The organism is Chromohalobacter sp. 11-W, assembly GCF_029889905.1.
GTDB lineage: Bacteria > Pseudomonadota > Gammaproteobacteria > Pseudomonadales > Halomonadaceae > Chromohalobacter.
In genome coordinates, this window is record NZ_JARANZ010000003.1 from 171,597 (window position 1) to 229,267 (window position 57,671).

Here is a 57,671-nt window from a genome sequence, read left to right on the forward strand (position 1 = left end):
GCGGCTCGATGAGATGAAGACGAAAGCCGGTGTTGGCGCACAAACGGATGAGATTGCCCGTGTTGGGCGGAATTTCGGGCTCAAAGAGTACGATATCGAGCATGAGGATCACTCTGCCAATGGCGGCGATGTGCCTGCATGATACGCAATCGGCGCCCCGAATGGGACGCCGAAGTTACTTTCTACAGCGCCCCGTAACCGGCGCCAGCGCTCGTAGCTCGTAGCTCGTAGCTCGTAGCTCGTAGCTCGTAGCTCGTAGCTACAGATTGTACTTTGACCTTTCTTCTCGCTTAAGGCGTATGGTCTACCGCTACCGGCGCGAGTCGTTCTTAAAAGCCGACGCTGACGCCCAATACCGGGCCACTGTCGAGGGTGTGCTCACCGCTCTCGTCGAAGTCGGTGCGATAATAACGATAGCCGCCATAGAGATAAGTCTGCGAGACGACATTGACCCGTGCCTGGGCGCCGTACTCGTAGCTCTTCTCGATGTCGCCGTGGCTCAGACCGTCCGGCGTATAAAAACCGTAGCCGCCCACCGAGGTCAGCGGAATCGGCGTGTCGACGTAGGCCGAACCGCCGAGTCCGACGCCGCCACCGTCGCCGAAGTGCGTGTCCTGGTATTGATAGCGCGCGCCCACCGAAAGATCGACCAGCGGCAGATACGGCGAGAACATCAACGACCCCGAATAGGCGTCGGCGTCATGACCGCTATCGTCCGAGGTGAAGTAGCCGACACTGGCGCGCAGGGTCGGGAAGATGCTCTGGCTCGCCTCGATCCCCTGCGAGTCAGCGCCGGCGTTGGCGGAAACGCTGAGCGCCATGGCCTGCTGGCTGGCCAGCAGGAGGCCGGCGGAGGTGAGCGCGAAACCGAGTGACTTGATCATGGGATACTCCCGCAAAAGATGGTGAACACTGCCACCACTATGGCATAATCACATAAGTTTAGAAACGCCGTTTTCAAACCTTATCCGTCGAGCCGCACGCCGTAACGATCACGATACGCACGAATGGCCTCGGCATGAGGTTTGAGGTCGTTACCAGCATGGGTTTCGAGATAGGTCAGCACCTGGTCGAGCGTGACGATACTCACGACCGGCATGGCGTAGCGTGCTTCGACCTCCTGGATGGCGCTGCGGCGCTGAGCGCCCTCTTCGGCCTGGCCGCACTCCTGACGATCGAGGGCGATGACCACGCCCGCCGCCTGGGCATCGGCGGCATCGATCAGCTCCATGACCTCGCGGATCGCGGTACCCGCGGTGATGACGTCGTCGATGATCAGCACCCGTCCGGCAAGCGCGGCGCCGACGATGTTGCCGCCTTCGCCGTGGTCCTTGGCTTCCTTGCGGTTGAACGCGAACGGCAAGTCGCGGTCATGATGATCGGCCAGTGCCACGGCCGTGGTGGTGGCAAGCGGGATGCCCTTGTAAGCCGGGCCGAAGAGCACATCCGCTTCAAGGCCGCTATGCGCGATGGCCTGCGCATAGAAGCGGCCCAGACGCGCCAGGGCTCGGCCGCTCTTGAAGAGACCGGCGTTAAAGAAATAGGGGCTGACCCGCCCGGACTTGAGGGTGAATTCACCGAATTTGAGCACACCTTCGTCGATGGCGAATTCGATGAACTCCTGCTGATATGATTGCAGTTGCGCGGTCACGCCGGACTCCCTATCACCCTGATCGCTATTACACATTTACCTAAACGTCGAAAGCTCAGGTATCATACACGCGCGACGAAAAAGGGACCATGTATGAAAATCGCCAGCATCAATGTCAACGGAATCCGCGAAGCGGTCGGGAGGGGGTTTCTCGACTGGCTGGCCAACCAGGACGCCGACGTCATCTGCGTCCAGAACCTCAAGGCCAAAAGCTTCGAACTCGACGACAGCATTCTTTTCCCCGAGGGATACGAAGGCTATTTCCTGGATGCCGAGGAAGACGGCTTCTCGGGTGTAGGGCTCTATTGCCGCAAGATTCCCAAGGCCATCATGTACGGGCTGGGCTTTCCCCAGTGCGATAACGAAGCGCGCTTCCTGCAGGCCGATTACGATCGCTTCAGCATCGCCAGCTTCCTGATGCCCGACGGTAGCGACATGGAGGCCAAGCAGTCCTTCATGAATCAGTACCAGGAATATCTCAGCAAGATGGTCAAAAAGCGCCGCGAGTACATCATCTGCGGCACCTGGCACATCGCGCACAAGACCATCGATCTTGCCAACTGGGCCGATAACCAGACCACCCCCGGGTTTCGCCCCGAAGAGCGCGCGTGGATGGACCAGGTCTTCGGGCCGATGGGCTATATCGATACCTTCCGCGAGATCAATCGCGATGCCAGCCAGTACACCTGGTGGCCCAAGCTCGATCAGGACGTGCCTCGCATGCGTCAGGAAGGCTGGCGCCTCGACTATCAGATCGTGGGCCCCGAATTCCGCCGCCACGTGGTGGATGCCTGGATCGACCGCGACGCGACCTTCTCCGAATTCGCGCCGCTCATCGTCGAGTACGATCTCGACCTGTAACGTCGCCGGTCCCGCGCAAACGACGACGCCGGCCCCAGGCCGGCGTCGTGCGTTCTTGGCGTATGCTATCGTCCGCAATCAGTCGCGAAAGCCCAGCGCCTCGCGCTGATGGGCGAACAGCTGACTTCCGGCGCCTTCGGCCAGATCGAGCATCGCGTTGAGCTCCTGGCGGGTGAACGTCGCCGTCTCGGCGGTGCCCTGCACCTCGATCAAGCCGCCATCCTCGGCCATGACCACGTTCATGTCGGTGCCTGCCGTGCTGTCCTCGGGATAGTCGAGATCCACCACCGGCTGGCCCTTGAAGATGCCCACCGAGACCGAGCTCACCAACTGCTTGAAGGGATCCTTCTTGATCAGCTTCTCGCGCTGCAGGTGATGGATCGCGTCCACCAGCGCCACGCAGCCGCCGGTAATTGATGCCGTGCGTGTGCCGCCATCGGCTTGGATCACGTCGCAATCCACAGTGATCGTGAATTCGCCGAGTTTCTTGAGATCCACCACGGTGCGCAACGAACGGCCGATCAAACGCTGAATTTCCAGCGTGCGACCGCCTTGCTTGCCCCGCGTGGCCTCGCGTCCGCCACGGGTGTGGGTTGCGCGCGGCAGCATACCGTATTCCGCCGTGACCCACCCCTGATGCTTACCGCGCAGCCAACGCGGTACGCCAGCTTCGACGCTGGCATTGCACAGCACCTTGGTATCACCGAAGCTCACCAATACGGAACCTTCCGCATGGCGCGTATAGCCCCGCTCGAGCGTAATTTCACGGGGTTGATCGGGCTGTCGTCCACTCGGGCGCATACCACCTCTCTGCATCGTCGATCGAAAAAACCAAGTTCAAAACAATCACGTCGCGGCCACGCCGCAGCAATCCGCGCATTCTACACTCAAGCGAGCCTCAAGCGAGCCTCAAGCGGACCGTGAATCGGTTAGACTGCAAGATTAAAGAATGGCTTCGCAGCGCAGGAGAATCGCATGGCTTACAGCATGACCGCCTTCACCCGGCAGACACAGGACGCCGACTGGGGCAGCTTGCAGCTCGAGTTGCGCTCGGTGAATCAGCGCTACCTGGAACCGCATTTCCGCCTGCCGGACAACCTGCGCGATCTCGAGCCGCATTATCGCGATGCGTTGCGCAAGCGCCTCTCACGCGGCAAGGTCGAATGCACGCTGCGCTTCGAACCAGCTCACGGCAACACCACGCTCCGCGTCAACGAGACACGCCTGGCCACCCTGGCCCAGGCACTGGGCACAGTGCGCGCACAGGTCCCAGAAGCCGCCATGCCCAATGCGCTGGCGCTGCTCGATCACCCCGGCGTGCTCGAAAGCGACGGACTCGACCTCGAACGTGTCCAGCACGCCGCGCACGCACTTTTCGATGCCGCCCTGGACGACTTGATCGCCGGCCGCGCTCGCGAAGGGGAACGCCTCGCGCAGTTGATCCGCGACCGCCTCGAAGGCATTCGCTCTGTGGTCGCCGAGGTCCGCGCCCACCTGCCCGAGATTCTGGAACGCCAGCGTCAGCAACTGATCGAGCGCCTGACCGCCTTCAAGGCCGAGCTCGACCCCCAACGCATCGAGACCGAAATCGCCCTGCTCGCCCAGAAGGCCGATGTCGCCGAAGAACTCGACCGCCTCGAGACCCACGTGACCGAGGTCGAACGTCAGCTCACGCAAAAAGGTCCCGTCGGCCGCCGCCTCGACTTCCTGATGCAAGAACTCAACCGCGAAGCCAACACCCTCTCCTCGAAATCCGTCGTCGCCGACACCACCCGCTGCGCGGTGGAACTGAAGGTGTTGATCGAACAAATGAGAGAACAGATCCAGAATTTGGAGTGAAGTCCACGCGATCGAACGCGGGCCGGGGACACCCTTCCAACGGTTGGGCCTGCCGCCCCGCTCTTGATACGACGCACAACAATTACATGATGGAGACGCTTCATGTCCTTTGGTCTATTTTCCCTGTTCCCTCCGTTGCTCGCGATCATACTGGCGCTGGTGACCCGCAACGTGATTCCCGCGTTATTCTGTGGGGTCTGGCTGGGGGCGACGATGCTCAGTGGTGGCAATCCGGCAACCGGGCTCTACGATAGCTTCGCGGATTTCATCATCCCAAGCGTGGGCGATGAGTGGAGCGCCACTGTCCTTATCTACTGCGGCCTGTTCGGGGTGCTGATCACCGTGCTGCAGCGAACCGGCGGCGCCCATGCCATCGCCCGCGCCATTTCCTCGAAGGTGGCCTCGCCGCGCGGAGCCCAAGGCGCCACCCTGGGTTTCGGGGTACTGATCTTCTTCGAGGACTATTTCAACGCATTGACGGTGGGGAGTGTCATGCGGCCGATCACCGACCGCATGCGTGTCTCGCGAGAAAAACTCGCCTACATCGTCGATTCGACCTCGGCGCCAATGTGCCTGCTGGGGCCCGTATCCACCTGGGTGGTGTTCGTCATGGGGCTGATCGGCACCCAGCTTGGCGAGATGGGCATGACGGGCTCTGAGTATCTGATATACCTGTCGTCGATCCCGCTCAATTTCTATGCTTGGCTGGCGCTGCTGTTGATTCTGGTGATCGTCGTTACCCAATCGGATTTCGGCCCCATGGCCAAGGCCGAGCAGCGCGCACGGGTGAGTGGCAAGCTGTTGGCGGATGGCGCCCAACCGCCTTCCGATCGCGAAGCGACCGAGATGCTGGGCGTTGCCGAAGAGAGCTCACGCAAGCGCAACATGCTCGTGCCGATCCTGGTGCTGGTGGGGATGATTCCGCCCCTGTTCCTGTGGACCGGCAACTTCCCCGAGAACGACCTGATCACGGCGATGGGAGAAGCCGAGGGCGGCCTGTCAATCCTGATCGCGACCTTCCTGGCGGTCAGCGTAGCGCTGGGCATGGGACTGCAACAGCGGCTGTTCGATTTTCGCGAAGCGATGGATCTGGTGGTCACCGGCATCAAGAGCATGACGCTGGTTTACATCATTCTCACCCTGGCCTGGTCGATCGGTAGCGTGACCTCACAGCTGGGCACTGCAGATTACCTGGTCACGCTGGCACAGGCCGGCATCGCGCCGAGCCTGATTCCCGTATTGCTGTTCTTGATCGCTTCGCTCGTCGCGTTCACCACCGGCACCTCTTATGGCACCTTCGCGATCATGATTCCCATCGCCATGCCGGTGGCTGCTGCAATGGACATGTCGTTATCGTTGGCCATTGCCGCTGTGCTCAGCGGCGGTATCTTCGGCGATCATTGCTCGCCGATTTCGGATACCACCATCCTCTCCTCGGCCGGCTCTTCGTGTGACCACATCGACCACGTACGGACCCAATTACCCTATGCAATGAGCGCAGGAACATCCGGCATCATCGCCTTCTTCGTCGCCGGGCTGACGGACTCAGCCTGGATAGGGGGACTCAGCGGGGTGGCCGCACTGTTTACGGTGGTGCTTGTATTGCGTTGGGCATGGGGCCCGAAAGCATCTGCACAGTACGACTCAGCTAGCTGACAATGACCCGGCAGGCGGGGGCCTTCTCCCCCGCCTCGCATATCATTGAACTCTGAAACGCCGGTACGGATCCGTATCAGCGTTTCCTGCCTCTTATGGTCGGCAACCTCCACATGGGGCGCAGCACAGCCCGCTGCCGGAGCAGCGCTTGCCGGCATTCGCAATCTGATCGCCGAGGAGCTCGACCATCTCGATCTCCACATGGCCGAGGTCGAGCGTCAGCTCAAGCAAAAAGGTCCCATCGGCCGTCGCCCCCGACTTCCTGATGCAAGAACTCAATCGCGAAGCCAACCCCCTCACCTCAAATCCCATCGTCGCCGACGTCACCCACTGGGTGGTCGAGCTGAAGGTGTTAATTGAGCAGATGCGGCATACCGAGTGATTGACCGAATATAAGTTGACTTTGAAAGCCAGCTTAACCACAATTTGTGGCAAATGGACTGGGAGTGCCCGGTCGGCGTCTAAACCTCGGTGAGCTTCATCGGGGTTTTTCGCTATCTGGATGGCGCAAAACATTACGGCAAATGCTTTAACCCCCACTGATCGTAGCCATCCCCTACCGCCTGTCGCCCGCCCTCACAATAAAACTTGCGCTTGAGCACATCGAACGCCTGATTGGGCTGCGCCGGGTTGAGCACATGCCGCCCGATAGGTCGTGCTACCAGATCTGCCAGCTGTAGCCCTGCCGAATTGCTAGCTTTCGCGGCCATTCGAATGCTGAACGGCAGGTCACGCTGATACTTGTTGTCGCCATCGCAAATACGGCGAAACTCCAGCTCAAGTTCATCATCTTCCTTCGCACCCCGCTTCTCGACGATGACATGCGTGACGAGTTCCTCCTGAGCTTTCTCTTTGACGAAATCAAATAGTGTCTCTAAACAATGTCGAAGTGCCAGGTGATATGGGTTATCTAGTTCATCACGACTGCTCAGTCGATGCTTCTCTATCACGCAGGAGGCAAGGATAAAGTTGCTGTCGTCGATCAGCGTACTCAGCCGTCCCATGAACGCCTGCTTGTCGGCTCTATCCTTGAACAGCCTAAAGTCGCCCTTTTCCTTACGAATTTCATGTTCATGCAGGATCACGAGGTCATGGCCGAAGTAATCGAATTTTAACTTTTGTAGCGACGGTACGACTCTCGTCAAGTAATGCCCCTTATAGAAAATACAGAAGGCGAGTACGAAAACAGGGTAATTGGGGTCGATATTAACAAGACCATGATCGCCGCTTTCGTCGACATATACCACGAAGTCACTGAACCCACGCTCATTGCCGATAGCAGGGGTTACTACCCCATCGGATATTTTCATCATCATATCCCCTCGACATCCATACCGTGTTCGGCCAGCCACTGTTTACGGTTCTCGTAATCCGGCATGGCGCGCTCAAGACGCAACCAGAACGTCTCCGAGTGATTGGGTTCATGCAGATGCACCAGCTCATGCACCACTACGTATTCGGCGATACGGGCAGGGAGCAGCATGGTTTTCCAGTGAAAGTAGAGCATGTCCCCCTTGCCGCAGGAGCCCCAGCGATAGCCAAGATCCTGCACTTTGATACCGGCGGGCTCGACCTCCAGCCGCGCGGCAAACATCCGTACACGCTGCCAGAGCCACTGTTTACCACGCTCGCTGTACCAGCGGATGAAATGATGCCGGGCATCCGGCCGCGCGTCCCGGCGTAAATGAAAGCGCCCATGATGCCACTGGAGCGCGGCCTCCTGCTCATCGACCAGATTCAACCGATGATGACGTCCGAGATACAGAAAACCTTCGCCCTGAACGTAGCGCTTCTGACGAATCTGCTTCTGCATCAGCGCCTTTTCGGCTAGTTTCTGGTAAACCCACGCCTGCTTGCGACGCACGAAGGCTTCCAGCGTCGGCATCCCGACTCCCGGTGGCGTGCTCAACACCAGCGACTGGTCGCGTTCGACGGTCAGTCGTAGCGTCCTGCGCCGCGTGCTTTCGCGCACGATGATGCTCAAGTCGTCCACCTTGAGCGTCATGGCTGTTGCTCCAGCTTGTAACTGTTCGCCCTGGCGAGATCGCGCAGCTTATCCACCAGTGGCTCAATCTGATCGGTTTCCAGCAGGTCACTATCGACGATGCGCTCAAACAACGCCTGTTCCAGTTCTTCCTGCATCGGCCGGCGATGGGGCTCCCAGAAACTCGGCGTTTTCACTTCATGGCTGATGTGCTCGACAAGATGCTCGGTAAGCGCAATCAGGTCCGACTGTGTTGTCAGATCCGGCTGAGACTTGCCACATTTTGCCTCGCGCAGCATGCGGTAAAAGGGCAGGTAGCTCTCGGGCACATCGGGCAGCCCCTCCTCGTGATGGGTGCTGCCGCTTTTGACCTCATCGATGATCGACTGCAGCGCTTCGATCATCGCATCCCACTGCCCTGCGAGACCGTCCAGAATCTCCTTCAGCCGCTCGCTAAGCCCGGCGTAATAGACCGGGTCTTCATCCAGCTTTTCGCTGACGTGGCTGCGAATGGCATGCTCCATTTCCGAGGCTACGGCTTTCTTCGCTTTCTCGGCATCCTCAGCGTCGTCGACGCCGTAATGGGCCACCTGCTCGCGCACCTGATCAAGTTGCTGATTGAACTGAGTGTCCGTCAACGTGACCGGGGCAATTTTGGGATCAATGCCCAGCGAGATCACGTGATCGTCGATCAAACGACGCACCTTGGCGCCGACATCTTTGCCCAGCACGGTGCTGTCGCGGTAGCGACGGCGGGCCTGGGCGTAGATCATCGCCAGTGCCTTGGCATCGGCGGTAAAAGGCAGCGCCTCTGGGCGTGGCAGCACCGTATCAAGGCTTTGCATGAAGGCCTTCACCTTGACGCCGAACTCCTGGCGCATCCGCTCGCTGTCCAGCGCCTGGACGCAAGCCTCTATATCGTTCAGGTCCTCGATACCACGCGAACGCAGCACGTCCACCGCTCGCAGATGGCGATCGCGTAGCGCCGGAATCTCGTCCTTCAAGCTGCGCAGGGCGCCGTCGACATCCTCGTCGCTGTAGGCCGCCAGCGCCGCCTTGAGGTGATTGGCAACGCCGAAATAATCCACCACGATGCCCACCGACTTGCCAAAGCCGGTACGGTTGACGCGAGCGATGGTCTGCAGAAGCTCAGCCTCGCGGATCGAGCGGTCGAGATACATCGCCCCCTCGATGGGCGCATCGAAGCCGGTCAGCAGCATCGATTTGACGATCAAAAACGCCAGCGGGTCAGTATTTGCCGTCTGGCCGTCCTTCGGCAGCAAGGGTTTCTTGAAGCGCGCGATGGCCTCGTCCTGACGGGCGCGATCGGTGTGCTCCTGCCACTCGCTGCCGTCGTTATTGCTACCAGAGACGATCGTCGCGAACTCCAGCCGCGCCAGAAGCTCACGATAGCGCCACGTCTGTACTCGCGCCTGTACCCTGGGCGACTTTCTCGAGAGCGCCTCATCGTCCAGCGCCTTCATCTCTGGGCTGAGCTGGTGGGCATCGTCAAGCAGTTCATTACGGGAATGCTCGAATGCTGCCTTGTAGCGCACCGCCGCCAAGCGGCTGTAGCCCACCACCTGCGCTTTGAAACCATTGGGCAGAATGTGGGTAACGTAATGGCGCAGCATGTCCCGCGCCTTCTCTTCGATGAGCTGTGTCGCTTCCAGCACATTGCCTTTGGTGGCGTACTTGCGTTTGATCGCCTCCAGCTCGTCGTCGCTGCGCTCGGCAAAGAAATCCTCGAACAGCTCGTCGAGGCTGCTGCCATCCTTCACCGCGCCCTGAGCCGTCCGCCCTTCGTAAAGCACCGGCACGGTGGCGCCATCCGCTTCGGATTCACGGATGGTGTACTTGTCGATGAATTCGCCGAAGATCTCGTGGGTGCGCTTCTTCTCGCCCATGATGATCGGCGTGCCGGTAAAGCCGATGCGCGCGCAGTTGGGCAAGCCCGCCTGCAGGTTGGCGTGCAGGTCGCCCGCTTGGGTGCGGTGAGCTTCATCCACCATCACCAGAATGTCTTGGCTGGTGTTGAGCTGCTCGAAGTCGCTGGCATTGGCCTTGCCCTCGGCGTCGCGGTATTTCTGAATCATCGCGAACACCAGCCCCGGCCCTTCCTGCCGCAGGATCTTCTTGAGCGAGGTAGCGTTATTGGCCACATGCACCAGATCGCCGCTCAGAGTGGCCGTAGCGGCGAGCTGCTTTTGCAGATCGGTACGGTCGGTGACGATGACGATCTTGAAGCGGCGCAGCGTCGGGTCGGTGCGCATGCGGCGCACCAGAAACATCATGGTCAGCGACTTGCCCGAGCCCTGGGTGTGCCAGATGATACCGCCGCGACGGTCGTGCTCACCGTCCTCGATTCGCGTCTTACCATGCTTGAGCCGGTCAATGGCCTTCACCACCCCGCGATACTGCTGGTAGCGGCACACCCGCTTGAGGGTCTGCCCGCCACTGGTCATGAACAGCGTAAAATGGCGCACGATATCCAACAGATTGGCAGGCGCAAGTATGCCCGTTACGGTGCGCTGCTGGGCCGAAAGCGTGGAGACACCAAGCGACTCGGCCATGTCCGTCTCGCGCTGGTGCGGGTTCTCCGCACTCGCCACCGTTTTCCAAGGCAGATAATGGCTGGCGCCGGCGCCGATGGTGCCCACCCGGCAGTCGTCGAAGCAGGTGGCGATCAAGAGCTGATTGGTATTGAACAGCGCCGGCGCGCCTTCGTGGTCGCCTGCCTCACCGCTGGCGAAGCGCTGGTCGCTGTAGCGGCGCAGTTGATCAATGGCCTCCGCCATCGGCTCGGCCAGATTCGGACTCTTGCACTCGATCACCACCAGCGGAATGCCATTCACCAGCAGCACCAAGTCGGGGACGATATGCTGCTTGGCGGTGTCATGCCCCGGAGGGCACTTCACCTTGTACTGGTTGATGACCGTAAACTGATTGTTGGCCGGCACGTCCCAATCGATATAGCGGATCGAGCGCGAACGGCCGCCGTCCCAGTCCGGCAGCCCATCGACCACGATGCCTTCGGTGAGCAACTCGGTGGCAATACGGTTGGCCTCGATCAGCCCCGGCGCGGCAATGCGCGTCAGCGCCGACACCGCCGTGCTGATTCGCTCATCGTCCAGCCACTCGGCGCGGCTGCCGTCCGACAGCGCGCGGGTGTTGATCGCCCGAAGCCGCTCACGCAGCACCTCGCGCTGCACCACCTCGGCAAAACTCTCGCGCCCGGTGGCGGCCGGGTTATCCAGGCTACCCTTGATATAGGTCCAGCCCATCGCTTCGAGCTGCACAATCAACGGCTGTTCGCTCAGTTGCCACTCCGGCCCCATCCGGCCACTCCTTATTCTGGTTAGCTGGCTTGTTTCTCTTGCTCGATCAGCTCGGTGACGCGGACCCTGCCGGTAAGCAGATCGTCCATCAGGCCGGCTTTTTGTTTTTTAAGCTTTAATACTTCACCTTCAAAATAAGCAAGCTTGTTTTCTATACTTCTATAGCGACACTCAATAACTAATTGCTCTTCTTTTAATGGAAGAGGAATAACAACCTTTCGCAAGTTACTCGTATTGATACGCTTCAAGGTCACACCCTGCTCATAACCTCTAACCTGCTTCCTAGAAGTCTCTCCGTTTAGAGCAAGCATCAAAAAAGCGTTATGACATTTCTCTTTGGCTCTAACCCGGAAGCAGTCTGCTTTGTTTATGGCGTTAGGAAGCCGCTTCGGATAAAGGCACGCACGTCCTACAGGATGATTTTGATCGCCTAAGGAGGCAACTAACAAATCACCTGGAATTACTTTATTTCTAAAAAAAGAGTCAGCGTGCTTAAATGAGATAAAAGCGCGATCAGTATCATCGTACTTACCAACACTTATATTCTGCAAACGAACAACGCGCACACCTTCAAGCTCTACATAATGTTCAGTTTTTAAATTCGAGCCAAAAGGGCCATCTGATAGAGACTCAACAACATCATTGATGGTGGGAGTGCCCCAATCTTTCGGAATCCATCCCAACGGCGAGTCCTTATACAACTCCGGCGCCTGCTCGCGGGGCGGGCGTAGCTGGCCGCTGGCGTCGATGCCGCGGGTAAGCAGGTCGTGCAGCAGGCCCTGCTTGACCTGCTGTAGCTTGGCGATGATGGCCTCGGTCTGGCGGATTTGGGTGTCGAGGATGTCGAGTATCTTGGCGATGGTTTTTTGTTCTGAAAAATGAGGGACAAAAATGTTTAACTTTTTCAATTGCGCCCAAGACGTTCTGGGCATCTTTGTCCCTACAGCAGTTTTTTCCGCGTATCGAAACACATGCTCAGACTGAAAAACTCTTGCAGCATATTCTGGCAATACACCTTCGACAGCACGCAGCACTAGAAGATCGGTAGAACAATACCCATCAAAAGGGGCAAGAACGCTTTTTCTCAAATTTGGCCGAAGCTTTCCAAAAATAACATCACCCGCTCTGAAAATAGAGTTGGTGCTGATTGACGTACTGGAAGCAGCACACCCCTTTAAATAACCACTCCCAGAACACAGGTGCTCAAGCCCCACATAGTTAAGAGAGGGATCTTTTACTCCCTCGACTTTATCCGCCACGGGATAAACGATTTCTCCTAGAGTGCATTCGTTAGACATACCCCAGCCCCTCCAGATACCCGGCCAGCCTCTTCGCCGCACTGTCCCGCGTCCGTTCGATCTCGGTCAGCGTTACCTTGTACTTGTCCCACCAGCTTTCCACATTGGCGATCACCTGCTGGCGCTGGTTGCCAATATAACGCTCGACGATGGTGGTCATATCGTGATGCAGGATGGTCAGAAGTAGCTCGGCGGCTTGGGCATCATCCAGCCCATCGACCTTGCCGTTGAGTTCATCCGGCAGCGCAGCACGCTTGGCCTTGAGCTTTTTGGTGAGCGCGGTGCGCTGCTTTTTCCAATCCTTGATCTGTTTTTCCAACTTAGCGCGCTCGATCTCGGAGAGCACGTCCTCGCCGTCGCTGGCCTCATCATCATCGCCGTCGCTGTCGCCGGGCTTCGGCAACTGCTCCTCGGCGGCCTTGATCTGGCTGTCGAGTTCCGCCTGCTGCTGCTCCAGGGTTTGCAGCGCTTCGAGGAAGCCGCCGAGCAGGAACTTCACCAGCTTGTGTTCCAGCGGGTCTTCCTTGTCGAGCTTGTCTTCAAGCGCCGTGACGATGCTGGTGCGCCAGGCATCCACCACGCCACGAGCATCCCGTGCCATCAGTGTGAGGAAGTCATACTTTTGCTGGTGCCAGAAGCCCGCGATCATGCCGCTGACCTGAAAGTCGTCCAGCAGACCTATCGGGTGCAGGCTTTTGGTGAAGCTATTGAGTAGCTCCTGGCGCAGCGCAGCGTATTCGCGATGCTGAGCCAGGGCAGTGATGCTCTGGCGGTGGCGCTGCCACCACGCCTCAAACGCCTCGCGTAGCGCCTGCTCCTGGGCCACTACCCCGGGGTTGTGCTCGATGGCGGGCTTGATATCGGCCTTGGTCGCGATGTGCTCGCGGAACAGCCAATAGCCGGCATCATTGGGTTTGGGCTCGAACACATCGGCCGGGTCGAGCCCCTGGGCATCGAGCAGTGGCCGCTTGGCCTCGACCTCGGCCTCCGGGATGCCACCGACCAGATGCGCATGCACGTCATGGGGCTCCGGCGGTGGGGCGTTGTCGGCGTAGCGGCGGATGTTGAGGTTGTAACCGTTGTCTCGCAGCGTCTCAACGCTGACGGTGGTCGCAAAACCGGGCACGTCCTGCCCTTTGCCTGCGGCGAACGCCTCGTAAATGGCGGCGATCTTTTCGATATGCTCAGGCATCAGATGGTTCTGAGCCCGGCCCTCGGCGTATTCGCGGTCGGCATTGATGAACAGCACCTTACCCTGATTCTTGGGGTGCTTGCTGGCCACCTGCTGCGCGCCGATGCTATGCCGCTGACGCAGGATCAGAATACAGGCGGGGATGCCGGTGCCGTAGAACAGGTTGGGCGGCAGGCCAATGACCGCTTCGAGCAGGTCATCCTCGATGATACCTTTCCGAATATGTTTCTCTTCACCGCCACGAAACAGCACGCCATGGGGCATCACGGTAGCCACCATGCCCCCATCGGCACACACCGCTAGCATATGCTGCAGGAACATCAGGTCGGCTTTTTTCGAGCCCAGCGGCACCTCGCCGTACTTGAAGCGTTCACTGCGACGTTCAGGCTGAAATACCGGCTGGCCGCTGTCGTCGGTGTCCTTGCTACCGAAGTTATAGGAGAACGGCGGATTAGTCAGAATGCGATCAAATCGGATCAGATCACCGTCTTTGACGTGGCGCGGGTGTTCCAGCGTGTCCTCGTTTTCCAAGCTAGACGAAGTGATGCCGTGCAACAGCATGTTCATCCTGGCGATCGACCACACGGTACCGGCGTTTTCCTGGCCGTAGCAATCCAGCCGAAAGCCCTCACCGCCGTGCTCGTCGACCCACTCCTTCGAGGCGATCAGCATCCCACCGGAACCGCAGCAAGGGTCGTAAACGCGGTGATTCTGCTGCGGGTCGAGTAGCCGCACCATCATGCGCACCACCGAGCGCGGCGTGTAGAACTCGCCGCCTTTCTTGCCGGCGGAATCAGCGAATTCGCCGATCAGGTATTCATAGGCCGCACCGAGCAGATCGGGGAACTCGAAATCCCGGTCGCGCAGGCGGTGCTTGTTGAAATGCTGGATCAGTCCGCGCAGCTTGGCGTCGGAGATCTTGCTCTGGCCGACCTTGCGGTTGAAATCGATGTGCAGCAGCACGTCCTGCAGGCTGGTGTTGTCCTGCTCTAAGCCACCTAGGGCCTCATTAAGACGGGTACCGACATCCTTATGGGCCTCGTTGAGCAGATAGCGCCAGCGGGAGGTTTTCGGCAGGTAGAAGCTTGTCTTGTACCAGTTGCGGTTCTCGGCAATCTGGGCCGCTTCCGCTTTGGTCTTGCCCTTGTCGGTCTGCTCCTTGATAACCTGCTCACGGCGCTGGTCAAATACGTCCGAGCAGCGCTTCAGGAACAGCATCCCGAAGATGTACTCCTTGAACTCGGAAGCATCCATCTTACCGCGCAGAATATCGGCGGCACTGAAGAGGTGGCGTTCGAGCTGGGGAAGGGTCAGTGGCATTAAATCAATCCTGAGAAATTACTTGTCATTCGACAGACACAATGAACAGTACAAAAAGATGACGATACGTTATTCGTCCCGGTTCAAGAGCTCGATATAGGCCTTGTAGGCGTAGACACGATTACGCTTCTGCCCGGTCAACTCCTGCACGATACCCAACTGGTTCTCCAGTGCTTCCAATACTTTACCGATCGTGGCGTGGGTCAGCCCGGTCTCTCGGTGCAGCGTGGCAATATTCACCACCGGATGGCTAAACAGCGCCTCCAGTACTTGGGTCGCTGAGCCGGATAGACGGCCCAGTGCCGAGAGCCGTGCCTTGTCCTGGGTCAGCAACGCACTCAGCGCCTGCGCCGTCGCGACAGCATGGTTGGCGGTATCGGTGATCGCATCGACGAAAAAGAGCAACCAACTTTCCCACTCTCCGGTCAGGCGCACGTTTTGGAGGTGCTCGTAGTAAACCTGTCGGTGGCGTTTGAAAAATACCGAAAGATAGAGCAGCGGCTCGGTGAGAATGCCCGCTTGGACAAGAATCAACGGGATCAACAGGCGCCCAAGCCGGCCGTTGCCATCCATGAACGGATGAATGGTTTCGAACTGGACATGCGCCAGCGCGGCCTTGATCACCGGCGCGGTCGTACTCGGCTCGTCGTTGAGAAAGCGCTCGAAGGCGCTCCAGCAGTCGGCAAGCTGATTAGCCGGCGGCGGTACGAAGGCGGCTTCATCCGCACGATGCCCGCCTATCCAGACCTGGTTCTGCCGGAACTCTCCTGGCCGGCGATGCGTGCCGCGGCCGTTGGTCATCAAGGCATCGTGGAGCTCCAACACCAATCGAATGGTGATTGGGTGGCCCTCGCGAATTCGCTGAATCCCCAGATTGAGCGCCCGCACGTAGCAGGAAACTTCCTGCACATCATCCATGGGCACGCCAGGAATGCCTTCCATCTCGTAGATCATAAGGTCGCTGAGCGAAGACTGCGTCCCCTCGATCTGTGATGACATCACCGCTTCTTTTCGAACATAGCTGTAGAGAAACAGCTGCGCGTCGGGTAACAACACCGAGATACCATCCAGACGCCCCAAGGCGACATGCGCCTGTGACAGGCGCGCCTGAAGCTTGTCATCAAGTGACAGAGGCGGATCAGGCGGCAGCGTCGCAGGCACAAAGGCCTGGCAATTCACACCGCCTGCGATGCTGGGAACATGATGGCCGGTCAGCCCGCGACGCATGAGCGTCCCTCTCGGAAGTTAAAATAGGCGACGCCACTATTTCATTTTTGGACATAATTTGAAATAGAGGCACCTTTAATTTTAACGTCCTTCGTTGGCGCGATTGGCTGGGTGGCGCTCCTCGTGCTTCCAATCAGAGCCCATCGACGCTGGCCTGACGGCTGGCTCACAACAAGTAGAGCACCACGACGGTCAGTGGCCATCCATGTCGTCGACACCACCACCAGCCCTCGACGATTGGCGTAGAACCATCCCGATTTTGACCGTAATCGGCTACCCTTGCGTCTTCGGCTTTGCCGCCGTGCTGCATTACCTTTCGATTTCCAAGGATGGTTCTCTTGTCGACTTCCGCGATCCCCCGCCGGGGTGTTCTAACTCTCGTCGCGCTGCTGCTGGTGGCGCTCAACCTCCGCCCGGCGCTGACCAGCGTGTCGCCGGTGCTCGGCAACATCGCTGAGGCGCTGACCTTATCGCCCAGCCTGCAGGGCATTCTGACCACGCTGCCGGTGCTGTTTCTGGGTCTCGCGGCGCCACTGGCACCACGCCTGGTCCGCCGGATCGGCCCGGAGCGCAGTGTGTTTGCCGCGCTTGTGGTATTGGCGGTAGCGCTGCTCGCGCGGCCCTATATCGGCACACTGGGGCTCTTCCTGGGCACGGCGATCGCCGGCGGCTGCATCGGGATCATCGGGGTGTTGCTGCCGGGCATCGTCAAGCGCGACTTCCCCCGACGCGTCAGTATCATGACCGGCCTCTACACCGTGGCGCTCAACCTCGGCGCTTCCGCCGCTGCCGGCACCACGGAGCCACTGCGTCAATTATTGGACGGCGCGTGGCAAGGCGCTTCACAGGGGGCTTCATACAGCCCCTGGCAAGGCGCGCTGGCGTTCTGGTTGCTGCCGGCGGTGATCGCCGCGCTGTGTTGGCTGCCGCAGCTCAAGGACACCAAACCCACTCGCGTTCCCGCCCGTCGCGGTGCGCGGCTACGTCACGACCCACTGGCGTGGCAAGTCTCGCTGTTCATGGGACTACAGTCGTCGCTGGCCTATATCGTGTTCGGCTGGTTACCGACAATCCTGCAAGATCGCGGATTGGCAGCAGTCACCGCGGGGCTGGCCCTGTCGGTATCGATCCTGCTACAGGTGTCCACCGCGATTCTAGCGCCGTGGATCGGCAGCCGTATGCGCGATCAGCGAACGGTACTGATTGGCGTGATGACACTCACCCTGACCGGACTGCTGGGCTGTCTCTACGCCCCGATCGACAGCATATGGCTGTGGATCGTGGTGCTGGGCCTGGGTCAAGGCGGTACTTTCAGTATGGCGTTGACGCTGCTGGCGCTGCGCGCACCCGATGCCACCACCGCGGCTAGTCTCTCGGCGATGGCACAGGGTATCGGTTATACCCTCGCGGCGCTTGGGCCGCTGCTGGTCGGTGTGCTGCACGACTGGAGCGGTGGCTGGAACGTGGTCGGTTTTCTGGTGAGTGTGCTGGGGCTGGGCGCGCTGGTCATGGCGCTGGGCGCCGGGCGCGCTCGTCAGGTGGCATCGACACAGGGTACGGAGTGATAGGGCGCCGAGAAGGCGCCGGTTTCTTTCTTTCGTCAATACAGACTTGCCGTCGATAAAGACCTGCTGTCGATCAAAAAACGATCAGCCAGATCGATCAGGGAATGATCTTCTCGGCACGTAGACGCGCGAACAGGTCGAGGAAAGCCGCTCGCGTCTCGCGGAAGTGGTCGAAGCCGAAGTCGCGAGACTTGGTGGTGTCGTTGACGCACTCCTGATCGCGGCCCAAATCGGCATCAGTGTGCCACCAGGAAGCGAGCTTGCTGACATCCGGCTCTACCAGATCATGCTTTTCGGCGATCTCGCGCCAGGTCGATTCGGCACCGGCCATCTGTTCTTCCAGCGGCTGCATCATCTCCGGGTCGTCCGACGCTTCGGGACCCTGAACCTCTAAACCAAAGTACTCGCCAATCTCTTGCCACATCCGGCGCCAGCGAAACACGTCGCCGTTGACGGTGTTGAAGGCCTGGTTGGCAGCGCCCGGCGTGGTCGCCGCCCACTCCATCTGCCGCGCCAGCACCAGCGCATCGGTCATGTCAGTGAGCGCATTCCACTGGGTCTGCGAACCGGGGAAAACGAACGGCTGGCCGGTTTCCTTGCAGATCGAGGCGTAGACGGCAATCGTCGTGCCCATGTTCATGGCATTGCCGCGGGCATAGCCGATCACGGTGTGCGGGCGATGCACGTTCCAGTTGAAGCCATGGCGCTCGGCGGCCTCGAACAGCACGTCTTCCAGCGCATAGTAGAAGTTGTCGCCCGGCACGCGCGGCTCGGATTCGCGGAACGGCGTCTCGATACGCCCGCTGCCGTAGGCCTCGAACGAGCCCAGGTACTGCTTGGTGCCGGTCACCAGCGAGGCGTGCTCGACCGGCGCCGACCCGAGTCCGGCGAACAGGTTGCGCATCATCTGGCTGTTGGCTTCGACGTTGGCCTTCTCGTTGTCGCGGCGAATCCAGGTGCAGTAGAAGACGTGGGTAATCGGCAGCCCCGCCAGCGCCTGCTCGGTGGCGGGCTTGTCCAGCAGGTCGGCGGCGACGGGGATCACCCCGCTCTGCTCGCTGGCGCGACGAGAAAGGCCGTAGACGGTCCAGCCGCTGGCCACCAGATAAGACGCCAGGTTGCCGCCGGTAATCCCGGTGGCGCCAACCACGAGTGCAGTGCCTTTACGCATGATCGATATCCTCCTCGAAATAGACAGGGACTCGGCACCGATGCCGAGTCGATGCCGAGAGTCTGGTAGGCTTCGATCATTGCTACAATCGAAAGCGTCGCAAATCTTTATTGCACAAGACGCAACTCGATAAATTTCAATTCAATGGATCGCCATACGATGGATCTCAATGCCTTGCGCGTGTTCGAACGGGTTGCCGCCACCGGTAGCTTCACCGCCACTGCGCGCCATTTTCATCGCGCGGTCTCCTCGGTCTCCCGCCAGATCCGCGGGCTGGAAGAGTCGCTAGGACAGCCGCTGCTGTATCGGCATACACGTGCGGTCACGCTGACCGAGGCGGGTTGGCGCTACTACGAGGAAGTCCGCGAGATTCTGGAACGGCTCGATCTCGCCACCGAAGCCTTGGCATACCCCGACACCGAGCCCAGTGGCGTGCTGCGGATCAACGCGCCGGTCGCCTTCGGCCAGCGCCAGATCGTGCCGTTGCTGCATCGGTTCCAGCACCGCCATGCCGGTATCACTGTCGAGCTGCAACTGAGCGACCACGTCGTCGATCCGGTGCGCGAGGGCCACGACATCACCTTTCGGGTTGGCGATCTGGCCGACTCCTCGCTGGTGGCGCGACGGCTGGCGCCGATGAACTACGTGGTCGCCGCAGCGCCGAGCTATCTCGACGCGCACGGCGCGCCGGAGACCCCCGAGGCGCTGGCTGATCACAACTGCCTGCTCTATCAGGGCGAAATGGGCCGCCAGCGCTGGTATTTCCAGGCGCCGGAGCAGAGCGGTTCGACGCCGTTCGAGGTCACCGGCAACCTCTACAGCAACGACGCCGAGAGCCTGCTGCGCGCCGCGCTGATGGGTCAGGGTCTAGTGCTGTTTCCGACCTGGCTCATCAGTGATGCGCTCGCGCGTGGCGAGCTGATACCACTGCTCGAGGCCTGGCGCGGCGAGGTCATGCCCGGCCGCCGCGATATTCACGTGCTGACCACCGAACGCCGCCTGCGAACGCGCAAGGTGCGCGCGTTTCTAGATTATTTGCAGGAATCGCTGGAGCCTCAGCCCGACTGGGACCGGTGGCGTGAACGAATAGGCGGCACCTCAGACGGCTATAGCAAAACCTAATTAGCGATTGAATCGTGCGCGATATAGATTGACCGCATGACGACACGCAACAGCAATTACACCGACGACGCCCTGGCGCTCGAATCGCAGCTATGCTTCGCGCTCTATTCAACCCAACTGGCGATGAACAAGCTCTACCGCGGCCTGCTGCGCGAGCTCGAGCTGACCTACCCCCAGTATCTGACCATGCTGGTGCTATGGCAGCGGGATCGCCAGACGGTGTCGGGGATCGGCGAACACCTCTACCTGGATTCGGCGACGCTGACGCCGCTGCTGAAACGACTGGAAGCGGCCGGTCTGATAACGCGCCAGCGCTCGCGCGAGGACGAACGCCAGGTGGAGATCGCGTTGACCGAAAAGGGCCGTTCGCTGCGTGAAAGGGCCAAGGCCGTGCCCCATGCCGCCGGCTGCGCGGGCCAGTGCACGCCCGAGGAGGCTGCGGAACTGCGCGATGCGCTGCATGGGCTGCGTCAGCGACTCGACGGCCAGTGAAGCGTTGGCGCGTTTTTAAACAGGATCATTTTTACCCAACTAGATCGTACACGATTCAATAGCCCGCGATCTTTAACCCGAAGGAGAAGTCTCATGTCACTCGATAAAGTCTTCTATCGTGCCGAAGCTACCGCTACCGGCGGCCGTGACGGTCGTGCTACCTCTTCCAACGACGCGCTCGACGTCAAACTCTCCACACCCAAGGAGCTGGGCGGTGCTGGCGGCGACGGCACCAACCCGGAGCAGCTGTTCGCCGCTGGCTACTCTGCTTGCTTCATCGGTGCGCTGAACCTGGTCGCATCAAAAGAGAAGGCCAAACTACCCGACGATACCCGAATTCAGGGTGAGGTCGGTATCGGCCCTGAAGGCGATGGTTTCGGCATCGCAGCAACGCTGACGGTGAAGCTTCCGGGCATGGATCGGGAGCAGGCCGAAGCGCTGGTGGAGAAAGCCCATCAGGTCTGCCCCTACTCCAACGCTACCCGCGGCAATATCGACGTGACGCTGAATGTCGAAGTGTGAACCTCAACACTTAGACATCGACACCACGCCACGCTTATTTGTCGGGCGCGACCTCAACGGCCCGAGGCATCGAAAGATGGCTCGGGCCGTTACATCTGGGGTCGCAATTACAATTGAAACGACACTGGGCCGCAGGCAGAAGCGCTTGAACCGCGAGTCTCATGCCACCCCGTAGGCATCCACCCAATCGCCCACCGCCACATCCGTGCACAGCGGTTGTTGATCGAGCCACTCGGCCAGCGCGAGACGGTCACTGTCCTTTGCGCTGGCGTTTTTATGCGGCAACACGAAGACGTCCAGCCTATCCGAGTCGAGCCCGCCGCCCATGATCAGACCGTGCGATTCGAGTTGTGCCTCCAGAGCGCCGAGAAACCGCGCCGCATCCCCTTGTTTCACTTCCTGCAGACGGCATGACAACGCAAACCCGAGTACCGCGAATTGCCCCTTTTCCCGAACTACACCCCCATCTTCCATCCCCGACATAGCGTTTTCTCCACGACGTCCATTCTGGTGGTTGCAATGATCCCACCCCGCGCAGTATCGCGAGCACGTTTACCTTGCGATGCGGCTGGGCGACACAGCCCCTAAAGACCCATCGGCAAGCATAAGGAAAAACTTAAATTTTGCCTAAAGATGAGGGAGGTCGAGAGAGTTGCGATGCGAGGAGAGCGCCGGCCGCGAGCAACGTCAACACGCCACTCGCGGCTTGCCTTATGACGAGACAGCGGACTGCTGCAACGCCTCGCGCTTTTCCATCCAGCGGCCGGTGGCGAAGATCGCGATGCCCAACAAGGCGAGTGAGGTACCCACCAGGCCGGTGGATGACCACGCCAGACCCGCCTTGATGGTCACGCCGGCCAGCCAGGCGCCGAGCGCATTGGCCATGTTGAAGGCGGCGTGATTGAGCGAAGCGGCCATGGTCTGGGCGTCTTCGGCGACGTCCATCAACCGTGTCTGCATGGCGGGGGCGACGGCCATACTGGTCCCGACCAGCGCCACGAACAAGAATCCTGTCCACACCGAGTTGGCGGCGAAGTAAAAGCCACCTTGTACGCACGCCACCCACAGCAGAATGATCGGAATGCCGCGCAAGAGGTTCCAGTCGGCGATACGCGCACCGGCGAAATTACCGAGGATGGTGCCCACCCCGAAAATCGCCAGCACCAGTGGCCCCAGCGACTCAGCCATGCCGGCCTGCTCGGTAAGCGTGGGCATGACATAACTGAACACCGCGAACATACCGCCGCATCCGAAGCAGGCCACGCCCAGCGTGAACAGCACGCGCGGCTTGATCATCGCGCTCAACTCGCGCTTGGGGCTGGCCTGACGGTCGGCAGGCTGATGCGGCACCCATAGGCGCACCATCAATGCCGTCAGCAACGCGATGCCGCCCACGCCGGCAAAGGCCGCCTGCCAGCCGATCATATTGCCCACCCAGGTAGCCAACGGTGCGCCCACTAGAATCGCCACGGTGAGCCCGGTCATGACGCGCGCCACCGCCCGGGCGCGTTGATCGACGGGCACTGCCGCTGCGGCCACTAGCGCCGCGACGCCGAAGTAGGCACCGTGCGGCAGGCCGGCGATGAAGCGTAGCCCGACGAAGGTGCCGAAATGCGGCGCCATGATGCTGGCGAAGTTGCCGAGGGCGAACAGCAGCATCAATCCAATCAAAAGCGCCCGTTTGGGCAACCGCGCCGCCAGGGCCGAAATGATTGGCGCCCCGACGACGACGCCGAGCGCGTAGCTGCTGATGGCGTAGCCGACATCGGGCACCGCCACCTGAAGATCGTCGGCGACGCGGCTCATCAATCCCATGATGACGAATTCACCGGTACCGATACCGAAGCCGCCCAGCGCCAGGGCCAATTCCGCCAAGCGTGGGTGCGCGGCGCCGCCGGAAGGCGTCGACGCGTCTGTGGATGCGCTCATGGGCATTTTCCTGTCTTGAGGTCCTGATCTTGAGAAACGTCTCGAAAAGAACGTGTCCCGAAGACAACGTGTCGCGACCGATTCGCAACCTGTAGGCCGAAACGATCGATTCTCTCAGATTTAGACTTAAGTCTAAAACACAAGCGCTCTAACATGACGTCAATTGCCATCCATGACACAGAATACGCGCTCCGCCACGCTTGGCCTGATAGGATCGAGTCAGGATTTCCGTGGAGTCATCGCCATGCCCGAGCTGATTCGTCGTCCCTTCGTCTTTCTGCGCCATGGCCAGAGCACCAGCAACCTGAACCGTCGGATCGCCGGCCAGCGCGATGTTCCTCTCACCGCACAAGGCGAACGAGAAGCGCGCCAGGCAGCGGTACTGCTCGGCGACGTCGCCTGGCCGCTGATCGTCGCCAGCCCCCTGGAGCGGGCCCGACGCACGGCCGAACTCGCCACCGGGCGGGCGCCACATTGTCTGCTCGGTGGTCTCAAGGAACGCCATTGGGGCGAGCACGAAGAACATCCCATCCCCGAGACGATGCCTTATTTACTCTCGCCCGAGGGCGGGGAAAGCTGGGCGGATTTCGTCACCCGTATCGTCGCCACGCTCAATACCCTGCTCGTCGAGCACGAGACGCCACTGATCGTCGGCCATTCCGGGCTGATCCGGGTGATCCGTTATCTCGACAGCGGTTCACCGGAAGGGCCGCGCATCGATAACGCCGTGCCGCAATGGGTGGCGCCATATGGAACACGCGGCTGGGAGATCCGCCCCCTGCGTGAGCCAGACATGGCGCACTTGCCGCGTCTGTCGACGACGACCTGATGCGCGTCACTCGCGTCCGGCATTGACCGACCACGCCAGCGTCTCGCCGGCCTTGAAAGGCATCAGCGTCTCGCCCTGGCCGGTGGTGCGCTCGGGCATCGTCCAGGGGCGACGTTCGAGCACGATCTCCTCGTCGTTGAGCGGCAAGCCATAGAAGCGCGGGCCGTTCTCCGAGCAGAATGCCGCGAAATGCTCGAGCGCGCCTTCCTCTTCAAACACTTCGGCATAGACCGCCAACGACGCCTGGGCGTTGAACACCCCGGCGCAGCCGCAGGCCGTTTCCTTGGCGGCGACCACGTGCGGCGCCGAGTCGGTGCCCAGGAAGAACCGCGGATGACCGCTGGCCACCGCCGCGCGCAACGCCCGCTGGTGTTCGGCCCGTTTGAGGATCGGCAAACAATACAGATGCGGACGGATACCCCCCACCAGCATATCGTTGCGGTTGTGCGCCAGATGCTGCGGCGTCAGCGTTGCGGCCAGGTTGGCATCACCCTCGAGGACATACTGCGCAGCGTCGCCAGTAGTGATGTGCTCGAACACCACCTTGAGTGCCGGGAAGCGCTGGCGCAGCGGGATCATCACCTCGTCGATGAAGAACTTTTCTCGATCGAAGATATCGATCTCGCCGCGCGTGACCTCGCCATGCACCAGTAGCGGCATGCCGATCCGCTGCATCACCTCAAGTAGCGGGTAGATGTCCTGGATACGCTTGACGCCGTGCTGCGAGTTGGTGGTGGCATTGGCCGGATAGAGCTTGGCCGCCGTCAGCAAGCCGCTGGCGTGCCCTGCCTCGAGTGTCTCGGCGGAGACGCTCTCGTTGAGATAGCAGGTCATCAGCGGCGTGAAATCATGGCCCGCCGGCACTGCCTCGAGAATCCGCGCGCGATAGGCCTCGGCCGCCGCCAGCGTTGTGATCGGCGGCATCAGATTGGGCATCACGATGGCCCGCCCATAGACCCGACTGGTGGCGGGTAGCACGAGGCGCATCACGTCATCGTCGCGCAGATGCAGATGCCAGTCGTCGGGGCGGCGGAGGCGAAGACGGGTGGGGGACTCGGACATTCTCAGGCTCCTGGGCACGGGCGGAAAAGCTGACGAAAAATGCTTAACGCACCGCCGTGGCGGCACGCTGACGCTGCAATGATACCAAAGCGACGCCCGCCAGCGCGGCGACGCCGATGGCGAATCCTACCCCGGTGGCTTGCAGGCCGACGAGCCGCGCCACCAAGCCGATGCCCACCACGGGAATCGAAATCGCCACATAGGCGATCACGAAGAAGGTCGACGTCACCGCACCACGCTGATTCAGCGGGCAGGCCGCCGCCACGGCGCCCAGCCCGGCGCGAAAGGCAATGCCCTGACCCAAACCAACGATCAGCGCGCCCAGCAGGAAGACCCACAGCGTCGCCAACGCCAATCCGGCCCCGACGGTCAATGCGCCGACAATCACCACGCCACATCCCAGCGGCAAGCGGTGGGCCTCGGGCAGGCGCCCCTGTACGAGCTGTCCCAGCGTCGAGGCGAAGAACACGCAGCCGGCCACCAAGCCGATCGCCAGCAGGTTCGAATGCCCCAGCACCTGGCTCATGAAGGCCGGTGCGGTGGCGGTGAAGAACCCCAACACCGCGAAGCCGGCGAACCCGGCGATCACCGCCGGCACGAATACACCGCGCACCTCGGCGGGCACCTTCAGGCGCTGTATGCGCAGGCGAACCCGGGGCGGCCGCGTCACGGTTTCCGACGCCACGGCGACACCCAGCACAGCGATCGCCAACAGCCCCAGGTGTACGGCATACGCCAGGTGCAACGGCCACACGGCATATTCACCCAAGGCACCCGCGACCACCGGCCCCAACCCCAGGCCGCCCATGTTGGCGGCGGTAGCGACGAAGGTCGACGCGCGCTTCCAGGCCTCGGGCGCCGACTCGACCACGGCCACCGTCGCCGTGCCGGTGAAAATGCCGGCCGAGATCCCCGACAGCACGCGCCCCGCCAATAGCGTGGCAAGACCATCGGCCGCCAGGAAGATGACATCGCTAAGCGCCGCTGCCGCCAAGCCCGCAAATAGTAGCGGACGGCGCCCCAACTGATCCGACCAGCGTCCAGCGATCAACAGCGCGGCGATGACGCCCACGGCATAGGCGGCGAAGATCACCGTGATGACGAGCTGCGAGAAGCCGAAGGCCGACTGATAGCCTGGATAGAGCGGTGTCGGTAGCGTCGTGCCCAGCATGGTCACGAGAAACGCGAAGGCGACCCCGGCAAAGGCCAGCCGCGCCGTCGATTCATTGGAGGACAACACAGTGGGGGACATGCTAAAGGTTCCTTGTCAGGTGGCGCGCACCCTGCGCGATGTCGGCAGGACACAAAGTGTATGCGATAATGCTCGTTTCCCCAGAAGCGGCTCAATCGGACACGCCCTATGCCCACTCAGCTTCCGTCAAAAGGGACACTCTACATCGTCTCGGCGCCTTCCGGCGCGGGCAAGACCAGCCTGGTACGCGCCCTGCTCGAACGCATCGCGGGCATCCAGGTCAGCGTCTCGCACACCACGCGCGACATGCGCCCCGGTGAGCACAACGGCGTCAACTACCACTTCGTCGACGTCACGACCTTCGAGCGTCTGATCGAAAGCGGCGATTTCATCGAGTATGCGCGGGTTTTCGACAACTACTACGGCACCTCGCGTGCCGCCGTGCAGGCTCTGCTCGACGCCGGCCAGGACGTGATTCTGGAAATCGACTGGCAAGGTGCCCGCCAAGTGCGCGCGGCCTTCGACGAGGCGGTCTCGGTGTTTATCCTGCCGCCGTCGCGAGAGGCCCTTCACGCGCGGCTTTCAGGACGCGGTACCGATGACGAAGCAACCATCGCCCGGCGCATGCGCGATGCAGTCGACGAGATGTCACACTACGCCGAATACGAACACGTCATCGTCAACGATACCTTCGACCATGCGCTCGACGAACTGAGCTGTCTGGTGCATGCCGAACGCACCCGCGTGACACGGGTCCGGAAAGCTCACGCGCCACTGCTGGCGGCGCTCTTGTCACGCGTGGAAGACGTCGAGTAGACTCGGAGGTCCTTCCGCAGGTCCGGCTTACGCCGTTTTTATTTCTCGATCAGGGTTCACACTCATGGCACGCGTTACCGTAGAAGATTGCCTCGACAACGTCGATAACCGTTTTCAGTTGGTGATGATCGCCACGCAGCGTTCACGTCAGCTCGCTCGCGGCTCGCGCGATGCCCAACTGGCCTGGGAAAACGACAAGCCCACGGTCATGGCACTGCGCGAAATCGCGGCCGGCCTGGTCGATGTCAACGTCCTCGACGAAGTCGTCGATCCGCCCGCTCCCAAGCCGCGTCCCGAGCGAGAGTACAACGACTAAGTTCTCTCCATTCTCGAAGGCGCGCACTATGTTCACCATCGACGATCTCGCGGACCGACTCGGCGGCTACCTACCCCCCGAGGAGATTCTGCACGTCAAGCGCGCCTTCTACTACGCCGAGCAGGCCCATGACGGCCAGCGGCGGCGTTCCGGCGAGCCCTACGTCACGCATCCGCTGGCGGTCGCCAATATCCTCGCCAACATGCACATGGACCATCAAAGCCTGATGGCCGCCATGCTGCATGACGTCATCGAAGATACCGGCGTGACCAAGGAGGCGCTGACCCAGCAATTCGGCGGCCCCGTGGCCGAACTGGTCGATGGCGTCTCCAAGCTGACCCAGATCACCTTCGAGGACAAGGCGGTCGCCCAGGCGGAGAACTTCCAGAAAATGGTCCTGGCGATGTCCCAGGACATCCGCGTGATCATCGTCAAGCTCGCCGACCGCCTGCACAACATGCGCACGCTGGGTGCGCTGCGTCCCGACAAGAAGCGCCGCATTGCCCGCGAGACGCTCGAGATCTACGCACGTATCGCCGGACGCTTGGGTATCAATACCATTCGCGTCGAGCTCGAGGATCTTTCCTTCCAGGCGATCCACCCGATGCGCGCCGAGCGCATCAAGCGTGCGGTCACCAAGGCGCGCGGCAATCGCCGCTCGATGATGCGTCAGATTCAGGACAGTCTGCAGAAGTGCCTCGATGACGACGCGCTGGGCGGCAGCGTGGTGGGCCGCCAGAAGCATCTACTGTCGATCTATCGCAAGATGCGCGACCAGCGCAAACCTTTCGCCGAGATGATGGACGTGTTCGGGTTTCGCATCATCACCGATGACGTCGACACCTGTTACCGCATTCTCGGCGCGGTGCACAATCTCTACAAGCCGGTGCCGGGGCGTTTCAAGGACTACATCGCCATCCCCAAGGCCAACGGCTACCAGAGCCTGCACACGACGCTGTTCGGCCCCAGCGGGATGCCCGTTGAGGTGCAGATTCGCACCCGCGAAATGGAAGCGATGGCCAATAACGGTATCGCCGCGCACTGGTTGTACAAGGCCGGTCAGACCGAGCGCCCCATCGGCGCCGGCAGCCATGCCCGCGCCCGCGAATGGGTCCGCGGGCTGCTCGAGATGCAGCGCCACGCCGGTAACTCCCTGGAGTTCATCGAGCACGTCAAGAACGACCTGTTCCCCGATGATATCTACGTGTTCACGCCCAAGGGCGACATCATGGAGCTCCCTGGCGGCGCCACGGCCGTGGACTTTGCCTACAGCGTGCACACCGACATCGGCAACAGTTGCATCGCCTGCCGCATCGACCGCCATCTGGCGCCGCTGTCCTCGACCCTGGAAAGCGGCCAGACGCTGGAGATCATCACCGCACCCGGCGCCCGCCCCAATCTGGCCTGGCTCAACTTCGTGGTCACCGCCAAGGCCCGCTCGGCGATCCGTCACGCTCTCAAGCATCAGCAGCGCACCGAATCCGTGCAATTGGGGCGGCGTCTTCTCAACCGCGCACTGAGCGCCTTCGAGACCAGCCTCGAGGAGTTGCCCGAGCATCGCTTGGCGGCGGTACTCGAAGAGCTCGATCTCAAGCACGAGGACGATCTGCTCGAATCGATCGGGCTTGGCACGCGCATGGCCTACGCCATCGCGCGCCGCCTACTGGAATGCAATACCCCGGAAACCGCCGAGGAAGTCGCCACGGCGTCGCGTTCGGGGATGCCGATCGTGATCAACGGCGCCGAAGGCATGATCATCAGCTTTGCACGCTGCTGCTATCCGCTGCCCGGCGACCCTATCGTCGGCCACCTTTCGGTCGGCAAGGGAATCGTGGTGCACCGCCATGATTGTGGTAACCTGCGGGAACTGCGTGACGACCCCGACAAGCTGTTCGCTCTGGAGTGGTCACAGCAGATCGATCAAGATTTTCCGGTGGCGCTGCGTCTGCATGTCGAGACACGGCGCGGCCTGGTCGCCGAACTGGCGGGCCTGGTAACCGACGCCGATGCCAATATCGAACGCATCGGCATCGAAGAACGCGATGCACGTCTGTCGATCGTCAACCTGACGTTGGCCGTCCACGACCGCGTGCATCTAGCAAGTATCATGAAACGACTGCGCAACCTGCCCCACGTCGGCAAGATCACTCGCGTTCGCAGTTGACACCATGGCGACCGACCCGCCGCCAACAGGAGCGGCGGGTCGGTCGTTTCGTTTTTACGATACCCGGCGCGCCCGCTAACGCGGACGCGGCGGTGTCGTTATTTTTGTCCATCGCAATGCGCACACGCATAACGACAAGGAGCCATGCCATGAGTAACAAAGCCGTCATCAATACCGAGCAGGCGCCGGCCGCTATCGGTCCCTACTCGCAGGCCATCAAGGCCGGCAACACGGTGTACATGTCCGGGCAGATCCCGCTGGACCCCGGCACAATGGAACTCGTCGCCGGGGATATCGAAGCCCAAGCGCGCCAGGTCTTTACCAATCTGCAGGCCGTCTGCCATGAAGCCGCCGGCTCGCTGCAGGACATTGTCAAGCTCAACCTCTACCTGACCGACCTGAGTAACTTTGCCGTGGTCAATCAGATCATGGAAGAGTACTTCCAGGCCCCGTATCCGGCCCGCGCAGCGGTTGGCGTCAAGGAACTGCCCAAGGGCAGCCAGGTGGAAGCCGAAGCCGTCATGGTCATCGGTGATTGAGACCTGTCCGTTCAATACCCCGGTCGTTCAATACCCGGGGTGTTCAACACCAGGCTCGTGCCGCGCGGGCGCTCAGGCCCGCGCGACTTCCGGCAGCTCCCCACGCAGCTTGCTCACGTCCGCTCGCGGCGGCACCCCGAACAGGCGGCTGTATTCGCGGCTGAAATGGGAGGGGCTTCCGTAACCCACGTGGAAACTGGCCGTCGCCGCCTCCATTCCCTCGGATAGCATCAATCTTCGCGCCTCATGCAGCCGCAGCTTCTTCTGAAACTGTACCGGCGACATGCGCGTGACCTGCTTGAAGCTATGGAACAGCGACGACTCGCTCATGTTGACCATGTCCGCCAGTTCGCGAACGCGCAGCGGCTCGGTGAAGCGATCCTTGAGCACCGCGATCACCTTGGAGATGCGGTGCGTCTGGGTGTCCGCCATTGCAAACTTGCGCATGTGCAGACCGATTTCGCCGATCAAGGCGCGGTAGAAGATCTCGCGTCTTACCAGCGGTGCCAGAATGCGAATGTCCTGTGGCGGCGAATCGAGCAGACTCACTAACCGCAGTACCGCCACCACCAGGTCCTTCTCCGCCTGTACCCGGCTTAAACCACACGCGTTTTCGGGGCACTCCTGCGGCTCCACTCCCGCCATTCCCTCTCCCAGTTCCAACACCAGATCGGTGATTTCCTGCGGTTCGACGGCAATTTTCAAACCCAGATAGGGCTTTTCCGATGACGCGTCGGTTACCTTGCCCAGCACCGGCAGATGTACCGCCGAGACCATGCAGCTCAGCGGCCCGTAATCGATTTTTCGATCTCCCAACCACACTGTCTTGCTGCCCTGCGCGATCAGACAAAGAGAGGGATCGTAGACCGTCGAGCCGATGCAGTTGTTGAGAGAGGAATCGGCCCGAATCAGCTCCAACCCCGGCACCGACGTGGTGGTCAGCCCCTCCTGGCGCGCCCACTTCTTAATCTGGAATGCCAGAGTATCCGCCAAGCGACCGAGTTCCTCGTCGAGTTCTTCGAAGACAGGTTGAACGACACTCACGGTTTCGTCCTCTCATTGTTGGGTCAACTGTCATTGCTCGATAAAGCGCGAGTATATGTCTATGTGCCGACGTTTTGATGACAAATCTCCGATCCGTGCAGGATTGGGCAAGACCTTTGAAGGAACAGGCAAGCGCCTCTTCTGACAACACGACATTCAGGACCCTTCCTTTTAGAGATAGACGATATCTATAGGATTAGGCAATCAACAACGAGGAACCCGATAACGCCCTCTCTTCCCTGGCCTCTACAGTGACCCTCCATTCCCCGCGCCTATGCTCGTCTTACCAGAAGTCGGTGAGCCCCTTATTCGGGCCTGATTCGCGCGATCTTTTTGACTGATCGCGACCCCGGCCGGGAACCGTCAACGCGGAGTCAGAAAATGAAGAAGCTCGTCGAGAAGCGCGTGTCGAAGATGTCCCTGTGTCGCGATTTGGGCATGATGCTCGTCATCGCGCTGCTGGTCGGCTGCGATGCCCATGGCGAGGCGGATGCCGTCAGCGCACCGCCGCCTCCGAAAGTCGACGTGGCAGCGGTGCTGGTGGAACCGGTCACCCTGCGCGAGACCTTTACCGGCCGCGTGGCGGCGCCGCAGACCGTGCAGGTCCGGCCACGGGTGAGCGGCTATATCGACGAAGTGGCCTTCGAGGAAGGAGAGCTGGTCGAGGCCGGCAACCTGCTGTTCCGTATCGATCCCCGCCCCTACGAGGCTCGCGTCCAGGCCGCCAAGGCATCGCTGGCGCAGGCACGCAGCCAGCGTCAACTCGCCGAGGTAGAAGCCGGTCGGGCCAACACCCTGATCGGCCGACAGGCCATTTCCCGAGAGCAGTACGACCAGCGCAAGGCGGCCGCACTCAACGCCCAGGCGCAGGAAGCGGAAGCCGAGGCCACGCTGACCAGCGCCGAACTGGAACTGCAGTACACCCGGGTCACCGCACCGGTGACGGGGCGCACCGGGCGAGCCATGGTCACCAAGGGCAATCTCGCCAGCGCCGATGCGTCGGTGCTGACCACGCTGGTCTCGGTGGATCCTTTGTACGTCTACTTCGACAGCAACGAAGCCGACGCGCAGGGAGCGCAGAAACTGCTGGCCCGGGACGAGCCGCTGACGCTGAACATCGGCATGACCGGCGAGACAGGCTTCCCCCACCAGGGCCAGCTGGATTTCGTCGACAACCAGATCAACGCCGACACCGGCACGCTGCGCTATCGCGCGGTTCTGCCCAACCCGGATGGCGCATTTCGGCCCGGCCAGTTCGCGCGGGTGGAGATGCCCGTCGCCAACCTCAGCGAGGCGATGCTGGTGAATCGCAAGGCGGTGCTCGCCAATCAGGACCGGCGCTTCGTCTACGTGGTCGGCGACGACGACACGGTGACGCCCCGTCAGGTGGAGCTTGGCCGCGAGGTGGGAGAGCTGGTGGTGATCCGCGCCGGGCTGAAGGCCGGTGAGCGCGTGATCGTCAACGGTACCCAGAAGGTGTTCGCCCCCGGCATGCCGGTCACGCCCAACCCGATCGCCATGCGCGAGCCGGCTGTAGGCAATGACGTCGCCACGCGATCCTAGCGCTGCCTAAAGGCCTTTCTCCTCCCTCCCCGAATGACAAGACGCGGCGGGCATCGTCCCCGCCGCTCAGGAGCCTCTGTCATGAACTTCTCCCGCTTTTTCGTGGACCGGCCGATCTTCGCCGCAGTGCTCTCGATCGTCATCTTCGCGGTGGGGGTGATCTCCATCCCCAATCTGCCGATCGGGGAGTATCCGGAGGTGGTGCCGCCCTCGGTGCTGGTGCGCACCACCTACCCGGGTGCCAACCCCAAGGAGATCGCGGAGACCGTGGCCACGCCGCTGGAAGAGGCGATCACCGGCGTCGAGGACATGATGTACTACAAGTCCGTGGCCGGCTCCGATGGCGTCTTGCAGATGACCATTACCTTCCAGCCCGGGACGGATCCCGAACAGGCCACCGTGCGCGTCCAGAACCGGGTCAGCCAGGCGCTGGCGCGGTTGCCGGAAGCGGTGCGGCGACAGGGCGTGACCACCCAGAAGCAGTCCCCCACCTTCCTGATGGTGGTGCACCTGGTCTCGCCGGATGACAGCTACGACACCCTCTACCTGCGCAACTACGCGCGTCTGCACGTGCGCGACCAGCTGGCGAAGATTTCTGGTGTCGGCGAGGCACAGCTGTTCGGCGGTGGCGATTACGCCATGCGCGCCTGGCTGGACCCCGACCGCATTGCCTCGCACGGTCTCACCGCCAGCGATGTGGTCGGCGCCATGCGTGAACAGAACGTCCAGGTCTCCGCTGGACAGATCGGCGCCGAGCCGATGCCGGAAAGCGATTTCCTCACCCTGATCAACGCCAAGGGCCGCCTGTCCACCGAGCAGGAGTTCGGCAACATCGTGCTCAACGTCGGCGAGGATGGCGAAGTCCTGCGGCTTCGCGATGTCGCTCGGCTCGAGATGGGCGCGGGCGATTACACCCTGCGCGCCAGCCTCGACGGCAAGGATGCGGTGGCGATCGGCATCTTCCAGTCGCCCGGCGCCAATGCCCTGCAGATCCGCGACCAGGTGATCCGGACCATGGACGAGCTGGCCACCCAGTTCCCGCCAGGGGTGGAGTATCGCACCGTCTACGACACCACGCTGTTCGTCAGCGACTCGATCCGCTCGGTGATTCAGACGCTGCTGGAAGCGATACTGCTGGTGGTGCTGGTGGTGACGCTGTTCCTGCAGACCTGGCGCGCGTCGCTGATTCCGCTGCTGGCGGTGCCGGTCTCGGTGGTGGGCACGTTCTCGGTGCTGTTGCTGCTGGGGTATTCGATCAATACCCTGACGCTGTTCGGGCTGGTGCTCGCGATCGGCATCGTCGTCGACGACGCCATCGTGGTGGTGGAGAATGTGGAGCGCAACATCGGCCAGGGGCTGGCGCCACGCGCCGCCGCCCACCAGGCGATGCGCGAGGTGTCCGGGCCGATCGTCGCCATCGGCCTGGTGCTGTGCGCGGTGTTCGTGCCGATGGCGTTCCTCTCCGGGGTGACCGGCCAGTTCTACCGCCAGTTCGCGGTGACCATCGCCATCTCCACGGTAATCTCCACCGTCAACTCGCTGACGCTGTCGCCGGCGCTGGCCGCGATGCTGCTCAGGCCCCACGGTGCGCCCAAGGATCGTCTGACCCGGGTGATCGACTTCCTGTTCGGCTGGCTATTCCGGCCGTTCAACCGCTTCTTCAACGCCGGCTCCAATCGCTACCAAGGCGTGGTCTCGGGCAGCCTGCGCCGCCGCGGCGCGGTGTTCGTGGTCTACCTGGTCCTGCTCGGCACTACCGGTTACCTGTTCAAGATCGTGCCACCGGGGTTCATCCCGGTCCAGGACAAGATGTACCTGATCGCTGGTGTGAAGCTGCCGGAGGGCGCCTCGCTGGATCGTACCGATGACCTGCTGCGCCAGGTAGTGGATATCACCATGGAGACCGACGGCGTCGAACACGCCATCTCGTTCCCCGGCCTCAACGCGCTGCAGTTCACCAACACCGCCAACACCGGGCTGGCGTTTCTGACCCTGAAGCCCTTCGATCAGCGCACCCGCACTGCGGCGGAGATCAACGCCGAGATCGCCGGCAAGATCAGTGGCCTCAAGGACGGCATCGCGTTCTCGTTCATGCCGCCGCCGATCCTGGGTCTCGGCAACGGTTCGGGCTATCAGCTGTTCATAGAGGATCGCGGCGGACTCGGCTACGGCCCGCTGCAGGAAGCGGTGACCGCCTTCCAGGGCGCGGTGGTGCAGACGCCGGGGATGAGCTATCCGATCACCAGCTACCAGGCCAATGTGCCCCAGCTCGATGCCGAGGTGGATCGACTCAAGGCCAAGACTCAGGGCGTCGCGGTGAGCGACCTGTTCGATACCCTGCAGACCTATCTGGGCTCCACTTACGTCAACGATTTCAATACGTTCGGCCGCACCTGGCAGGTGATCGCCCAGGCCGACGCCCCCTACCGCGACAGCGTCGAGGATATCGCCCGGCTGCGCACCCGCAACGCCCAAGGCGAGATGGTGCCGATCGGCTCGATGATCGATATCCATCAGAGCTTCGGTCCCGACCCGGTGCTGCGTTTCAACGGCTACCCGGCGGCGGACCTGGCCGGCGAGGCCGATCCGAGGGTGCTCTCCTCGCCCCAGGCGATGAGCGTTCTGTCCGATATCGGCGAGCGGGTACTGCCGGATGGCATCGACTTCGAATGGACCGATCTGAGTTATCAGCAGTTCACCCAGGGCAATGCCGCGCTGGTGGTGTTCCCGCTGGCGGTGCTGCTGGTGTTCCTGGTGCTGGCCGCACTCTACGAGAGCTGGACCCTGCCGCTGGCGGTGATCCTGATCGTGCCGATGTGCCTGCTGTCGGCGCTGGTCGGCGTCAGGATTTCCGGCGGCGATACCAACGTCTTCGTCCAAGTGGGGCTGGTGGTGCTGATCGGGCTGGCCTGCAAGAACGCCATCCTGATCGTCGAATTCGCCCGCGAACTCGAGTTCCAGGGTCGCAGCGTGGTGGAAGCGGCGCTGGAGGCTTGCCGGCTGCGACTGCGCCCGATCATCATGACCTCGATCACCTTCACCGCCGCGGTGATACCGCTGGCGCTGGGCCACGGGGCCGGCGCCGAGGTGCGCCAGGCCCTGGGCATCGCGGTGTTCGCCGGGATGCTCGGCGTGACCCTGTTCGGGTTGTTGCTGACACCGGTGTTCTACGTCGCGCTGCGCAAGCTGGCCGGCCCGCTAAAGCGCGATCATGTGTCTACGCTGGAGGGAGAAACCGACGCCAATATGGGAGATCATCATGGCTAAAGACGCCGCCACTAGACTGCAGTCGCGGCATCGCGCACGACTATGCGACAGCCCCGCCAGCGCATGATGTCGGGCCATCGACTCTTCTTCGCCGCCTGGCCCGACGACGCCCTGCGCGAGCGCCTGGCGTCACTGGCGTCGCGCCTCCAACGCCATTGCGGGGGCGTACGCCGGTTATCGACAACCTGCACCTAACGCTGGGATTTCTAGGGAATGTGCCCACGGCAGAGATTGCGGCCTTGCAGGCCTTGACCGAGCGCCTGACGGTGCCCGCAGGCGAGTGGACGCTCGACCGCTACGGCTATTTCCAAAAACCGCGCCTGGCATGGCTCGGCGGACCGCCGACGCCCACGCTGCGCCTGTGGCACGCGCATCTTGGCGAGGCCTTGCAAGCCAGCGGCCGGCCGCTGCCGGCCTCGCAAGACTACCGGCCTCACATCACGCTACTGCGCGATGCCGAGAAGGCGCCGCCCGCAACGCTTAAAGCGCCCGAATGGACTTGGCCGTTGACGCGGCTGACGCTAGTCGAGTCGATTCTCGACGGCACGCGGCCCGTCTATCGGGTGCTGGCCGAGTGCCCCGCGACGCCGGCCAACGAGTAGATTCAGGCGGATTCGGGCGCCTGCCGCTGGGCCTTTATCACCTCGGCGTAGCCCTCGCGGAAGGAGGGATACTGAAAGCGATACCCGCTATCGCGCACGCGTGAGTTGTCACAGCGCTTGCTGGCACGCCGCCGCAACGGTGATTGAATGGTCTCGGTGAGCTCGACCTTGAGCTTGCCCGCCATCCACGTCATCACTTCGTGCAAGGGTGTCGGCTCGCAGTCACTCGCCAGATAGAGCGCCTCTAGCGGCTTGTCGTCGAGGCTCAAGGCGATCAAATGCGCCAGCACGCCCGCGCAATCGTCGCGATGGATACGGTTGGAATACATCGGCGGGTTCGCCGCCGCGACGCGCCCTTCCTTGACCTGGCGGATCAGGCGATCGCGCCCCGGGCCGTAGATCCCCGAAAAGCGCACCACGGTACCCGGCATAGGGTGATCGAGCAGCGCCTGTTCGGCCTCGCGCATCAGTAGCCCCGAGAACCCGGTGGGCGCGGTCTCGGAGGTTTCATCGACCACTTCGCCCGCTTGCTGGGCATAGACGCTGGTCGATGAGACGAAAAACACGCGCTTGGGCGGCGTGGCACGCGCCTCGAGTTCGCCGAGCACGGCCTTGATGCCCTTGGGATATGCTTCGGCATAGGCGTTTTCGTCGAAGCGCGCAGCGCTTAGGATATAGACGACGGTATCCGCGTCGGGCAAGCGAGCCAGCGCGGCGGGATCCGTGATGTCCAGTGCCAGGGCCTCGATGCCGGTTTCCGCGAGCGGCGCGACCTGGCGGCGCACGCCGATCACCCGCTGGCCGGCGTCGATCAACCGCTTACCTAGCTGGATACCAATGTCGCCGCAACCAATAATCAGAGTCGTTTTCTTCACCTTTCCCTAGCCTCTTGGTAAAAGTCCTTGATAAAAAGTCTTTGGCAAAAAGTCCCTTGCATCGAATACCTTAGTGAATCCATCGCGTAGCCTAGGAGGCCCGAAAAGGCCCAGATCATGACTCTAACAGAACTCCGTTATATCGTAACCTTGGCTCAAGAGCACCACTTCGGGCGCGCTGCCGAGCGTTGCTACGTCTCCCAGCCCACTCTCTCGGTGGCCGTCAAGAAGCTGGAAGACGAACTGGGCATCGCCTTGTTCGAGCGTTCCAAATCCACCGTACAGGTCACACCACTGGGCGAGAAGATCGTCGCTCAGGCGCATCGGGTGCTGGAACAAGCCGGCCTCATCAAGGAAATGGCCACCGAAGGCAAGGATCAACTGGCGAGCCCACTGCGCATCGGGGCGATCTACACCATCGGACCTTACCTGTTTCCGCACCTGATCCCCGAACTGTCGCATCATGCCCCGCAGATGCCACTGTACATCGAAGAAGGCCTGACGGGGGATCTACGCCGCAAACTGCGCAGCGGTGAACTGGACGCCGTGATCGTCGCCCTGCCGTTCACCGAGCCAGATGTGCTGACCAAGGCGATTTACGAAGAACCTTTCGAAGTGCTGTTACCCGCCGGCCACCCATGGACACGCAAGACCGCTATCGCCAAGGAAGAATTGCTCCAGGAAAAGCTGCTGCTGTTGGGCGAGGGGCACTGCTTTCGTGACCAGATTCTCGAAGCTTGCCCCGCCATCAACAATCAACTCAACAATCCCGGCAACACCCTGATCGCCGAGGGCGGTTCGCTGGAAACCATTCGCCACATGGTGGCCTCGGGGCTGGGCATCACGGTGCTACCCAAGTCGGCCATCGGCACCGGCCATTATGAATCGGGACTGCTCGAAAGCCGGCCCTTCGCCAATAGCGTGCCCAGCCGTACAGTGGCCATCGCCTGGCGTGCCAGCTTCCCCAGGCCCAAAGCCATCGATGCCCTGACCAAGGCCATCGAAATGTGCCAACAGCAGCGTATTCAGGCGGCATGAGCACTGACATAAAGGCTATGGATGCACCGGTCAGCGAGCTCACCGGCGTGGGCGAGGCGCTGGCCGCCAAGCTCGCCCGGCTGGGCATCGCCAGCATTGCCGATATGCTCTTTCATCTGCCGTTGCGCTATCAGGATCGTACGCGCATCACGCCTATCGGCACGCTGCGCGCCGGTACCGAAGCCGTGGTCGAGGGAGAGATTGCTGCCGCCGATATCGTCAAGGGACGGCGGCGCAGCCTGCTGGTGCGCCTCAAGGATGGTTCGGGCATCCTCAGCCTGCGCTTCTTCCACTTCTCGCCCGCGCAGCAACAGCAATTCACTCGTGGCCTGCGCGTGCGTGCCTTCGGCGAGGCTCGCGCCGGCGCTACGGGCCTCGAGATCTATCATCCCGAGTATCGCCTCCTTCAGCAGGAAGACGCGCCGGTCGAAGAACACCTGACACCGATCTATCCCACCACCGAGGGCTTGACCCAACCACGCCTGCGCGGCCTGATCCAGCAGGCACTCAAGCAACTCGACGCCGCGCCCGACGCCTTGCCGGACTGGATTCCCGATGCCCTGCGCCAGCGCTTTCGCCTGCCGGGGCTGCTCGAATCGCTGCGCTACCTGCACGAGCCACCCCCCGAGGCGCCGGTGGAACGTCTCGCCGAAGGGCGCCATCCGGCCCAGCGGCGCCTGGCGCTGGAAGAACTGCTCGCCCATCAACTCAGCCTGCGGCAGGTGCGTCTGCGCATCCAGACCGACAGCGCGCCCGCGTTGGGCGGCGGGCGTAGCCTGCAGGCGCGTTTCCTGACCCAGTTGCCGTTCTCGCTGACCGGCGCGCAGCGCCGCGTCCTCGACGAAATCGGTCACGATCTGGAACGCGCCACCCCCATGCTGCGCCTGGTCCAGGGCGACGTCGGCTCGGGCAAGACCGTGGTCGCCGCCATGGCGGCACTGGCGGCCATCGCCGGTGACTGTCAGGCGGCCATCATGGCGCCTACCGAAATCCTCGCCGAACAGCATTATCGCAACTTCCGCGATTGGTTCGCGCCGCTGGGCATCGAGGTCGGCTGGCTGTCGGGCAAGCTCAAAGGCAAGGCGCGTCTGGACACCAAGGCGGCCATCGGCGATGGCCGTATCCAGGTCGCGGTGGGCACGCACGCGCTGTTTCAGGACGACGTGCACTTTCACCGCCTGGGCCTGGCGATCATCGACGAACAACACCGCTTCGGCGTTCACCAGCGCCTGGCGCTGCGCCAGAAGGGCGAAGCCGGCGGCCTCACGCCGCACCAGTTGATCATGACCGCCACGCCGATTCCGCGCACGCTGGCGATGAGCGCCTACGCCGATCTCGATCTGTCGATGATCGACGAACTGCCGCCCGGGCGCACGCCGGTCAAAACGGTGGCAGTCCCCGACGAGCGTCGTCCCGAGGTGGTCGAGCGCATTCGCCGCGCCTGCGCCGAGGGCCATCAGGCTTACTGGGTGTGTACGCTCATCGAGGAATCCGAAGCCTTGACCTGCCAAGCCGCCGAGGCGACCCATGAACACCTCGGCGAGGCGCTGCCCGACCTGGCCATCGGCCTGGTGCACGGGCGCATGAAAGCGGCGGAAAAAGCCGAGGTAATGGAGGCATTCAAGGCGGGCGAGTTGGACCTTCTCATCGCCACCACGGTGATCGAGGTCGGCGTCGACGTGCCCAACGCCAGCTTGATGATCATCGAGAACCCCGAGCGTTTGGGACTCTCGCAGTTGCATCAGCTACGTGGCCGCGTGGGACGCGGCGCCACCGAGAGTTTCTGCGTGCTGCTGTATCATCCGCCGCTATCGCAGCACTCGCGGGAACGCCTGGGCGTGATGCGCGATACCAGCGATGGCTTTCGTATCGCCGAGAAGGATCTGGAGCTGCGCGGCCCCGGCGAGGTACTCGGCACTCGCCAGACGGGCTTAGCGCAGATGAAGATCGCCGACCTGGAGCGCGATCGTGACCTGCTCGACACCATCAGTCCCCTGGCGCGCGCACTGCTCGACGAGGCGCCGGAAGCCGCCACGCCCTTGATCCGCCGTTGGCTGGGCGAAGACGCCGGGCATTACGGGCAGGTATGACCCCAGGCAGGCAACATGAGTGCCTCGATCATCATGACGACACGGGGTCATCCTCGGCCTGACCGGCCTGGCGTTCCCACTTGCCCGCCTTGGCGAGCGCCATGATGACCTCGCGGGCAATGGCACGCTGGCTCGGCGGCAAGCCGGCAAAGGCTTCCAGGGTCTCTCGCTCGCGATAACTCAGCGCTTCCCACAGATGATCGCTCTCGTGGACGCGGTGCTGTACCGGTGCACCGAAGCGCAAGGCTGCCGGCGGCACTTTCAGCCAATCGGCGAGGACCACGAGCTTTTCTTGAGTGGGCAACGTTTCGCCGCGCAGCCATCGGCGTACACCGTGCAGCGTCACTGGGCGCCCCGGATTGCGCAGATTGAACTCGCGCTCCAGCACGGCAGGCTTGGGTGCATAGCCGGCCTGTTGCATGGCCTCGCGCAGGCGTTGGGCAAATTGGGTCTTGGCGTCTTCCATGCCTGCACAGTAAGACGTCTCGCCCCCAAGCGACGTAACCATCGCGTTGCTTTTTTGAAGATCGAACAACACTATCGGTTACGCTGCGTGACGTCGATTATCCCCAGATAGCAGTGACTTACCCGTGACGCCGTCATTCACGCGAGGCCTGGGTCGACAAACGCCCGGCCGCCTCGCTCAGCGCGACGAGTTGGCGACTGATCAATGCTAGCTGGCTCTGCAGCAAGCGGCGTTCATCACATCTTTCTTCGGCGGCGGACGCCTCGAGCAAGCCGGCATGACGCATCAGGGTGTCCTGGTGCGATTCGACCGTTTCGCCCGCAGCGAGCTGGCGTGCTACGCGCGCCAGCGTCTCGGCCACATCATCGGCCGCCGCCGTCACCGCGGTGTTGTCGTCACCCGCGGCGCCGGCTGCCCCGCGATGGGCCCCCAATGCCGAGAGATAGCTCAACAGAGTGTGTGAATGCACCAGAAAACGCAGCCCGACATCGGCGTCCTTGCGAAAGTGTCCCGGCTCCAGCAGCACATTACCCAGCGTCGTGGAAAGCGCCGCGTCAGCGTTATGAGCATTGCGCCGTGCCAACCGATAGGCAAGATCATCGCGCTTACCACGCGCGTACTGGTCGAGGATCGCGCGCAGATAGGCGGCACTGGCTTCGAGCGTCGACGCCGCCTGGCGGTGCAGCCCACGCCCTTGCCAATCGGGCAGGATCACCAGCACTGCCAGACCCGCGATGGCGGCGCCCAGCAGAGTATCGAACAGACGCGGCCAAATCAGCCCGAAGCCATCACCGACTTGATTGAAGCAGCACAGCACCATCAACGTGATGGCGGCCGTCGCCAGCGTGTAGTGATGCGCACGGGTGGCGAAGAAGGCGACCCCGGCGGCCACCGCGATCAACGCCTGGATAGGCTCGGTGGGAAACAACGTGATCAGCGCCCAACCGGCGACCAACCCCAGCACCGTGCCCTGAATACGTTGACGCAGAAAACGCCGCGTGGCCCCGAAGTTGGGTCGGCACACGAACACGCTGGTGAGCAGGATCCAGTACCCCTGGGTGGGATGAATCCAGTGCAGCAAGCCATAGCCCACCACCAGCGTCACGCTCAAGCGTAGCGCATGGCGAAACACCGGTGATGCCAGGCTGACATGCGCCTGGAGACGTTCGGCGACGTCGCGCAACCCGCGGGGCGAGCGGTCGAACAGACTGCTGTCCTCGTGATCGGCCCGCGCATCGGGATTGTCGGCACCGGCCAGCTTGTCCTCCAGCGTGGCGAGGTTATCGGCCAGCGCCGACAGCGAGCGCAGCAGGTCGCGCCATTCGTCGCGCCCTTGGGCATGCAGGTTGTTCAGGGATGCGTTGAAATCTTCCAGTGCCTGGGCGCTGGGACCGTGATCAAAGGGCCGGTCGAGAAGCAACGCACGACCCAAGGCCTTGCAGGCACGCCCTTGCTGATCGAGCAGGCGCTGGGCGCGAAAGAGGATGTCGTGATGGAAGAATGCCTCGGCCAGCGCGCCATACGGATAGTGCGAGGAACTCGCCCGCTCATGGATATCCTGTGCGATGAAGTAGAGGCGCAGGTAGCGATTGAGCTTACGCCCGCCCCGCTGGCCTTCGAGGCGCCGGAAGATCATCTCCTTGCTCTGGTTGAGCGCCGCCACCACGCGGCCATTCTGCTGGGCCAGCGCCAGACGCTGCTGCTCGATATCCATCCCTCTCAGCGGCTCGAAAAGCGCCGACTTGAGGCGCAAGTAAACGCCCAGCTCGCGAAAGACGTGCGCCAGGCTCAACTTGAGCGGATGACGCGAAAACAAGGCGCACCACACCACCGAGATCGCCCCGTACCAGGCCGCGCCCGAGACCAGCAGCAACGGCTCGCGCCACAGCTCGCCCAGTGCCACACCGCCGTGCTGCTCGAGGCTGATCATGGTGTAGATGGCGAGAATCAGGGTCGCGGTGGCGATGGTCGCGTAGCGCTGTCCCACGGCACCGAGCATGGTCATGCCGAAACTCGACACCCCAAGGCCCACCGCGAAGATCACGGGATGCGCAAACGTCAGCTCCACCGACACCGCGGCGACGGCGAAACACACCAAGGTCACCAACAACGCCTGCAGGCGCCCCTGCCAGGTATCGTCGGTCTCCGCCAGGGCACTGGCGATGATGCCCAGGAACAGCGGGATCAGCTTGCCCATGTCGTCGAGATACCAGCACAGCGCCATGACGCCGGCCAGCGCGATGAACACACGCAAGCTGTAGGCGAAGGACTCCAGGGTCCAGAGGCGTCTGAGCGGTTGGGTCAACGACGTCGGCAGCATATCTCTCGGTCGGACGGTAACAAGCCAGAAAGTCGTGCCATGCACGACACTACGACGTTAGTATAACGAAACCGACCGAGCCAGGGCGACTTCCGTCGTGTGGCGGATGCTAGCGCAGGTGCTTGAGCAATCCCTGTAGCCGCTCCAGGTCGCGCGAATCGCCGACCAGACGCAGACGACCACTTTGCAAACCGTCGAAGAACGCACGCGCTGTGGGGCGCTTGAGAAACGCCACCCCGGCATGGGCATCGCGAAAGCGCAATTCCAGATCAAGATCGATGGGTAAGCCCGGCGCGTCTTCGATGGCCTCGGGGCGCATACGGTAATGGCGCGCGAGGCTGAGATCCTCGGTGGCGACGCCCCAGTCGAAGCGTTGCATGTCCGAGAGCTTCTGCTGAAAACGCGGATTGCGACGTCGAGCACGCTTGAGCATGACACCCAACAGCCACAGCATCAGACGCAGTTTCATGCGCGCCTCGCCACATAGAAAAAGAAGGGAAAGGAGAAGAAATTGCACGGAGCGTCGGTGGATAGATGGCCCGAACACCCCGTGCCATCACTCACTTCACGGCGTCCTTGAGCGCCTTGCCGGGCTTGAACGCCACGGTCTTGCTCGCCGGAATGGTCAGCGGCTTGCCCGTCTGCGGATTCTTGCCGGTACGCGCGGCACGCTCGCGGACGGTGAAGGCACCGAACCCGATCAGCGAGACGTCCTGGCCCTTGGAGACGGTACCTGTGATTTCATCGAGAATGACATTAAGGACCTGACTGGCCTTGTCCTTGGAAAGATCGGCACGATCGGCGATCGCCGCGGCGAGTTCTGGCTTGCGCATAAAGCCCTCCTGGTTTGGCAACGAATGCGACATCTCTTTGATATCGCTTGTTGTTTTTCAATGAGCGAAACGAGCGCCACGCCCTCGGCGCAGCGCTAACACTACCCACCTAATGCGTCAGACCGATACCCTCCGGCATGACGACCTAAGCTAGGGTAGCAACGGCGGGGCGACCCGCGCCAGCTCGACTTTCCGACGTACGCAAGCCCCTGTCAATGCAAACCCCTGCAAATAGCCATTTTCATCCTCGGCGAGCGCGCTGAGATCGTCGCCTTCGCCCTCGATTCGCCAGCGTACCGGTGCTTGGCGCGGCGGTAGGGCCACCACCGGGCAAGACGGGGTCTTGACCAGCACTGGCCAGGCGCCGTAAGCGACCGGCGTCGGCGTCCCGGTCAGGGTCGCCGCCAGCGCCTTGGCACTGGCCTGAAGCGGTTGCACGTACATGGCGTTGAGTCCCGCCACACAGGCACAGTCGCCCAATGCATGGATACCGGGCTGCGCGGTCGCCAGGTAACGATCCGTCTGGATACCCTCCTCGGAAACAGCGAGCCCAGCGGTCTCGGCCAGCGCGGTACGCGGCGAGAGGCCGGTGGCGATCAACACCAGATCGGCGGGCAACGCCTCGCCATCGTCGAGCACCAGCGAGAGCGCCTCATCGTCACGCTGGAGCTGCGCGAGGCTACGTCCCAGGCGCAGGTCGGCGCCCGACTTGCTCAGCGCAGCCCCCAGTACCTGGCCCAGTGGCGGCGGAAGAAGCCGCGCCAAAGGCGTTTGCTCAGGGGCGACGAGTGCCACGCGGTGGCCCCCGGCAAGCAGGTCGTCGGCGAACTCGCAGCCCACCAGTCCGGCACCGACGATCGCGACGCGCGCGACGCGCGCGACGCCGCCATGGTGCGATAAGACGTCATGAAAACGCCGATAGTCATCGAGATCGTTAATGGTGAAGACGCGATCGCGCACCTCGTCCGCCACCGTGAAGGGCGCACTGGGCGCTGCCCCGGTGGCCAAGACCAGATCGCCGTAGGGCAGACGTTCCGCGCCGATGGCCAGCGTCTGCGTTCGCGGGTCGATGGTGTCGACCCGCGTGTGCGTACGCATGGTCATCTGCAGCGCATCGGCCACGTCGATGGGGGAGCGCATCGCCAAACGCTCAGGCGGCATTCCCTTGGCGAAGCCCGTAGACAAAAGCGGTTTCGAATAGTCAGAGCCGCTATCGGCAGTGATCAGAGTAATGGTGCGCCGTGCATCGCGAGCACGTACCTGCCGGGCCAGTCCCAGACCGGCCATGCCGCTGCCGACGATGATCAAAGGGTCGCTCATTGGCGCCTCGTGCTACGCATGACAGAAAAGTGACGACGCGGCGATACGACAGCTCAAGCCTCGCAAGCGCGGACGCCGCCATAGCGCATCGTACACGCATGATACACTCATATACTTTGAGCCTGATTTTACGCATGACACACGACCGTTTCAGCGCTGGCCCACACTGGCTGCCGGCCGCCGCCCAGCGTCCCCGCATGCGCCCCGCTTGGTGGCGCTGGCTAGCCTCGCGCGACTCACTGACCGCACGCCTGCGCGCCGCCAGCACACAGTCCTTCGGAGTACGGCTGCTCGCTCAAGGAATCAGCCGCCCCCGGCTCGACGAGGCCCGGGCGCTGGGGCTCGACCCCCGAGCCCGTATCTGGCGACGCGAGGTCATGCTGATGCTGGGCGAAACACCGTGGGTCGCGGCACGTTCGGTGGCCCCGCTAGCGTCGCTTCACGGCGCGCGACTGCAGTCGCTGGGAACACGTTCGCTGGGTAGCTGGCTGTTTCGCCAGCCCGGTCTCGAACGCGGCCCTATCGAGATCATTCGGTCGCCGGCTCCCACGCTCGTGACAGTACATGGTCGCGCCGCGCCCTGGGGACGGCGCTCGGTCCTGCGCCTGGGGCATACATCGATTCTCGTCCAGGAATTCTTTCTCGACACCATGGACGCTGACCTCGCGTTATCATCGCGCTAAGCTGACCGCTCACTTTTCCATAGGCACGTTGCCTTTTCACACCCACGTTGCTTTTTCACAGGCACGTTGTTTACAGGAGATCCCGATGTCCGCCGATTCATCCGACGCCGCGCGCCCCACCGGCTTGGCCCGCGTGCCGGATTTCCTGCGCCTGACGCGCCTGGACCGCCCCATCGGCACCTGGCTTCTGATGTGGCCGACACTGTGGGCCCTGTGGCTGGCGGCCGAGGGCGTGCCCGAGCGCGGCACGCTGCTGATCTTCGTTATCGGCGTGTACGTGATGCGTGCCGCCGGTTGCGTGGTCAACGACTACGCCGACCGCCATTTCGATGGCCACGTCAAGCGTACGCGTGACCGGCCATTGGCCACCGGGCGCATCTCCGAGAAGGAAGCCAAGGCCACCTTCGCGGTACTGGTGGTGATTGCCTTCGGCCTGGTCTGCCTGACCAACCTGCCCACCGTGCTGTTGTCATTCGCGGCACTGGCGTTGGCGGCCACCTATCCGTTCATGAAGCGCTATACGCATTTCCCGCAGGTAGTGCTGGGCGCGGCTTTCTCGTGGGGTATTCCCATGGCGTTCATGGCCATTCAGCGCCAGGTACCGCTCGAGGCGTGGTTGCTGCTGGCCGCCAACATCGCCTGGACGGTGGCCTACGACACCGAATACGCCATCGTCGACCGCGACGACGACCTCAAGGTGGGCATCAAGTCCACAGCGGTACTGTTCGGCCGCGCCGACCGACTGATCATCGGGTTGTTGCAGGCTCTGACCGTCGTGCTGCTCGCCTGGGTCGGCCTGCGTCTGGCGCTTGGCGGCTTCTTCTGGCTGGGGCTGGCCGCCATGGTGGCGATCTTCGTCTACCAGCACTATTTGATTCGTCATCGCGAGCGCGATCCTTGCTTCCGCGCCTTCCTCAACAATCATTGGGCCGGGCTGGTAGTCTTCGCGGGCATCGCCCTGTCGTTATGGCCTATGTGACGCTATGAGCTATAGGTAAAGAGCGCGATTGTCACGAAGCTGTCACATTAGCGCGTTGTAATCGTCATGCTGATGTCATTCATGAGTGATTCGCTTCATCGCGATCCGCAAGAGGCCCACGCCCATGACCGCCAAGACCGTGCTCATCGTCGATGACGAGGCGTCCATCCGCGAAATGATCGCGGTGGCGCTGGAAATGGCCGACTACCACGTGCTGGAAGCCGACAACGCCCAGACGGCGCACGCCATGGTGGTCGACGACCAGCCCGATCTATTGCTGCTGGACTGGATGATGCCCGGCACCAGCGGCATCGAACTGGCGCGGCGTCTCAAGCGCGATACCGCCACCGCCGAGCTGCCGATCATCCTGCTCACCGCCAAGAGCGAGGAAGACAACAAGATCCAGGGGCTAGAAGCCGGCGCCGATGACTACATCACCAAGCCGTTCTCGCCGCGGGAGCTGGTGGCACGCCTCAAGGCCGTGCTGCGACGCGCCACGCCCACCGGGGTCGAGGAGACGGTGGAAATCGACGGCTTGCGTCTCGACCCCGTCAGCCACCGAGTCAGCGCCAATGGCGAGGCGCTGGACGTGGGCCCCACCGAGTATCGGCTCCTGCAGTTCTTCATGACGCACCAGGAGCGCGCCTACACCCGTAGCCAGTTGCTCGACCAGGTCTGGGGTGGCAATGTCTATGTCGAGGAGCGCACCGTCGACGTGCATATTCGCCGCCTGCGCAAGGTGCTCGGCGATGACCACCAACACCTCATTCAGACGGTACGCGGCACCGGTTATCGCTTCTCCACCAAGGAGTAGCGCACGTGTACTATTGGACCAATGAACTGTGGCGTCTGGCGTACCTCGTCATCGGTCTCGGTGTCCTCGGCTGGCTCTTCGGCGAACCCGGCTGGGGGCTCGCCGCCGGCCTGGGCCTCTATGTCTACCTGCATCTGCGCCATTTGCGCGCCCTGTATGTCTGGCTGACCCAGCATCCGCATGACACGCCACCGGTCGGTGCCGGGGTCTGGGGAGATCTGTTCGACCGCCTCTACAAGTATCAGAAGACCCAGCGTCAATCGCAGGCCCGCCTGCGCGATATCATCCGCCGCGTACAGGACTCCTGCGAGGCGATGCGCGATGCCGTGGTCATGCTCGACCGTCACGGCGACCTGGAATGGTGGAACAGCGCCGCGGCCCAGATGCTCGGCTTTCAAATGCCCCATGATCGCGGCCAGCACATCACCAACTTCCTGCGTGACCCCCGCTTCGTGGCCTATTTCAACGCCCGCGATTACCGCGAACCGCTGACCTTGGCCTCGCCGATACGCGATGACGTGACGCTGCAATACCAGGTCACGCTGTTCGGCGACAACGAGCGCCTGGTCATGGCGCGCGATATCTCGCGACTGCATCGTCTGGAAGAAATGCGGCGCGATTTCGTCGCCAACGTCTCCCACGAACTGCGTACCCCGCTCACCGTGTTGACCGGTTATCTAGAAACCTATCTCGATCAGGCCGACCAATTGCCGTCGCGCTGGCAGCGTGGCCTCGGCCAGATGCAGGAACAAACCCAGCGCATGCAGAACCTGGTCGAGGACCTGCTGCTGCTGTCGAAGCTGGAAACCGATCAGACCCGCGACGACCCGGCACCGCTGGACATGGCCACGCTGCTTGAAAACATTCGCGACGACGCCGCCAATCTCTGCGCGGGCAGCCATGAGATAGCCCTGGATATCCATACCGATCATTGCCTTCTGGGTGACGAAGGCGAGATACGCAGCGCCGTGTCCAATCTAGTCTTCAACGCCGTGCGTTACACACCGCCGGGGAGCACCGTCACGCTACGCTGGAAGGCGTGGAAGGAGGGTGCTGCGGTGGAGGTCGAGGACGATGGCGATGGCATCGACCCGGTGCATCTGCCGCGTCTTACCGAACGCTTCTATCGCGTCGACAAGGGGCGCAGCGCCGCCAACGGCGGCACCGGGCTGGGTCTGGCCATCGTCAAGCATGTGTTGCTGCGCCACGACGCGCATCTCGACATCGACAGCCACCCCGGCCAGGGCGCGCTTTTCCGCTGTGTCTTTCCCGCCACGCGCGTACGCGCCGCTCCCACTCTCGAAGAAAAGCGTGCCGTGGGCGGCGACTGAACACTACTAGAAGAATATCCGCGCGACAGATCAGCCGTTGACGACGCGCCGCGGCGGTTGGGTTTCGGTTTTCTCGCGACATGCCAATGGACAGTTGCCGCAGTAGCCGAGTCCGGGGAGCAGATAGCGAATGCAGCAGACACGCCGCGTGCGTTCGATGTCGCCTTCGCTGCTTTCACGATAGCGAATGGGGCGAAACAGCGGGTTGCGCTTGCCATCGGCCAATTCACGCTGGGTCATCAGACGCCCGCCCGTATCGGCGCGCGCCTGGGCACCGGGCAAGGTGTAGAGCTGGGAGATGAGGTAGTCATAGTAGTGGCCGAGATTGCCCCATAGTGCGCGGGGCGCGATGCCGGTGTGCTCCGCCATGCAATCAATCGCCGGCCCCCAGGTGTCACGTATCAAGGGCAAAAAGCGCGCCTCGGCCTGGGGCGCGGCGAGCGGTGTGCCGGTGTCTTCGACAACCAGCGCCTCGACGAGCATATCCTCGCCGAGTACCAACCCCAGACGCGACAGTTCGAGCGGTAATTGTCGCTCCGCCAGCAAATTATGCGCCGCCCCCAGATAGGTAGTGAGCGCCAGGAAATATTTCGACCACAGCGATATCACGGCGCGAGAATCGCCATGCTGATGCTCGGCGCCATAACGCTTGAGGATCTGCGTCATCCCAGGCTCGGAGAATACATCTCGCGCCGCCCAGGTCGTCACGGGGGCCTGATCCCAGGTAAGTAGCTTGCGCTCCATCCCTTTCAAGGGACCGGCATAAAACCGATCAAGCAGCACTGACATCGAAAGCTTTCCTGTGGCGAGGCCAAGTGGAAGGCGTGGGCCAGATACCCACGCCAAAAAGCGTAAATGAAAACCACTCGCGATTCAATCGTGTCTAGAAGTCGTAGGTCAGGCTCGCGCGCACATTCCGCTCCGCCCCGAAGTAGCAATATTCAAGCGAGTTGCATGACGCCACGTATTCCTTGTCGAGCACGTTGCCCACATTGAGGCGTACCTGCATGCCCGGCATACCCATCTGGCTCAGGTCATAACCCAGCATGGCGTCGACCAGCGTGTAGTCGGGAACTTGCTCGGTATTGGCGCGATCCGCTTGGATATCGGCGTAATAGCGCACCCCGAGACCGGCATCCAACCCTGCGAGCGTATCGCCCTGGAAGGCATAGTGGCTCCATAGACTCGCCTGGTGACGCGGGGCGTAGATGGCGTGGCTACCTTCCTCGCTATCCACTGCACTCTTGGTGTAGGTGATGTCGGTGTAGCTGTAGGCGGCCTGCAAACGCAGCCCCTCGGTCAATTGCGTGCGGGCTTCCAGCTCCAGGCCTTGCGACTCGATCTCGCCGATGGAACGGTAAGGATCGGTGGGCTGTTCCTTGGTAGCGACGTTTTCCTGGGTGATGCGGAAAAGCGAGAGGCTATAGCGATCTTGGGTGCCCGGCGGTTGGTACTTGAGGCCGGTTTCCCACTGCTCGCCTTCCATCGGCTCGAGCAGATCGCCTTCGGCATCGACGAAGCTGGTCGGTGTGAAGGCCGTGTTATAGCTGACGTAGGGCGCGACACCATTGTCGAATAGATAGAGCACGCCGGCCCGGCCACTGAACTGGGTATCGTCTAGCTTGCTCTCGCTGTCGTTTAGAGAATCGGTGTTTTTGATGTCGACCCAGTCGTAGCGACCGCCCAACGTCAGGCGCCAGCGATGGAATGCCATCTGGTCTTGCAGATAGACCCCCGTCTGCGTCAATTCATGGCGTTCATCGTTGGTCTTGGCGATATCGCCTACCGGGTCGGCACCATATTGCGGATCGAAGGCGTTGAGAGACGGAAAGGCTCCCGAGGTCCAGACCACATCGTTCTGGCGATCCTGGTAATCGACGCCCACCAGCAGGGTATGATCGATAAAGCCGCTGGAGAATTCGCCCTCGAGCTGGTTATCTACCGTCCAGGCTTCGAGCGACTCTCGCCCCCCTGAGTAGTAGCGAACCAACTCGTTGGAATCGGGCGATGTCCATCCGTAGCCGTAGACCTGGTTCAAGGTGGTATCCGAGTTCAGATAGCGCACCTTCTGGCGCGCGGTCCAGGCATCATTGAAACGGTGCTCGAGGCTGTAACCGAACATCCGCTGGGTCCGTTCGAACTTGTCGTAATCGTCTTCACCGTCGAAGAAGTTATTGCTGATCTTGCGGCCATTGTGGCTTTCCACCGCCCCCTCGTAAGGCACGCCGGAGTGATAGCCGCCTTCCGGATCCTTTTGCAGATAGGCCATGAACGACAGTGTCGTGTCGTCGGTAACATCCCAGGTCACCGAGGGTGCGATGGCGTAGCGCTCTTCCTCGACCGAGTCGAACTGGGTGTCCGCGCCACTTGCCAGACCCACCACGCGATAGGCGGCACGCCGCTCATCATCCAGCGGCCCCGTGACATCGAACGCCGCGCTGCGCTGACTGTTATTGCCCACGCCAAAGCGCAGTTGCCGGTGTGTCTCGAATTGCGGCTGCTTGCTGGTCAGCGCCACCAGGCCACCGGGAGACGAGCGCCCGTAAAGTACCGAGGCCGGCCCCTTGACGACCTCGACGCTCTCCAGGAAATACGGATCGATCACCATCGAGCTGTAGCCATTGGTGTCACCCATCACCTTCAGGCCATCGAGATAGGTGTTGCTGAGGCTCCCATCAGAGAAGCCACGCATGACCAGGTAATCGTAGCGATTGGAGGCACCGACCTGATTGGTGTAGACCCCCGGCGTATACTGCACGGCGTCCCTGAGCGTGCGAGTGTCTCGCTCATCCATCTCGTCGCGGTCGACTCGCGAGACGGACTGCGGCGTTTCGATGATCGGCGTCTGGGTCTTGGTGGCGGCCTCGCCCGACACGGTCACCGTGGACAGATCCACAGCATCGCCGTCATCGCTTTCGGATTGAGCCCACGTCATCGTGGGCATGAACAGTACGCCTGCCAGGCACGCGCAGGAAAACCAGTGGGGATGCAATGTGCGACTCATGAAAACGCTTCCTCGCTCTCGTCCTAGGGTCGCGGTCGACCCGTTTCTTATGGAGAGTGAGAATTATTAACTTTTAAGAGTCGTTCTGCTTATGGTCAATGCCGAAAAACCTATGCGCGACGCTGCAAGCGATTTCGCGGAGGAACTTCTTTCATCATCACGGGGTATTCACGGCACCAGGCAGGGGTAGACGCTGGTGCAACGCACGCGGCGATAGACCGTAGCGCTGCTTGAAGGCGGTGGCAAAGTTGCTGGCATGCCGGTATCCCACCCGTGTCGCGACGTACTGCACGCTATAGCCTTCCCGGAGCAACTCGTGGGCCATTTCGAGGCGACGTTGACGCAAGCATTCGAAGACCGACTGGCCATATGCCTGGCGAAACTTGTCACGCAATGCGCTGGGGCTCATGCAGGCCAGTTGCGCCAAGGCTTCGATGCTATGCGACGCCTCGGGATGTTCGTGCAGGGATTCACGCACACGCGCCAGATGGTGGCGGTCACGCATTCCCAAGCGACGCTCCTGACGGTGAGGCGTTCCTCGGGCCGCCAGGCCGTGGGCCATCAATTGCAGCGCCAGCCCCTCGCCGAGCAAGGCATGCTGTGCCTCCTCCGGTGGCGCATTCAGCCACTCCTCGAGCGACAGCCAGACGCCTTCGGGCAAGGACAAACGCCATGCCTCACTGGTGGCGTTGTCGAGCAATTCGGCCAGCGGCGTAGCCAAGCGCGTGTGTGACGTACGTGCGGCATCCAACAAGGTGAGATTGATCGCACGCAGGCGCTGCCCGCCGGCATGACGCGCACTCAACGTCTGATGACCGGCGTGCGTGAGCATTAGCGCTTCACGCGGTGCCAGAGCGAAATGCTGCCCACCGTGCGACAGTTCCGCGCTGCCCTCGAGCATGACGATGATCGACACATGCGCTGGCGCGTCGGCCAAGGCGTGCGTTTCGTAGGTATGGTGAATCGTGAGGCGCGAACCGACGAGGCTGACACCCATGGCAGGGCGACATTCGTCGACCCAACCCTCGGCCACCGGGGTGGACGCGGCGTCGTTGCGGTTCAAGGAGGGAAAGCGGTGATACAAACGATAACGGCGCTCGAAAGCGCCGAAATCTGCCATGGTCAGGCACGGGGCCGGCACTGAGACATCGTTCGTCATGCCTGTCGCCGGGCCCATGACATACTCCCGATAGGCTTACGCAGTGGCTTCGGCGTAACGACGCGCCACTTCGTCCCAATCGACGACCTCGAAGAAGGCCTTGATGTACTCGGGACGCTTGTTCTGATACTTGAGGTAATAGGCGTGTTCCCACACGTCCAGCCCCAGAATCGGCGTATTGCCGTGCATCAGCGGGCTATCCTGGTTGAGCGTGTTTTCCACGACCAGACGCCCGGCAGGCGTGACGGACAGCCAAGCCCAGCCACTGCCGAAGCGCTTGACGGCAGCTTGCGTGAAGGCTTCACGGAACGCTTCGTCACCGCCCAACTCACTGTCGATAGCTGAGGCCAAATCGCCCTTGGCCTTGCCGCCACCCTGTGCCGACATGACCGTCCAGAACAGCGAATGGTTGGCGTGCCCGCCACCGTTGTTGATCACTGCCTGACGCTTGGCTTCCGGAACGCGCTCGATTTCGCCCATCAGGGTTTCGACCGGCAGCGATTCGAGATCCGTGCCTTCCAGAGCGGCGTTCAGATTATTGACGTAGGTCTGATGGTGACGGCTGTGATGGATCTCCATGGTGAGCGCATCGATATGCGGTTCCAAGGCATCATAAGCATAGGGTAACGTCGGTAGTTGATGCGCCACGACATACCTCCTTGTCAATCTATCGTCGAATGTCGAGCCTTGGTGCAACATGGCACCAACGGCACGTTGTACCTAACAATAATAGTTTTCATTGCAGGTTTGTCAATTACTTAGCGGCTTAGACGAGGGGGTCAGAACACCTTGTCGAGCACGAACATCAGCATGAATCCTCCCAGCACTCCAAAGGTCGCATCGCGTTCGTGTCCCTTGCGATGCGACTCGGGAATGATCTCGTGGCTGATCACGAACAACATCGCGCCAGCGGCAAAGGCCAGGCCAAAAGGTAGCAAGGCGTCGACGACATGCACTGCAAAGGCCCCGATGACCCCGCCGATAGGCTCCACCAAACCGCTCAATAACGCCGCACCCAAGGCAGTGAGACGCGAATAGCCGATCGCCAGCAGCCCCAGGGAGACGATTAGCCCCTCGGGCAGATTCTGGAGACCGATGCCCAGCGTCAACGCCACCCCAGCGGCCATGTCGCCACGCGCGTAGCCCACGCCAACCGCCAGCCCTTCGGGAAAGTTATGGATGGTGATGGCGAAGATGAACAACCAGATACGCCGGATCTGCAAGGCATCCGCGCCGCCCTGCTTGCCGAGCGCGAAATGCTCATGGGGCACGAAGCGGTCCATACCCCAGACCAGAATGCCGCCACACACGATCCCCCCGCAGACGATCATCAGGGCCCAGCCGATGGTGCCGGTGAGCGCCAGCGAGTCCTCGTAGGCCGGCATGGCCAGGGAATAGGCCGTGGCGGCCAACATCACGCCGGCGCCGAAGCCCATCAAGGCATCCTCGAGACGCTGGCTGATGTGGCGCAGCACCATGATCGGCAACGCCCCCAGTGGCGTGAAGAGCCCGGCTACCAGACTCGCCAGCATGCCCGCCTGAAGCGTGCTCAACGTGCCCAGCCAATCGCGCATCTGGGCGCCCAGCCACCACACCAGGAACGCGCCCACGGCGGCCGCGAGTAAGATGCCCAGCGCCCAGCGGCGTCGAATAAAGCCACCGGGCGCCACGGAAGGCGCTTGCGAGGGCGCTTGCGTATCTTGCATGCGGGGTCTCCTGCGTCGTCGAGAGCGTTCAGCGTGTCACAGCCGGTAGGTGACGATAATATTGCTGCCAGAGTATCACCGCACCCGCCACGCCGCCCGGCAACAACACCAGATTGAGCACCGGTATCCACGTCGCCAGCGACATGCCGAACCCGAAGGTCAGCGTTGGCCACCAACGCGTCCGCAAACGTCGCCGCATGTCGCCAAAGCTCACCTGGTTGTTATCCATCGGATAATCCAGGTATTGAATCGCCAACATCCATGCCGAAAAGGCGGCCCACAAGAATGGCATGAATACGTTCACGCCGGGCACGAAGCCGAGCACGAACAACAGCGCCATGCGCGGCAGCATGTACCCCAGCTTGACGAATTCCCGGCCCAACGCGTCGACTCCCGCGCGGAAAAGTCCCCGCGTATCGTTGGGCGGCGCCCCGCTCAGACGCCATTCCACCTTTTCGGCGAGAAAACCATAAAACGGCGCGGCGATCAGGTTGGTCACCAGCGTGAAGGAAAAGAACACTACCAGCAGCAGGCTCACCACCAGTAGCGGCCAGATCAACCACTCCAGCCACTCGAGCCAGGACGGCACCTTGAGCATCCAGTAGTCGAGCCAGCCACCGAAATGCGTGAACAAATAGCCTAGCGTGGCGGCGTAGATCAGCAGGTTGATCGTCACTGGCGCAATGACGAAGCGGCGCATCCCCGGCGACAAAACCAGCCGTGTGCCCTGACCGATGGCGGTAAACGCATGCAACATCGAGGTTTATTCCTTGATAGACGAAAGCGCGGCCCCTGCATAACAGCATGCCATGCGGCGGCCCCAGCGCCATCTCCCGCGGTTGATGAGAAATTTAATACTAGTATGAGGCTCTCTCAGACTTCGTGCTCAGTAAAACGCATGACCCGCTCGGCCTTTCGGCGCAACCCGGCGAATAGCGGCCAAGCGCGGCACGGCGGTGTGCTAACGTAGCTAAACCGGGATGCCTGAACGGCAGCGTTAACGCGCCTCCCCGGCCTGTACATGACGCGGCCCGGCATCGCGACAAGAGAACACCTCATGGCAAACGCCCCTGGGGCCGGCGCCCCCGACCATGGCGATGAAGCGCGCCGCCTCGACGAACTTCAACGTCTTGGCCTGATGGATACACCGCCCGAGAAGCGTTTCGACGATATCACCCGGCTGACCGCGCGGGTCTTCGACGTCCCCATTGTGCTGATCACGCTGATCGACCGCCACCGCCAGTGGTTCAAGTCGCGCTTTGGCATCGATGCCTGCGGGACTTCCCGCGACAACGCCTTGTGCGCGCACGCCCTGCTCGAGCGCCAGATGCTGGTGATCGAGGACACCGCCAACGATCCGCGCTTTCGCGATCATCCCCTGGTCACCGGCACGCCCTACATCCGCTTCTACGCCGGTGCCGTCATTCGTATGGCCTCGGGCCTGCCGCTGGGCACGCTGTGCGTGATCGACCGGCACCCAAGGCACTTCGATGTCCATCAGCGCGAGATATTGCTCGATTTGGCACGCCTAGTGGAAAACGAGATCGGCGACGACGTCATCACGCGCCTCGAGCGCGTCCGTGCCGAGATCGGCACCCAGTTCGATCCGCAAACCCGGCTCGCCACGCAACAGCGCTTCCAGCAACTCATTCAGGCGCGCCTAGCGGCGTTGCCGGACAACACGGGGTTCTGTGGCGTCGCGGCCATCGATCTTTACGGCATGCGCGCAGTACGTACCCGCTTTTCGCTACAGGCCAGCAACGAAGTGCTCATGCGCGGCATCGCGCGGGTCGAGAAAGCCCTCGACGGTTTCGTCTTCGACTTGGCACGTATCGACGATCAACGCCTCGGGGTGCTGCTCTACCAGGGGGATCCCGCGCGCATGGCCGACACCATGGCGATGCTGGCCGAAACCTTGCGGGCGCCCTATCTCGCCGCCGGCAAGACCGTCACCGCCGCCGCGCGCGTGGTCTGGGCACAGGACGCCACCCAGCTCGGCCATGCCGATGACATCCTCTCCGCCCTGCAGCATACCTGCCGGCGCCTCCATAACGAGCGCGGCGATGCCCTGCTCCGTCTCGATACACCAACGTCGCTGCCACGCCTGAAGCGGCGCAACTTGCTGCGCCGCCGCACGGCCTCGGCGCTGGCCGAAGACCGCTTCCGGCTCCACTATCAGCCACAGGTCGCTATACACGGCTATCGAGTGAAAGGATTCGAGGCCTTGCTGCGCTGGCATGACAGCGAACTGGGACGCGTCAGCCCCCAGGATATCGTCGATATCAGCGAGGAAATCGATCTCGGCGATCAACTGGATACCTGGGTCCTGAAAACCGTCACCCAGCAACTGGCCACATGGCGCGACCGTGGCCACACCCTGCTACCGATATCCGTCAACGTTTCCCAAGAACAGCTCGCGCGACCCGCCTTCGCCGACTTGATCGACTCACTGCTCACACGTCACCGCCTACCCGGTCGATTGCTCAATCTGG

General features: G+C 62.0%; 51 protein-coding genes and 1 pseudogene (2 of these 52 cut by a window edge). 24 read left to right on the top strand and 28 right to left on the bottom strand.

Annotation, left to right across the window (positions count from 1 at the left end):
* The 3 genes from trmL to pyrE all read right to left on the bottom strand — a co-directional run.
* On the bottom strand, positions 1-103 hold the 5' portion of the coding sequence (gene trmL, locus OP494_RS05830; protein WP_280539776.1) for a tRNA (uridine(34)/cytosine(34)/5-carboxymethylaminomethyluridine(34)-2'-O)-methyltransferase TrmL. The gene continues 401 nt to the left of window position 1, outside the view; only the first 103 of its 504 coding nucleotides appear in the window; it begins with the start codon at positions 101-103; its stop codon lies off the left edge, out of view.
* A 226-nt stretch (positions 104-329) separates the two neighbouring features.
* Positions 330-884 carry a YfaZ family outer membrane protein gene (locus OP494_RS05835; RefSeq protein WP_280539777.1) on the bottom strand — a complete coding sequence of 185 codons (555 nt, stop codon included), beginning with the start codon at positions 882-884 and terminating at the stop codon, positions 330-332.
* 80 nt (positions 885-964) lie between these two features.
* Positions 965-1,651, bottom strand: coding sequence for an orotate phosphoribosyltransferase (gene pyrE / locus OP494_RS05840; protein ID WP_280539778.1), 687 nt, complete (start codon positions 1,649-1,651; stop codon positions 965-967).
* A 93-nt stretch (positions 1,652-1,744) separates the two neighbouring features.
* On the opposite strand from pyrE, the gene OP494_RS05845 reads away from it, so the two are divergent.
* A complete protein-coding gene (locus OP494_RS05845; RefSeq protein ID WP_247640004.1) occupies positions 1,745-2,512 on the top strand; it encodes an exodeoxyribonuclease III in 768 nt (255 codons plus the stop codon).
* Between the two features lie 78 nt (positions 2,513-2,590).
* Here OP494_RS05845 and rph read toward each other — a convergent pair whose 3' ends face one another.
* Positions 2,591-3,313, bottom strand: a complete 723-nt coding sequence (gene rph, locus OP494_RS05850) for a ribonuclease PH (protein WP_246972158.1) — start codon at positions 3,311-3,313, stop codon at positions 2,591-2,593.
* A 174-nt stretch (positions 3,314-3,487) separates the two neighbouring features.
* Between rph and OP494_RS05855 the strand changes: the two genes are divergently transcribed.
* The 3 genes and pseudogenes from OP494_RS05855 to OP494_RS05865 all read left to right on the top strand — a co-directional run.
* The gene (locus tag OP494_RS05855; RefSeq protein ID WP_280539779.1) at positions 3,488-4,351 is read left to right on the top strand and encodes a YicC/YloC family endoribonuclease; all 864 of its coding nucleotides are present in this window, start codon (positions 3,488-3,490) and stop codon (positions 4,349-4,351) included.
* Positions 4,352-4,453: 102 nt separating this feature from the next.
* A complete protein-coding gene (locus tag OP494_RS05860; protein ID WP_280539780.1) occupies positions 4,454-6,007 on the top strand; it encodes a Na+/H+ antiporter NhaC family protein in 1,554 nt (517 codons plus the stop codon).
* A 168-nt stretch (positions 6,008-6,175) separates the two neighbouring features.
* Positions 6,176-6,389: pseudogene (locus OP494_RS05865) on the top strand (DUF1732 domain-containing protein); the annotation flags it as partial.
* A gap of 133 nt (positions 6,390-6,522) precedes the next feature.
* On the opposite strand, the gene OP494_RS05870 reads toward OP494_RS05865, so the two are convergent.
* The 6 genes from OP494_RS05870 to OP494_RS05895 all read right to left on the bottom strand — a co-directional run bounded on the left by OP494_RS05870 (position 6,523) and on the right by OP494_RS05895 (position 16,366).
* Positions 6,523-7,317: a DUF3800 domain-containing protein gene (locus OP494_RS05870; protein WP_280539781.1), complete on the bottom strand. Its 795-nt coding sequence runs from the start codon at positions 7,315-7,317 to the stop codon at positions 6,523-6,525.
* A 2-nt stretch (positions 7,318-7,319) separates the two neighbouring features.
* A complete protein-coding gene (locus OP494_RS05875) occupies positions 7,320-8,012 on the bottom strand; it encodes a SprT family zinc-dependent metalloprotease (protein ID WP_280539782.1) in 693 nt (230 codons plus the stop codon).
* Positions 8,009-11,329 (bottom strand): type I restriction endonuclease subunit R, encoded by a 3,321-nt coding sequence (locus OP494_RS05880; RefSeq protein ID WP_280539783.1) that lies wholly within the window; start codon positions 11,327-11,329, stop codon positions 8,009-8,011. The genes OP494_RS05875 and OP494_RS05880 overlap by 4 nt, the downstream gene beginning before the upstream one ends.
* A 20-nt stretch (positions 11,330-11,349) precedes the next feature.
* A complete protein-coding gene (locus OP494_RS05885; RefSeq protein WP_280539784.1) occupies positions 11,350-12,627 on the bottom strand; it encodes a restriction endonuclease subunit S in 1,278 nt (425 codons plus the stop codon).
* The gene (locus OP494_RS05890) at positions 12,620-15,139 is read right to left on the bottom strand and encodes an N-6 DNA methylase (protein ID WP_280539785.1); all 2,520 of its coding nucleotides are present in this window, start codon (positions 15,137-15,139) and stop codon (positions 12,620-12,622) included. Before OP494_RS05890 ends, OP494_RS05885 begins: the two co-directional genes overlap by 8 nt.
* Positions 15,140-15,208: 69 nt before the next feature.
* Positions 15,209-16,366 carry a Fic family protein gene (locus OP494_RS05895; RefSeq protein WP_280539786.1) on the bottom strand — a complete coding sequence of 386 codons (1,158 nt, stop codon included), beginning with the start codon at positions 16,364-16,366 and terminating at the stop codon, positions 15,209-15,211.
* 329 nt (positions 16,367-16,695) lie between these two features.
* Here OP494_RS05895 and OP494_RS05900 point away from each other — a divergent pair, with 329 nt between their 5' ends.
* The gene (locus OP494_RS05900) at positions 16,696-17,931 is read left to right on the top strand and encodes an MFS transporter (RefSeq protein ID WP_280539787.1); all 1,236 of its coding nucleotides are present in this window, start codon (positions 16,696-16,698) and stop codon (positions 17,929-17,931) included.
* 97 nt (positions 17,932-18,028) lie between these two features.
* On the opposite strand, the gene OP494_RS05905 is transcribed toward OP494_RS05900, so the two are convergent.
* Positions 18,029-19,102, bottom strand: coding sequence for an SDR family oxidoreductase (locus OP494_RS05905; protein WP_280539788.1), 1,074 nt, complete (start codon positions 19,100-19,102; stop codon positions 18,029-18,031).
* 159 nt (positions 19,103-19,261) lie between these two features.
* Between OP494_RS05905 and OP494_RS05910 the strand changes: the two genes are divergently transcribed.
* From OP494_RS05910 to OP494_RS05920, 3 genes are all read left to right on the top strand, one after another.
* Positions 19,262-20,224, top strand: a complete 963-nt coding sequence (locus OP494_RS05910; RefSeq protein ID WP_280539789.1) for a LysR family transcriptional regulator — start codon at positions 19,262-19,264, stop codon at positions 20,222-20,224.
* Positions 20,225-20,260: 36 nt separating this feature from the next.
* Complete coding sequence (locus OP494_RS05915) at positions 20,261-20,716, top strand: MarR family transcriptional regulator (protein ID WP_280539790.1); 456 nt, start codon at positions 20,261-20,263, stop codon at positions 20,714-20,716.
* A 93-nt stretch (positions 20,717-20,809) separates the two neighbouring features.
* A complete protein-coding gene (locus tag OP494_RS05920; RefSeq protein WP_280539792.1) occupies positions 20,810-21,238 on the top strand; it encodes an organic hydroperoxide resistance protein in 429 nt (142 codons plus the stop codon).
* Positions 21,239-21,397: 159 nt separating this feature from the next.
* Here OP494_RS05920 and OP494_RS05925 read toward each other — a convergent pair whose 3' ends face one another.
* Both OP494_RS05925 and OP494_RS05930 read right to left on the bottom strand, forming a co-directional pair.
* Positions 21,398-21,721: a 50S ribosome-binding protein YggL gene (locus tag OP494_RS05925; RefSeq protein WP_280539794.1), complete on the bottom strand. Its 324-nt coding sequence runs from the start codon at positions 21,719-21,721 to the stop codon at positions 21,398-21,400.
* Positions 21,722-21,949: 228 nt separating this feature from the next.
* Complete coding sequence (locus OP494_RS05930; RefSeq protein WP_280539795.1) at positions 21,950-23,167, bottom strand: MFS transporter; 1,218 nt, start codon at positions 23,165-23,167, stop codon at positions 21,950-21,952.
* Positions 23,168-23,411: 244 nt separating this feature from the next.
* On the opposite strand from OP494_RS05930, the gene OP494_RS05935 reads away from it, so the two are divergent.
* Positions 23,412-23,996, top strand: a complete 585-nt coding sequence (locus OP494_RS05935) for a histidine phosphatase family protein (protein WP_280539796.1) — start codon at positions 23,412-23,414, stop codon at positions 23,994-23,996.
* A 6-nt stretch (positions 23,997-24,002) separates the two neighbouring features.
* Here OP494_RS05935 and pyrC read toward each other — a convergent pair whose 3' ends face one another.
* Together pyrC and OP494_RS05945 are read right to left on the bottom strand one after the other, a co-directional pair.
* Positions 24,003-25,058, bottom strand: a complete 1,056-nt coding sequence (gene pyrC, locus OP494_RS05940) for a dihydroorotase (RefSeq protein WP_280539797.1) — start codon at positions 25,056-25,058, stop codon at positions 24,003-24,005.
* A 43-nt stretch (positions 25,059-25,101) separates the two neighbouring features.
* Positions 25,102-26,310 carry an MFS transporter gene (locus OP494_RS05945; RefSeq protein WP_280539798.1) on the bottom strand — a complete coding sequence of 403 codons (1,209 nt, stop codon included), beginning with the start codon at positions 26,308-26,310 and terminating at the stop codon, positions 25,102-25,104.
* A 108-nt stretch (positions 26,311-26,418) separates the two neighbouring features.
* Between OP494_RS05945 and gmk the strand changes: the two genes are divergently transcribed.
* From gmk to OP494_RS05965, 4 genes are all read left to right on the top strand, one after another.
* On the top strand, positions 26,419-27,066 hold the full coding sequence (gene gmk / locus OP494_RS05950) for a guanylate kinase (RefSeq protein ID WP_280539799.1): 648 nt from the start codon (positions 26,419-26,421) through the stop codon (positions 27,064-27,066).
* 64 nt (positions 27,067-27,130) lie between these two features.
* Positions 27,131-27,382 carry a DNA-directed RNA polymerase subunit omega gene (gene rpoZ, locus OP494_RS05955; RefSeq protein WP_040240363.1) on the top strand — a complete coding sequence of 84 codons (252 nt, stop codon included), beginning with the start codon at positions 27,131-27,133 and terminating at the stop codon, positions 27,380-27,382.
* Positions 27,383-27,410: 28 nt separating this feature from the next.
* The gene (gene spoT / locus OP494_RS05960) at positions 27,411-29,546 is read left to right on the top strand and encodes a bifunctional GTP diphosphokinase/guanosine-3',5'-bis pyrophosphate 3'-pyrophosphohydrolase (RefSeq protein ID WP_280539800.1); all 2,136 of its coding nucleotides are present in this window, start codon (positions 27,411-27,413) and stop codon (positions 29,544-29,546) included.
* Positions 29,547-29,695: 149 nt separating this feature from the next.
* Positions 29,696-30,085 carry a RidA family protein gene (locus OP494_RS05965; RefSeq protein ID WP_280539802.1) on the top strand — a complete coding sequence of 130 codons (390 nt, stop codon included), beginning with the start codon at positions 29,696-29,698 and terminating at the stop codon, positions 30,083-30,085.
* Between the two features lie 72 nt (positions 30,086-30,157).
* On the opposite strand, the gene OP494_RS05970 is transcribed toward OP494_RS05965, so the two are convergent.
* The gene (locus OP494_RS05970) at positions 30,158-31,129 is read right to left on the bottom strand and encodes an AraC family transcriptional regulator (protein WP_280539803.1); all 972 of its coding nucleotides are present in this window, start codon (positions 31,127-31,129) and stop codon (positions 30,158-30,160) included.
* Positions 31,130-31,510: 381 nt separating this feature from the next.
* Here OP494_RS05970 and OP494_RS05975 point away from each other — a divergent pair, with 381 nt between their 5' ends.
* From OP494_RS05975 to OP494_RS05990, 4 genes are all read left to right on the top strand, one after another.
* Positions 31,511-32,692, top strand: a complete 1,182-nt coding sequence (locus OP494_RS05975; protein WP_280539805.1) for an efflux RND transporter periplasmic adaptor subunit — start codon at positions 31,511-31,513, stop codon at positions 32,690-32,692.
* An 81-nt stretch (positions 32,693-32,773) separates the two neighbouring features.
* Complete coding sequence (locus OP494_RS05980) at positions 32,774-35,959, top strand: multidrug efflux RND transporter permease subunit (protein ID WP_280539806.1); 3,186 nt, start codon at positions 32,774-32,776, stop codon at positions 35,957-35,959.
* A 42-nt stretch (positions 35,960-36,001) separates the two neighbouring features.
* Complete coding sequence (locus OP494_RS05985; RefSeq protein WP_280539807.1) at positions 36,002-36,154, top strand: hypothetical protein; 153 nt, start codon at positions 36,002-36,004, stop codon at positions 36,152-36,154.
* A 20-nt stretch (positions 36,155-36,174) separates the two neighbouring features.
* Positions 36,175-36,561, top strand: coding sequence for a 2'-5' RNA ligase family protein (locus OP494_RS05990; RefSeq protein WP_280539808.1), 387 nt, complete (start codon positions 36,175-36,177; stop codon positions 36,559-36,561).
* 2 nt (positions 36,562-36,563) lie between these two features.
* Here the strand turns inward: OP494_RS05990 and OP494_RS05995 are convergent, their stop codons facing one another.
* A complete protein-coding gene (locus tag OP494_RS05995) occupies positions 36,564-37,436 on the bottom strand; it encodes an SDR family oxidoreductase (RefSeq protein WP_280539810.1) in 873 nt (290 codons plus the stop codon).
* Positions 37,437-37,553: 117 nt separating this feature from the next.
* Here OP494_RS05995 and OP494_RS06000 point away from each other — a divergent pair, with 117 nt between their 5' ends.
* Positions 37,554-38,474 carry a hydrogen peroxide-inducible genes activator gene (locus OP494_RS06000; protein ID WP_280539811.1) on the top strand — a complete coding sequence of 307 codons (921 nt, stop codon included), beginning with the start codon at positions 37,554-37,556 and terminating at the stop codon, positions 38,472-38,474.
* 8 nt (positions 38,475-38,482) lie between these two features.
* Complete coding sequence (gene recG, locus OP494_RS06005; RefSeq protein WP_280539966.1) at positions 38,483-40,564, top strand: ATP-dependent DNA helicase RecG; 2,082 nt, start codon at positions 38,483-38,485, stop codon at positions 40,562-40,564.
* A gap of 31 nt (positions 40,565-40,595) precedes the next feature.
* Here recG and OP494_RS06010 read toward each other — a convergent pair whose 3' ends face one another.
* From OP494_RS06010 to OP494_RS06030, 5 genes are all read right to left on the bottom strand, one after another.
* Entirely contained in the window at positions 40,596-41,072 is a 477-nt protein-coding gene (locus tag OP494_RS06010) for an XRE family transcriptional regulator (protein WP_280539812.1), read from the bottom strand.
* A gap of 91 nt (positions 41,073-41,163) precedes the next feature.
* Positions 41,164-43,350: a YccS family putative transporter gene (gene yccS, locus OP494_RS06015; RefSeq protein ID WP_280539813.1), complete on the bottom strand. Its 2,187-nt coding sequence runs from the start codon at positions 43,348-43,350 to the stop codon at positions 41,164-41,166.
* A 109-nt stretch (positions 43,351-43,459) separates the two neighbouring features.
* Positions 43,460-43,819 carry a hypothetical protein gene (locus OP494_RS06020; RefSeq protein WP_246894880.1) on the bottom strand — a complete coding sequence of 120 codons (360 nt, stop codon included), beginning with the start codon at positions 43,817-43,819 and terminating at the stop codon, positions 43,460-43,462.
* Positions 43,820-43,910: 91 nt separating this feature from the next.
* Positions 43,911-44,183: an HU family DNA-binding protein gene (locus tag OP494_RS06025; protein ID WP_040240342.1), complete on the bottom strand. Its 273-nt coding sequence runs from the start codon at positions 44,181-44,183 to the stop codon at positions 43,911-43,913.
* A gap of 150 nt (positions 44,184-44,333) precedes the next feature.
* Positions 44,334-45,503: an FAD-dependent oxidoreductase gene (locus tag OP494_RS06030; protein WP_280539815.1), complete on the bottom strand. Its 1,170-nt coding sequence runs from the start codon at positions 45,501-45,503 to the stop codon at positions 44,334-44,336.
* A 134-nt stretch (positions 45,504-45,637) separates the two neighbouring features.
* Between OP494_RS06030 and OP494_RS06035 the strand changes: the two genes are divergently transcribed.
* The 4 genes from OP494_RS06035 (at position 45,638) to phoR (ending at position 49,310) form a co-directional block, all read left to right on the top strand.
* Complete coding sequence (locus tag OP494_RS06035) at positions 45,638-46,186, top strand: chorismate lyase (RefSeq protein WP_280539816.1); 549 nt, start codon at positions 45,638-45,640, stop codon at positions 46,184-46,186.
* An 85-nt stretch (positions 46,187-46,271) separates the two neighbouring features.
* Complete coding sequence (gene ubiA, locus OP494_RS06040; RefSeq protein WP_280539817.1) at positions 46,272-47,165, top strand: 4-hydroxybenzoate octaprenyltransferase; 894 nt, start codon at positions 46,272-46,274, stop codon at positions 47,163-47,165.
* A gap of 124 nt (positions 47,166-47,289) precedes the next feature.
* The gene (phoB, locus tag OP494_RS06045; RefSeq protein ID WP_280539819.1) at positions 47,290-47,979 is read left to right on the top strand and encodes a phosphate regulon transcriptional regulator PhoB; all 690 of its coding nucleotides are present in this window, start codon (positions 47,290-47,292) and stop codon (positions 47,977-47,979) included.
* A 5-nt stretch (positions 47,980-47,984) separates the two neighbouring features.
* Entirely contained in the window at positions 47,985-49,310 is a 1,326-nt protein-coding gene (gene phoR, locus OP494_RS06050) for a phosphate regulon sensor histidine kinase PhoR (protein ID WP_280539820.1), read from the top strand.
* Positions 49,311-49,340: 30 nt separating this feature from the next.
* Here phoR and fhuF read toward each other — a convergent pair whose 3' ends face one another.
* The 6 genes from fhuF to cysZ form a co-directional block, all read right to left on the bottom strand.
* Positions 49,341-50,099 carry a siderophore-iron reductase FhuF gene (gene fhuF / locus OP494_RS06055; protein ID WP_280539821.1) on the bottom strand — a complete coding sequence of 253 codons (759 nt, stop codon included), beginning with the start codon at positions 50,097-50,099 and terminating at the stop codon, positions 49,341-49,343.
* 94 nt (positions 50,100-50,193) lie between these two features.
* A complete protein-coding gene (locus OP494_RS06060; RefSeq protein WP_280539967.1) occupies positions 50,194-52,245 on the bottom strand; it encodes a TonB-dependent siderophore receptor in 2,052 nt (683 codons plus the stop codon).
* 226 nt (positions 52,246-52,471) lie between these two features.
* Positions 52,472-53,491 carry an AraC family transcriptional regulator gene (locus OP494_RS06065; protein ID WP_280539822.1) on the bottom strand — a complete coding sequence of 340 codons (1,020 nt, stop codon included), beginning with the start codon at positions 53,489-53,491 and terminating at the stop codon, positions 52,472-52,474.
* A gap of 18 nt (positions 53,492-53,509) precedes the next feature.
* Positions 53,510-54,121 carry a superoxide dismutase gene (locus OP494_RS06070; protein WP_280539824.1) on the bottom strand — a complete coding sequence of 204 codons (612 nt, stop codon included), beginning with the start codon at positions 54,119-54,121 and terminating at the stop codon, positions 53,510-53,512.
* 131 nt (positions 54,122-54,252) lie between these two features.
* Complete coding sequence (locus tag OP494_RS06075; protein WP_280539825.1) at positions 54,253-55,179, bottom strand: ZIP family metal transporter; 927 nt, start codon at positions 55,177-55,179, stop codon at positions 54,253-54,255.
* 28 nt (positions 55,180-55,207) lie between these two features.
* The gene (gene cysZ, locus OP494_RS06080) at positions 55,208-55,936 is read right to left on the bottom strand and encodes a sulfate transporter CysZ (protein ID WP_280539826.1); all 729 of its coding nucleotides are present in this window, start codon (positions 55,934-55,936) and stop codon (positions 55,208-55,210) included.
* 300 nt (positions 55,937-56,236) lie between these two features.
* Between cysZ and OP494_RS06085 the strand changes: the two genes are divergently transcribed.
* On the top strand, positions 56,237-57,671 hold the 5' portion of the coding sequence (locus OP494_RS06085; protein WP_280539827.1) for a GGDEF and EAL domain-containing protein. Its footprint extends 440 nt past the window's final position; the window shows 1,435 of its 1,875 coding nt (coding positions 1-1,435); it begins with the start codon at positions 56,237-56,239; its stop codon lies beyond the right edge, outside the window.

Bases quoted from the DNA above. Each gene is read 5' to 3' on its own strand.
- OP494_RS06060 (WP_280539967.1), bottom strand. From the start codon at position 52,245: ATGACGTGGGCTCAATCCGAAAGCGATGACGGCGATGCTGTGGATCTG.
- OP494_RS05875 (WP_280539782.1), bottom strand. From the start codon at position 8,012: ATGACGCTCAAGGTGGACGACTTGAGCATCATCGTGCGCGAAAGCACG.
- OP494_RS05890 (WP_280539785.1), bottom strand. From the start codon at position 15,139: ATGCCACTGACCCTTCCCCAGCTCGAACGCCACCTCTTCAGTGCCGCC.
- OP494_RS06035 (WP_280539816.1), top strand. From the start codon at position 45,638: ATGACACACGACCGTTTCAGCGCTGGCCCACACTGGCTGCCGGCCGCC.
- OP494_RS05855 (WP_280539779.1), top strand. From the start codon at position 3,488: ATGGCTTACAGCATGACCGCCTTCACCCGGCAGACACAGGACGCCGAC.
- OP494_RS05920 (WP_280539792.1), top strand. From the start codon at position 20,810: ATGTCACTCGATAAAGTCTTCTATCGTGCCGAAGCTACCGCTACCGGC.
- OP494_RS05885 (WP_280539784.1), bottom strand. From the start codon at position 12,627: ATGTCTAACGAATGCACTCTAGGAGAAATCGTTTATCCCGTGGCGGAT.
- yccS (WP_280539813.1), bottom strand. From the start codon at position 43,350: ATGCTGCCGACGTCGTTGACCCAACCGCTCAGACGCCTCTGGACCCTG.
- OP494_RS05860 (WP_280539780.1), top strand. From the start codon at position 4,454: ATGTCCTTTGGTCTATTTTCCCTGTTCCCTCCGTTGCTCGCGATCATA.
- gmk (WP_280539799.1), top strand. From the start codon at position 26,419: ATGCCCACTCAGCTTCCGTCAAAAGGGACACTCTACATCGTCTCGGCG.
- OP494_RS05975 (WP_280539805.1), top strand. From the start codon at position 31,511: ATGAAGAAGCTCGTCGAGAAGCGCGTGTCGAAGATGTCCCTGTGTCGC.
- OP494_RS05905 (WP_280539788.1), bottom strand. From the start codon at position 19,102: ATGCGTAAAGGCACTGCACTCGTGGTTGGCGCCACCGGGATTACCGGC.
- OP494_RS05910 (WP_280539789.1), top strand. From the start codon at position 19,262: ATGGATCTCAATGCCTTGCGCGTGTTCGAACGGGTTGCCGCCACCGGT.
- OP494_RS05980 (WP_280539806.1), top strand. From the start codon at position 32,774: ATGAACTTCTCCCGCTTTTTCGTGGACCGGCCGATCTTCGCCGCAGTG.
- OP494_RS05870 (WP_280539781.1), bottom strand. From the start codon at position 7,317: ATGAAAATATCCGATGGGGTAGTAACCCCTGCTATCGGCAATGAGCGT.
- fhuF (WP_280539821.1), bottom strand. From the start codon at position 50,099: ATGTCAGTGCTGCTTGATCGGTTTTATGCCGGTCCCTTGAAAGGGATG.
- OP494_RS05895 (WP_280539786.1), bottom strand. From the start codon at position 16,366: ATGCGTCGCGGGCTGACCGGCCATCATGTTCCCAGCATCGCAGGCGGT.
- OP494_RS05845 (WP_247640004.1), top strand. From the start codon at position 1,745: ATGAAAATCGCCAGCATCAATGTCAACGGAATCCGCGAAGCGGTCGGG.
- OP494_RS05900 (WP_280539787.1), top strand. From the start codon at position 16,696: ATGGTTCTCTTGTCGACTTCCGCGATCCCCCGCCGGGGTGTTCTAACT.
- phoB (WP_280539819.1), top strand. From the start codon at position 47,290: ATGACCGCCAAGACCGTGCTCATCGTCGATGACGAGGCGTCCATCCGC.
- spoT (WP_280539800.1), top strand. From the start codon at position 27,411: ATGTTCACCATCGACGATCTCGCGGACCGACTCGGCGGCTACCTACCC.
- OP494_RS06065 (WP_280539822.1), bottom strand. From the start codon at position 53,491: ATGGGCCCGGCGACAGGCATGACGAACGATGTCTCAGTGCCGGCCCCG.
- OP494_RS06020 (WP_246894880.1), bottom strand. From the start codon at position 43,819: ATGAAACTGCGTCTGATGCTGTGGCTGTTGGGTGTCATGCTCAAGCGT.
- OP494_RS05935 (WP_280539796.1), top strand. From the start codon at position 23,412: ATGCCCGAGCTGATTCGTCGTCCCTTCGTCTTTCTGCGCCATGGCCAG.
- rph (WP_246972158.1), bottom strand. From the start codon at position 3,313: ATGCGCCCGAGTGGACGACAGCCCGATCAACCCCGTGAAATTACGCTC.
- rpoZ (WP_040240363.1), top strand. From the start codon at position 27,131: ATGGCACGCGTTACCGTAGAAGATTGCCTCGACAACGTCGATAACCGT.
- OP494_RS05880 (WP_280539783.1), bottom strand. From the start codon at position 11,329: ATGGGGCCGGAGTGGCAACTGAGCGAACAGCCGTTGATTGTGCAGCTC.
- OP494_RS05925 (WP_280539794.1), bottom strand. From the start codon at position 21,721: ATGTCGGGGATGGAAGATGGGGGTGTAGTTCGGGAAAAGGGGCAATTC.
- OP494_RS05945 (WP_280539798.1), bottom strand. From the start codon at position 26,310: ATGTCCCCCACTGTGTTGTCCTCCAATGAATCGACGGCGCGGCTGGCC.
- OP494_RS06010 (WP_280539812.1), bottom strand. From the start codon at position 41,072: ATGGTTACGTCGCTTGGGGGCGAGACGTCTTACTGTGCAGGCATGGAA.
- pyrC (WP_280539797.1), bottom strand. From the start codon at position 25,058: ATGTCCGAGTCCCCCACCCGTCTTCGCCTCCGCCGCCCCGACGACTGG.
- OP494_RS05930 (WP_280539795.1), bottom strand. From the start codon at position 23,167: ATGAGCGCATCCACAGACGCGTCGACGCCTTCCGGCGGCGCCGCGCAC.
- OP494_RS05965 (WP_280539802.1), top strand. From the start codon at position 29,696: ATGAGTAACAAAGCCGTCATCAATACCGAGCAGGCGCCGGCCGCTATC.
- OP494_RS05835 (WP_280539777.1), bottom strand. From the start codon at position 884: ATGATCAAGTCACTCGGTTTCGCGCTCACCTCCGCCGGCCTCCTGCTG.
- OP494_RS06025 (WP_040240342.1), bottom strand. From the start codon at position 44,183: ATGCGCAAGCCAGAACTCGCCGCGGCGATCGCCGATCGTGCCGATCTT.
- ubiA (WP_280539817.1), top strand. From the start codon at position 46,272: ATGTCCGCCGATTCATCCGACGCCGCGCGCCCCACCGGCTTGGCCCGC.
- OP494_RS05985 (WP_280539807.1), top strand. From the start codon at position 36,002: ATGCGACAGCCCCGCCAGCGCATGATGTCGGGCCATCGACTCTTCTTC.
- cysZ (WP_280539826.1), bottom strand. From the start codon at position 55,936: ATGTTGCATGCGTTTACCGCCATCGGTCAGGGCACACGGCTGGTTTTG.
- OP494_RS06030 (WP_280539815.1), bottom strand. From the start codon at position 45,503: ATGAGCGACCCTTTGATCATCGTCGGCAGCGGCATGGCCGGTCTGGGA.
- OP494_RS05915 (WP_280539790.1), top strand. From the start codon at position 20,261: ATGACGACACGCAACAGCAATTACACCGACGACGCCCTGGCGCTCGAA.
- OP494_RS06000 (WP_280539811.1), top strand. From the start codon at position 37,554: ATGACTCTAACAGAACTCCGTTATATCGTAACCTTGGCTCAAGAGCAC.
- OP494_RS06075 (WP_280539825.1), bottom strand. From the start codon at position 55,179: ATGCAAGATACGCAAGCGCCCTCGCAAGCGCCTTCCGTGGCGCCCGGT.